The sequence below is a fragment of the Mesorhizobium argentiipisi (SeqCode) genome, from assembly GCF_037179585.1.
Classification (GTDB): Bacteria; Pseudomonadota; Alphaproteobacteria; order Rhizobiales; family Rhizobiaceae; genus Mesorhizobium; species Mesorhizobium argentiipisi.
The window spans coordinates 110,352-167,328 of sequence record NZ_JAPYKO010000015.1; the positions used below are offsets into that span (position 1 = coordinate 110,352).

At 64.7% G+C, this 56,977-nt stretch carries 48 protein-coding genes; 18 read left to right on the forward strand and 30 right to left on the reverse strand.

The window, feature by feature from the left end; translation table 11 throughout:
* Positions 1–5: 5 nt before the first annotated feature.
* The 4 genes from O7A05_RS20895 to exbB form a co-directional block, all read right to left on the reverse strand.
* Positions 6–1,400, reverse strand: coding sequence for a multicopper oxidase family protein (locus O7A05_RS20895; RefSeq protein ID WP_337094850.1), 1,395 nt, complete (start codon positions 1,398–1,400; stop codon positions 6–8).
* An 81-nt stretch (positions 1,401–1,481) separates the two neighbouring features.
* Positions 1,482–2,501 (reverse strand): energy transducer TonB family protein, encoded by a 1,020-nt coding sequence (locus tag O7A05_RS20900; protein ID WP_337094851.1) that lies wholly within the window; start codon positions 2,499–2,501, stop codon positions 1,482–1,484.
* Entirely contained in the window at positions 2,498–3,004 is a 507-nt protein-coding gene (exbD, locus tag O7A05_RS20905; RefSeq protein ID WP_337094852.1) for a TonB system transport protein ExbD, read from the reverse strand. The genes O7A05_RS20900 and exbD overlap by 4 nt, the downstream gene beginning before the upstream one ends.
* Positions 3,005–3,009: 5 nt before the next feature.
* The gene (gene exbB, locus O7A05_RS20910; RefSeq protein ID WP_337094853.1) at positions 3,010–3,942 is read right to left on the reverse strand and encodes a tonB-system energizer ExbB; all 933 of its coding nucleotides are present in this window, start codon (positions 3,940–3,942) and stop codon (positions 3,010–3,012) included.
* 280 nt (positions 3,943–4,222) lie between these two features.
* Here exbB and O7A05_RS20915 point away from each other — a divergent pair, with 280 nt between their 5' ends.
* Positions 4,223–4,897, forward strand: coding sequence for a cysteine hydrolase family protein (locus O7A05_RS20915; protein ID WP_337094854.1), 675 nt, complete (start codon positions 4,223–4,225; stop codon positions 4,895–4,897).
* Here the strand turns inward: O7A05_RS20915 and O7A05_RS34470 are convergent.
* On the reverse strand, positions 4,857–5,180 hold the full coding sequence (locus tag O7A05_RS34470; RefSeq protein WP_415927034.1) for a hypothetical protein: 324 nt from the start codon (positions 5,178–5,180) through the stop codon (positions 4,857–4,859). The two genes, O7A05_RS20915 and O7A05_RS34470, sit on opposite strands and share 41 nt — an antisense overlap.
* Before the next feature lie 146 nt (positions 5,181–5,326).
* On the opposite strand from O7A05_RS34470, the gene O7A05_RS20925 reads away from it, so the two are divergent.
* Positions 5,327–5,641: an antibiotic biosynthesis monooxygenase family protein gene (locus O7A05_RS20925; RefSeq protein WP_337094855.1), complete on the forward strand. Its 315-nt coding sequence runs from the start codon at positions 5,327–5,329 to the stop codon at positions 5,639–5,641.
* A gap of 8 nt (positions 5,642–5,649) precedes the next feature.
* A complete protein-coding gene (locus O7A05_RS20930) occupies positions 5,650–6,570 on the forward strand; it encodes a sigma-70 family RNA polymerase sigma factor (RefSeq protein ID WP_337094856.1) in 921 nt (306 codons plus the stop codon).
* Between the two features lies 1 nt (position 6,571).
* Here O7A05_RS20930 and O7A05_RS20935 read toward each other — a convergent pair whose 3' ends face one another.
* From O7A05_RS20935 to O7A05_RS20945, 3 genes are all read right to left on the reverse strand, one after another.
* Positions 6,572–7,510, reverse strand: coding sequence for an LLM class flavin-dependent oxidoreductase (locus tag O7A05_RS20935; protein WP_337094857.1), 939 nt, complete (start codon positions 7,508–7,510; stop codon positions 6,572–6,574).
* A gap of 193 nt (positions 7,511–7,703) precedes the next feature.
* Complete coding sequence (locus O7A05_RS20940; RefSeq protein ID WP_140544253.1) at positions 7,704–7,853, reverse strand: hypothetical protein; 150 nt, start codon at positions 7,851–7,853, stop codon at positions 7,704–7,706.
* 55 nt (positions 7,854–7,908) lie between these two features.
* A complete protein-coding gene (locus O7A05_RS20945) occupies positions 7,909–8,100 on the reverse strand; it encodes a hypothetical protein (RefSeq protein WP_337094858.1) in 192 nt (63 codons plus the stop codon).
* Between the two features lie 51 nt (positions 8,101–8,151).
* On the opposite strand from O7A05_RS20945, the gene O7A05_RS20950 reads away from it, so the two are divergent.
* Positions 8,152–8,919 (forward strand): SDR family NAD(P)-dependent oxidoreductase, encoded by a 768-nt coding sequence (locus tag O7A05_RS20950; RefSeq protein ID WP_337094859.1) that lies wholly within the window; start codon positions 8,152–8,154, stop codon positions 8,917–8,919.
* Positions 8,920–9,119: 200 nt separating this feature from the next.
* On the opposite strand, the gene O7A05_RS20955 is transcribed toward O7A05_RS20950, so the two are convergent.
* From O7A05_RS20955 to O7A05_RS20985, 7 genes are all read right to left on the reverse strand, one after another.
* Positions 9,120–10,064 (reverse strand): ABC transporter permease, encoded by a 945-nt coding sequence (locus tag O7A05_RS20955; protein ID WP_337094860.1) that lies wholly within the window; start codon positions 10,062–10,064, stop codon positions 9,120–9,122.
* Complete coding sequence (locus O7A05_RS20960) at positions 10,061–11,116, reverse strand: ABC transporter permease (protein WP_337094861.1); 1,056 nt, start codon at positions 11,114–11,116, stop codon at positions 10,061–10,063. The genes O7A05_RS20955 and O7A05_RS20960 overlap by 4 nt, the downstream gene beginning before the upstream one ends.
* Entirely contained in the window at positions 11,116–12,627 is a 1,512-nt protein-coding gene (locus O7A05_RS20965; protein WP_337094862.1) for an ABC transporter ATP-binding protein, read from the reverse strand. Before O7A05_RS20965 ends, O7A05_RS20960 begins: the two co-directional genes overlap by 1 nt.
* Before the next feature lie 173 nt (positions 12,628–12,800).
* The gene (locus tag O7A05_RS20970) at positions 12,801–13,826 is read right to left on the reverse strand and encodes a BMP family protein (RefSeq protein WP_337094863.1); all 1,026 of its coding nucleotides are present in this window, start codon (positions 13,824–13,826) and stop codon (positions 12,801–12,803) included.
* Positions 13,827–14,145: 319 nt separating this feature from the next.
* Positions 14,146–16,221 (reverse strand): 3-hydroxyacyl-CoA dehydrogenase NAD-binding domain-containing protein, encoded by a 2,076-nt coding sequence (locus tag O7A05_RS20975; RefSeq protein WP_337094864.1) that lies wholly within the window; start codon positions 16,219–16,221, stop codon positions 14,146–14,148.
* A 103-nt stretch (positions 16,222–16,324) separates the two neighbouring features.
* Positions 16,325–16,915, reverse strand: a complete 591-nt coding sequence (locus tag O7A05_RS20980) for a hypothetical protein (protein WP_337094865.1) — start codon at positions 16,913–16,915, stop codon at positions 16,325–16,327.
* A gap of 44 nt (positions 16,916–16,959) precedes the next feature.
* Complete coding sequence (locus O7A05_RS20985; RefSeq protein WP_337094866.1) at positions 16,960–17,568, reverse strand: TetR/AcrR family transcriptional regulator; 609 nt, start codon at positions 17,566–17,568, stop codon at positions 16,960–16,962.
* 78 nt (positions 17,569–17,646) lie between these two features.
* Here O7A05_RS20985 and O7A05_RS20990 point away from each other — a divergent pair, with 78 nt between their 5' ends.
* Positions 17,647–18,930, forward strand: coding sequence for an MFS transporter (locus O7A05_RS20990; protein ID WP_337094867.1), 1,284 nt, complete (start codon positions 17,647–17,649; stop codon positions 18,928–18,930).
* Between the two features lie 280 nt (positions 18,931–19,210).
* Positions 19,211–20,785, forward strand: a complete 1,575-nt coding sequence (locus O7A05_RS20995) for an alkaline phosphatase D family protein (RefSeq protein WP_337094868.1) — start codon at positions 19,211–19,213, stop codon at positions 20,783–20,785.
* Between the two features lie 227 nt (positions 20,786–21,012).
* Here O7A05_RS20995 and O7A05_RS21000 read toward each other — a convergent pair whose 3' ends face one another.
* Positions 21,013–21,300: a hypothetical protein gene (locus O7A05_RS21000; RefSeq protein WP_337094869.1), complete on the reverse strand. Its 288-nt coding sequence runs from the start codon at positions 21,298–21,300 to the stop codon at positions 21,013–21,015.
* 195 nt (positions 21,301–21,495) lie between these two features.
* On the opposite strand from O7A05_RS21000, the gene typA reads away from it, so the two are divergent.
* The gene (gene typA, locus O7A05_RS21005) at positions 21,496–23,325 is read left to right on the forward strand and encodes a translational GTPase TypA (RefSeq protein WP_337094870.1); all 1,830 of its coding nucleotides are present in this window, start codon (positions 21,496–21,498) and stop codon (positions 23,323–23,325) included.
* A 51-nt stretch (positions 23,326–23,376) separates the two neighbouring features.
* Here typA and O7A05_RS21010 read toward each other — a convergent pair whose 3' ends face one another.
* Positions 23,377–24,003 (reverse strand): DUF1062 domain-containing protein, encoded by a 627-nt coding sequence (locus O7A05_RS21010; protein WP_337094899.1) that lies wholly within the window; start codon positions 24,001–24,003, stop codon positions 23,377–23,379.
* Positions 24,004–24,664: 661 nt separating this feature from the next.
* Here O7A05_RS21010 and O7A05_RS21015 point away from each other — a divergent pair.
* Positions 24,665–25,276 (forward strand): LysE family translocator, encoded by a 612-nt coding sequence (locus O7A05_RS21015; protein WP_337094871.1) that lies wholly within the window; start codon positions 24,665–24,667, stop codon positions 25,274–25,276.
* A 10-nt stretch (positions 25,277–25,286) separates the two neighbouring features.
* Here O7A05_RS21015 and O7A05_RS21020 read toward each other — a convergent pair whose 3' ends face one another.
* Both O7A05_RS21020 and O7A05_RS21025 read right to left on the reverse strand, forming a co-directional pair.
* On the reverse strand, positions 25,287–25,610 hold the full coding sequence (locus O7A05_RS21020) for a YciI family protein (RefSeq protein WP_337094872.1): 324 nt from the start codon (positions 25,608–25,610) through the stop codon (positions 25,287–25,289).
* Between the two features lie 287 nt (positions 25,611–25,897).
* Positions 25,898–26,461 (reverse strand): peroxidase-related enzyme, encoded by a 564-nt coding sequence (locus O7A05_RS21025; RefSeq protein ID WP_337094873.1) that lies wholly within the window; start codon positions 26,459–26,461, stop codon positions 25,898–25,900.
* Between the two features lie 128 nt (positions 26,462–26,589).
* Between O7A05_RS21025 and O7A05_RS21030 the strand changes: the two genes are divergently transcribed.
* Both O7A05_RS21030 and O7A05_RS21035 read left to right on the forward strand, forming a co-directional pair.
* Positions 26,590–31,356: an NAD-glutamate dehydrogenase gene (locus O7A05_RS21030; protein WP_337094874.1), complete on the forward strand. Its 4,767-nt coding sequence runs from the start codon at positions 26,590–26,592 to the stop codon at positions 31,354–31,356.
* 414 nt (positions 31,357–31,770) lie between these two features.
* The gene (locus O7A05_RS21035; RefSeq protein WP_337094875.1) at positions 31,771–33,150 is read left to right on the forward strand and encodes an MFS transporter; all 1,380 of its coding nucleotides are present in this window, start codon (positions 31,771–31,773) and stop codon (positions 33,148–33,150) included.
* Between the two features lie 165 nt (positions 33,151–33,315).
* On the opposite strand, the gene purH is transcribed toward O7A05_RS21035, so the two are convergent.
* The 4 genes from purH to htpX form a co-directional block, all read right to left on the reverse strand.
* Positions 33,316–34,932 (reverse strand): bifunctional phosphoribosylaminoimidazolecarboxamide formyltransferase/IMP cyclohydrolase, encoded by a 1,617-nt coding sequence (gene purH / locus O7A05_RS21040; RefSeq protein ID WP_337094876.1) that lies wholly within the window; start codon positions 34,930–34,932, stop codon positions 33,316–33,318.
* 113 nt (positions 34,933–35,045) lie between these two features.
* Positions 35,046–36,791 (reverse strand): heparinase II/III family protein, encoded by a 1,746-nt coding sequence (locus O7A05_RS21045; protein WP_415927035.1) that lies wholly within the window; start codon positions 36,789–36,791, stop codon positions 35,046–35,048.
* Positions 36,792–36,917: 126 nt separating this feature from the next.
* On the reverse strand, positions 36,918–38,294 hold the full coding sequence (locus tag O7A05_RS21050) for an RsmB/NOP family class I SAM-dependent RNA methyltransferase (RefSeq protein ID WP_415927036.1): 1,377 nt from the start codon (positions 38,292–38,294) through the stop codon (positions 36,918–36,920).
* Positions 38,291–39,325, reverse strand: a complete 1,035-nt coding sequence (gene htpX / locus O7A05_RS21055; RefSeq protein WP_337094878.1) for a zinc metalloprotease HtpX — start codon at positions 39,323–39,325, stop codon at positions 38,291–38,293. Before htpX ends, O7A05_RS21050 begins: the two co-directional genes overlap by 4 nt.
* A 116-nt stretch (positions 39,326–39,441) precedes the next feature.
* Between htpX and O7A05_RS21060 the strand changes: the two genes are divergently transcribed.
* Positions 39,442–39,663, forward strand: coding sequence for a DUF1674 domain-containing protein (locus tag O7A05_RS21060; RefSeq protein ID WP_337094879.1), 222 nt, complete (start codon positions 39,442–39,444; stop codon positions 39,661–39,663).
* Here the strand turns inward: O7A05_RS21060 and O7A05_RS21065 are convergent.
* Complete coding sequence (locus tag O7A05_RS21065) at positions 39,660–40,325, reverse strand: HAD-IA family hydrolase (protein ID WP_337094880.1); 666 nt, start codon at positions 40,323–40,325, stop codon at positions 39,660–39,662. The genes O7A05_RS21060 and O7A05_RS21065 overlap by 4 nt on opposite strands.
* Before the next feature lie 170 nt (positions 40,326–40,495).
* On the opposite strand from O7A05_RS21065, the gene O7A05_RS21070 reads away from it, so the two are divergent.
* The 3 genes from O7A05_RS21070 (at position 40,496) to O7A05_RS21080 (ending at position 44,753) form a co-directional block, all read left to right on the forward strand.
* A complete protein-coding gene (locus tag O7A05_RS21070) occupies positions 40,496–41,365 on the forward strand; it encodes a transglutaminase-like domain-containing protein (RefSeq protein WP_337094881.1) in 870 nt (289 codons plus the stop codon).
* A gap of 370 nt (positions 41,366–41,735) precedes the next feature.
* The gene (locus O7A05_RS21075; protein ID WP_337094882.1) at positions 41,736–43,085 is read left to right on the forward strand and encodes a pilus assembly protein; all 1,350 of its coding nucleotides are present in this window, start codon (positions 41,736–41,738) and stop codon (positions 43,083–43,085) included.
* 399 nt (positions 43,086–43,484) lie between these two features.
* A complete protein-coding gene (locus O7A05_RS21080) occupies positions 43,485–44,753 on the forward strand; it encodes a cyclopropane-fatty-acyl-phospholipid synthase family protein (RefSeq protein ID WP_337094883.1) in 1,269 nt (422 codons plus the stop codon).
* A gap of 12 nt (positions 44,754–44,765) precedes the next feature.
* Here the strand turns inward: O7A05_RS21080 and O7A05_RS21085 are convergent, their stop codons facing one another.
* Entirely contained in the window at positions 44,766–45,533 is a 768-nt protein-coding gene (locus tag O7A05_RS21085) for an MOSC domain-containing protein (protein WP_337094884.1), read from the reverse strand.
* Complete coding sequence (gene acs, locus O7A05_RS21090; protein WP_337094885.1) at positions 45,533–47,488, reverse strand: acetate--CoA ligase; 1,956 nt, start codon at positions 47,486–47,488, stop codon at positions 45,533–45,535. Before acs ends, O7A05_RS21085 begins: the two co-directional genes overlap by 1 nt.
* Positions 47,489–47,791: 303 nt before the next feature.
* Between acs and O7A05_RS21095 the strand changes: the two genes are divergently transcribed.
* Positions 47,792–48,064, forward strand: coding sequence for an usg protein (locus O7A05_RS21095; RefSeq protein ID WP_095769745.1), 273 nt, complete (start codon positions 47,792–47,794; stop codon positions 48,062–48,064).
* A 58-nt stretch (positions 48,065–48,122) separates the two neighbouring features.
* Here O7A05_RS21095 and O7A05_RS21100 read toward each other — a convergent pair whose 3' ends face one another.
* Positions 48,123–49,157 carry an aldo/keto reductase gene (locus O7A05_RS21100; RefSeq protein WP_337094886.1) on the reverse strand — a complete coding sequence of 345 codons (1,035 nt, stop codon included), beginning with the start codon at positions 49,155–49,157 and terminating at the stop codon, positions 48,123–48,125.
* 37 nt (positions 49,158–49,194) lie between these two features.
* A complete protein-coding gene (locus O7A05_RS21105) occupies positions 49,195–50,382 on the reverse strand; it encodes an MFS transporter (RefSeq protein WP_337094887.1) in 1,188 nt (395 codons plus the stop codon).
* Positions 50,383–50,505: 123 nt separating this feature from the next.
* Here O7A05_RS21105 and O7A05_RS21110 point away from each other — a divergent pair, with 123 nt between their 5' ends.
* Positions 50,506–51,411 carry a LysR family transcriptional regulator gene (locus O7A05_RS21110; RefSeq protein WP_337094888.1) on the forward strand — a complete coding sequence of 302 codons (906 nt, stop codon included), beginning with the start codon at positions 50,506–50,508 and terminating at the stop codon, positions 51,409–51,411.
* 58 nt (positions 51,412–51,469) lie between these two features.
* Here O7A05_RS21110 and O7A05_RS21115 read toward each other — a convergent pair whose 3' ends face one another.
* Complete coding sequence (locus O7A05_RS21115) at positions 51,470–52,519, reverse strand: aldo/keto reductase (protein ID WP_337094889.1); 1,050 nt, start codon at positions 52,517–52,519, stop codon at positions 51,470–51,472.
* A 136-nt stretch (positions 52,520–52,655) separates the two neighbouring features.
* On the reverse strand, positions 52,656–53,318 hold the full coding sequence (locus O7A05_RS21120) for a YggS family pyridoxal phosphate-dependent enzyme (protein WP_337094890.1): 663 nt from the start codon (positions 53,316–53,318) through the stop codon (positions 52,656–52,658).
* Positions 53,319–53,607: 289 nt separating this feature from the next.
* On the opposite strand from O7A05_RS21120, the gene leuS reads away from it, so the two are divergent.
* The gene (gene leuS, locus O7A05_RS21125) at positions 53,608–56,235 is read left to right on the forward strand and encodes a leucine--tRNA ligase (protein ID WP_337094891.1); all 2,628 of its coding nucleotides are present in this window, start codon (positions 53,608–53,610) and stop codon (positions 56,233–56,235) included.
* Positions 56,222–56,803, forward strand: coding sequence for an LPS assembly lipoprotein LptE (gene lptE, locus O7A05_RS21130; RefSeq protein WP_224717217.1), 582 nt, complete (start codon positions 56,222–56,224; stop codon positions 56,801–56,803). The genes leuS and lptE overlap by 14 nt, the downstream gene beginning before the upstream one ends.
* The last annotated feature ends 174 nt before the right edge of the window (positions 56,804–56,977 follow it).

Here is a 56,977-nt window from a genome sequence, read left to right on the forward strand (position 1 = left end):
TGCGCTCATACCACCCGGAAGTAGCTCGTCATGCCGGTCTTCTGGTGCTCGATGATGTGGCAATGCAGCAGCCAGTCGCCGGGATTGTCGGCGACGAAGCCCAACTGCACCTTCTCGTCGGGCTGGATGAGATAAGTGTCGGAGATAAGGGGCTGGACTGCCCTGGTCGAAGACCACAGCACCTTGAAGCTCATGCCGTGCAAATGGATCGGGTGCGCGTGCGGAGTCAGGTTCGCCATGTCAATGATGTAGCTCCGGCCGAGCTTCAGTTCGGCGAGCGGCGCCGTCGGGTCCGGTGTGTCGCCCGGCCACGGCACCTTGTTGATCGCCCAGAAACTGTAGCCGAGCGAGCCGCAAATGCCGTCGGCCGCGACGTTTTCCGCCGTAGCGCTCAGCGCCAGCGGAATACGCTTGGCGCTGGTCAGGTCCACCTCCGGCACCGGATTGGCTTCAAGCGGGCCGAGATCGCGCAGATCGTGCTTCAGCGATCTGCCGGCCGAACGCAGCGTCGCCAGGATTTTCGGCTTGGTGCCTCTGACGTCGCGAAGGCTAACGATCGCGCCCTCCTCGTCGGGCATGCGGATGGCAAGCTCCAGCCGCTGGCCAGGCCCCAGCTGCAAGGCATCCGGCGCAAACCGCTGCGGCACCGGATTGCCGTCGAGCGCGATGACCGTCGCCTCGGCGCCATCGACGCGAAAGGCATAGATGCGGGTGACGTCGGTGATGGCCGCCCGCAGCCGCACCAATCCGCCGGCCGGTGCATCGAATTGTGGCTGGTCGAGCCAATTGGCGGTGCGCACCGTGCCGAAAGTACCGGTCCTGGCCGCGTCGCGCGGCCGGAACGGCTCGATGAACTGGCCGTCGTCGCCGAGCCGCCAGTCGCGCAGGTTGACGACCATCTCGAGGTCGAAGACCGGATCGTTCGGGTTCTCGACCACGATCACGCCGGTCAGGCCGTGGCCCATCTGGATCAGCGTGTTGCAATGCGGGTGGTACCAGAAGGTGCCGGCGTCGGGCGGCGTGAAGGCATAGTCGAAATTGTCGCCCTGATAGACATAGGGCTGCACCAGGAACGGCACGCCGTCCATCTTGTTGGGAACGCGGATACCATGCCAGTGGATGGTCGTCGGATCGTCGATGCCGTTGATCAAGTGTGCGGCAAACGGCTCGCCCTTCCTCATCCTGACGACCGGCGGCGGACCTGCTTCACCATAGGTCAGCACATTCTTCGTCGGCGCACCCTCCATCAGCCGCGCCTCGATGCTCGCGGTCTTCAGGATCAGCGGGGCCGGCGTGGCGGCTGCAAAGCCGGCCAATCTGCCGAGAGTCGCAGCGCCGATGCCGGCTAGGCCTGCGGCAGCTGTGGTTTTGAGAAGGGCGCGGCGCGTGAACGTCGTCATATGGTTTTCGTCGGCAGGATGCCTCGGCCGTTGGAATTGAGCTGAACCAGTGAGCCGCCTACCACCATCCGGCGCGCTGGCCTAGTCGCGCAAGCTGAAGACGAAGGGCGCGGTGCGGGTGACGCGGGCGCCGAGCTCCGCCGGCGGCGCCGGTACCGAGGCGCCCTGCAGCGCGCCGAGCGCCGCTCGGTCGAGGTCGCCGTCACCCGAGGATCGCGCCAGCCGGGCCGAGACCACCCTGCCGGAGGTGTCGACAGTGAAGGTGACGCTCGGCGTCCCCTCGGCCCGCCTGGAGCGCGCCGCGCTCGGATAGCGGGTGTGCCGCCTGATCCACGCCGCCAGGCTGGAATTCCAGCGCGACGGGCCGACGCTCGAGCGCGGCGCCGCATCCGAGGACCGGGGTGCTGCCGCCTTCGCCGCCGCCTTGGCGTCGATGCTGCCGCCTTCGCCGCCGCCTTGGCGTCGATGCTGGCGGTGATCGTCACCTTTGGCGGTGGCGCCTTTTCCTTTTTTCACCCGTTCTTTCGGCTTTTCGACCGGTTTCTTCTCGGCCTTCTTCTTGGGCTCGACCGGCTTTTGCGACCTCACCTCCGCTTCCACGGGTTTCGGTTGCGGCAGCGGAATGACGACGTCCGGCGCGATCGCCTCGACGGGGTCGGGCACGACGTCGTCCAGCGGCGGCTGCTCGCTCAGGGCAGCAATTGCTGTCGGAGGGGCCTGCTTAGACTCTTGCATGTCATCGGTATCGGGTGGCTGTTCAGTGACGGGCTCGGTCTGCTCGGCCGCCGACGCCGGATAGGTCACCGGTTTCGCGTCGATGGGCTTTTCCGTCTCCTCCGCCGCATCGGGCGGCTCCGGTGTCACCATGTCCAGCATCGCCGTCTGGTCCGGCACGGCGGGCGCGACGAGCAGCGGCGCCATCTCGACAGCCAGCGCCGGCGGCGGGCCGCCGTCCGGCAGGTCGGCGAAACTCAAATTCTGCACCGCATAGGTGACCGCCACATGCGCAGCCAGAATGATCGCGGCCGCGCTCGTCCACAGACTGGCTTCGCGCACACTGAAGCGCGGCCGGGAAATGCGGGAAAGGGCGGCGACCGTCATGGCGCCGAACCGCCATCCGGGGCTGGCGCCGAATTTGCACCAGTTGCCGGAGTTCCAGACTCGACCGGTCCGCCAGCACTGCCCGACATAGTTTCGAGCCCCACCAGCGCGACTTTGAGATAGCCGGCGGCGCGCAAAAGGTTCATGACTTCCATCAGGTCGCCGTAGCCGACCGTCTTGTCGGCGCGCAGGAAGATGCGCGTCTGCTTGTCGCCCTTGGTGCGGCTGTCGAGCGCCCCGGCAAAGGCAGGACGCGGCACGCTGTCATTGCCGATCGCCAGCGTGAGGTCGCTTTTCAACGTCAGGAACAGCGGTGTCTCGGGCCGCGGCGCGGGCGTCGCCGTCGATCCGGGCAGGTCGACATTGACCTCGACGGTCGCCAGAGGTGCTGCGACCATGAAGATGATCAGCAGCACCAGGATGACGTCGATGAACGGCGTGACATTGATGTCGTGGCTTTCCGCGAGATCGTCGCCGGAGGTCTCGCGAATCCGCGCCGCCATCGCCGCTACTCCGCCGCGATCGCCGTTGCCGGCGGCACCATGCGGAAATCGAGGTCGCGGCTGACCAGCCGCTCGACACCAGCGGAAGCGTCGGCGAGGATCTGCCTGTAGCCGGCTATCGAGCGTGCGAAGACGTTGTAGATGACGACCGCTGGAATGGCCGCGACAAGGCCCATCGCAGTCGCGAGCAGCGCCTCGGCGATGCCGGGCGCCACCACGGCCAGGTTGGTGGTCTGCGCCTGCGAGATGCCGATGAAGGCGTTCATGATGCCCCATACGGTGCCGAACAGGCCGACGAAGGGCGCCGTCGAGCCGATGGTGGCGAGCAGGCCGGTGCCGCGCGACATGCGCCGGGACGCCGCCGCCTCGATGCGCGCAAGCCTGGAGGCGACGCGCTCCTTCAGGCCGTTGCCGGAAGCATGGTCGAGCGCGCCGGCCGAAAGCGCCCGTTCTTCTTCGGCCGCACGCACCAGAAGCGCGCCCGGACCGCCGCTGTGGCCAAGTTCCCGGCCGGCCTGCATCAGCGTCGCGGCATTGCTGATCGCATCGGCGGCGCGGCGGGCCCGCAGCTTGCCGCCGAAGATCTCCAGCGACTTGGCGAGCCAGATCGTCCAGGTGACGAGTGAAGCAAAAGCCAGCCCGACCATGACCGCCTTCACGACGATGTCGGCATTCATGAACATGCCCCAGGGCGACTGGTCATGCGGCAGCGTCAGCGAGATGGACGGTTCTTCGCCGGCTACGCCGTTCGCAGCTGGCTGGAGGCCCGGTTCCACCGACGTGGGAGCGGGCGCCTGCGCCGTAGGCGTCTGCAGGGTTGGAGGGGCCGGCGCCTGCTTGACTGGCGCAGGCGTCGCCGATCGTTCCTGCGCCGCGGCGACACCAGCCGAAAGAAGGAGCGACGCGGCCAGGGCCGCCAAAAGACTGTTTCGGGACAAGGCTCGTCCTCGCTTCATCATTGCATTGCGGCGGCCGCCATACAGACAGGTGTAGGGCGAGCCATGCCGGTTGACTATGAAACATGAGTTTACGAGTCAACTATAAAGATGACTATGCTGCTTAACAGTCTCCGATCTGCCGATGCCACTTGCGCGGGCCTGGACCGCGGGGCGGTTGCCGGGCACGATGCGCATGGAGAAACAAGTCTTTATTTTTGCGCAATTCCGGACGGAAAACCGCTACGCACTTTTCGTGGAATTGCTCCAAGGCAGGCGACCGATGATCACGGCGATACCCTTCGACTTTCCCTATGACGGCAGGCTGGAGCCGCAGCATACGGCGCTGCTGGTGATCGACTTGCAGGAGGATTTCCTGTCGCCGACTGGCTACTTCGCCAGGAAGGGCTATGATCCATCGCCGCTGAGAGCCATCCTGCCGGCGGTCACCCGGCTGATTGCCGCGGCCCGCGCCGCCGGCCTCACCATCATCCATACCAGGCAAGGCTACCGCGCCGACATGGCCGACATGACGCCTTACGAAAAATGGCGCCGCAAGCGGGCCGGCCTCGACGGCACCGATGTCCTGCTGCGCTCCGGCCCGGGCTTCCAGATCGTTTCCGACATCGAGGTGGCACCTGGAGACGTCATTATCAACAAGACCTGCAACAGCGCCTTCACCTATACGGATCTGGAGCTCGTTTTGCGGGCGCGCGGCATCACGCATCTGATGTTCACTGGCTGCACGACGGATGTCTGCGTGCACACCACATTGCGCGAGGCCTGCGACCGCAACTTCCAGTGCCTGACGATTTCGGACGCCTGCGCCAGCGGCGACCGGTATGCGCATGAAGCCGCGCTGCATATGGTGACGGTCGAGGACGGCGTCTTCGGCGCGCTGGCGGACTCGGAGGCCGTCATCGCCGTGTTGCGGCAGCTCGCGGGTCCGGCGTGCTGAAGGTTTCGGGATCGCGGGGATCGCCGGGTTCCGGCCAGCCGATATCCTTGCGGATGTCGAGCGGCAGCAGATAAAGCGTCCGCGCTGCCCGATAGCGGGCACGGGTCGCAGTGTATTCGGCCGCGATGCGAGCGATGGATGACAGGATCGACATTTGCTTCTCCCTTGGTTGATGCCGGGGTCGCAGCCCGGCACTCACCAGGACGAAACGGGGATGGCTGTTGGAACGGCGAGGACAAATTTTTCTGAACTCACGGGCGCGGCGGCCGCTCGATAGGTCCATGGCAGCGTCCGGATCGTGAACTTGATTGATTGCCGAAAAAACTTTTGCATGTACCGTTCCGTTTTCGGTTCGGGCTTCGTCTTGAGAGTCGTAACGGGCGGGAGAGCCAAGACGGTCTCCGCCATCAGGACAAACGGAGCTGAGCCATGTCGACCACAGTGACCTTGATCAACGTCTTTACCGCCAAGCCGGGCAAGCAGCAGGAACTCGCCAAGACGCTTGCCGAGGGCACGAGAAACTTCTTCAGCAAGCAGCCCGGCTCGCTGTCTTCGTCCGTGGTCGTCGGCGGCGACGGCAGCAAGGTTGCCAACATCTCACAATGGCGTTCGGCGGAAGACATCGCTGCCTTCCGCAGCGATCCGCGCTTCGGCGAGTACATGAAGAGCATCGTTGAGTTGGCCGCCGGCGAGAGCATGATGGGTCACACGACCTATTCCCATACGGGCGGCGTGGAAAACTAGGAGGCTGCTTGACCGGTTCGCAGGATCAGTTAGTCGCGGCGACCGAAACCAGGCTTCGCGCCTTCGAGCGCGAGGCCGCTTCGCTGAGAGCCAAACTGCACCGCTACGCTTCGCGGATGGTCGGATCGGTCATCGACGGCGAAGACATCGTCCAGGAAGCCTTGGCCAAAGGCTTCGTGGCGATCAGGAATGGCGACATGCCCGACAAGACCGAACCCTGGCTGTTTCGCATCGCGCACAACGCGGCCCTTGATTCCCTGCGCAAGCGGGCCCGCTTGCGGGGACGCGAAAGCGAGGTCAATCTCGACACGATCGCCGACGAGAATTCGGCGTTGGATGCGCGCATTGCCGCTGAGGCGAGCCTTGCGGAGCTGATGCAACTGCCGCCGGCGCAACGATGCACGGTCGTGCTGAAGGATGTGCTCGGCCATAGCCTGGAAGAGATCGGCGAAATCCTCGAAACCTCCGAGACCGCGATCAAGGGTGCGCTGCAGCGGGGTCGCGAGAGCCTGCGCAAGCTGGCAGCCGCGCCGCGTATCGCGCCCGCCCGCCCGGCGCTCGACCAACAGGACATGCGGCGCCTTGGCGACTATGTGGTCGCCTTCAACGCCAGGGACTTCGATGCCTTGCGCGGCCTGCTGGCCGAGGACGTCAAGCTGGAGCTGGTCAACCGCCTGCGCGCCGACGGCAAGGAATATGTCGGCAACTATTTCGGCCGCTATGCCGACGAGATGCATTGGCATTTCACGACCGGGCTTGTCGAAGGCCGGCCAGCTATCCTGGTCACCAGTCCCGAACGTCCGGACGGACCGCCGCGCTACTTCATCCTCATCGATTGGGAGAACGGCCGGATTGCCGGCATCCGCGACTTCCTGTTCGCGGATTATGTGATGGACGGCCTGGACTATTCCGACGCGGAGCGACCTTAGTCTAGGACGCGCAGCGTTGCGCAAAAGGGTGCGAGGCAAACGCGCCCGGCTGCGGGACCTCCGTCTCGCGTCGCGCCAGCGAATTCGCGATCAACGCGATCGTCTCGCGCCCGATGCGGGCGATCTCGCCTAGGCGGTCGATGCCGCCGATCATGAACTCCTCGACGCCCAGCGCCGCATAGGGCAACAGCGCCAAGGCGAGCCGCGCCGGCGGCCCGACAATCTCGACCGCCTTGTGATCCGAGGCGCCCGTCCATCCGTCCGGATGGATGCGCACCGGCAGCGCGAAGCGCAGCCTTCCGCCGCGGCCGTGCTCGGCGGCGGCGCTGCGCGCGCGCTCCATCAATTGCCTCACCTCGTCGGGCGAACCGGCGGCCAGCTCGAAGACATCGGCATGCTTGCCGGCGACCTTCAGCGAGGTGCCCGACTGGCCGCCGAGCCGGATGACGAGATCGGCGCCATGCGGACCTTTGCGCGGCACGAAGCCGCTCCGGACGCTGTAGAAGGCGCCTTCGTGGTCGAACGGCCTGTCGTTCGACCACAAGCGCTTCAGCAGCACCAGATATTCGTCGATGCGCTGCCACACGACGCCGTGGCCGCCCGGCCGCGCCTCGGCATCGCTGTCTTCCAGCGGCTCGCTCAACATGCGAAGCGACAGGCGGCCGCCGCCTCGACGGTCGAGCGACGCGAGCTGCCTTGCCGCCACTGTCGGTTCGATCACGCCGGCCCAGTGCGTCAGCACCACCTCCAGCGAGCCGGTGCGGTCGAGCGTCTGCGCGGCGATGTCCATATTGGCGAGCAGGCCGGCCGGATCGTCCACCACCAGCTTGCGAAAACCGGCGTCCTCGATCAGCGACAATTTGGTCGCGGTCTCGGCGAAATCATAAAAAAAGCTGCCATTGGCAGGCTTGCCTGGAACATGCGTGAACTCGATCGGCATTGCCATCTCCTCCATCACGTTGGGCCGCCCGCTCCGAACCCGAGTAAATCCATCTCGTCGGCGCGCGTCAGCGCGCCAGCCTTTTCAGCTCCGATTACTCAACTCAGAATTTTGGACGGCGGGGCCTGTGTTTTTACGCAATTCCGGACGGAAAACGCTCACACTTTCCTGAATTGCCCTGACCCCGGCTCAGTCAGGGGATGATCCCGAAAACGACGGCGCCAGTGAACACGAAGGCAAGCGCAAAGACGAGGTAGGCGAACGTGCCGCCATAAGCTGGCCTCCAGCTCTGGTCGGCGGCAAGCCTCTGGCCTTTGCGTTGGGCATTCTGAATGTAGGACATGGTCGATCCTCCGTCGCGACCATTAATCTATAAAGTTAGTAGACTTTGTCGATTGCTATTTTCGCGCAATTTCTGGAACAGCATTTTTGAAAACTGGCAATTTGTGGTTTTTCGTACTCGCCGCATCTCCGGTGTAGCCGATTTCGGAAACTAGGCGATCCGGCCAAACGGCTTGAAAATCGAGCGCTTCCGGGCGCTCGTACGCACAATGTCCAATCGCGCGAACGGCCTTGGCCACCTCACGCATGGCGGATAGCATCGCTTGAGCCGATATCGGCGGCACTGAGGAGAGAAAAGAATGGGTGGAAGGCTGGCGGGCAAGGTCGCGATCGTTTCGGGCGGCGCGACAGGCATGGGCGGGGCGGCTTCGGAGCTGTTTGCCGCAGAAGGCGCAAAGGTGGCGATCATCGACCTCAATGGCGAGGCGGCCGGAAAGACCGCCGCGGCGATCCGGGCGCGAGGCCACGTCGCCGAGCATTTCGTGGCCGACGTTTCGGACGAGCCGCAGGTCGAGGCGGCCGTGAAGGCGGCGACGGTGAAGCTCGGTCCGGTCACGGTGCTGTTCAACCATGCCGGCACGATCGTCATCAAACCGTTCCTGGAGACGACGCTGCAGGAGTGGGACTGGCTGCATGCCGTCAATGTCCGCTCGATGTTCCTGATGACCCGCGCGGTGCTGCCGGGCATGATCGCCGCCGGCGGCGGCTCGATCGTCTGCACCTCATCGATCTCGGCGGTCGCGGCAACTCCGAACGAAGTGCTCTACGACACCACTAAGGGCGCCTGCCACATGTTCGCGCGGGCGATCGCGGTGGAGTTCCGCGACCGCAACATCCGCTGCAACGCCGTCTGCCCGGGCTTCATCCGCACGCCGCACGGCCTGCGTGAAGTGGCCGATCTCGGCAAGCTCGGCGTCGACGTCTCGGACGCGGCCATGGCCGCGCAGCAAGGCCGCATCGGCGAACCGGAAGAGGTGGCGAAGGCGGCGCTGTTCCTGGCCAGCGACGAATCGAGCTTCGTCAACGGCGCGCATCTGTTCGTCGACAATGGATTTACGGCGATTTGAGGCCAGCTTGGCGCCTTTCCTCGCCCTCCGGAGGGGGGAGAGGTGGCGCTGCGAAGCAGCGACGGAGTGGGGAAACCACCTGGCAATCGTCGCCAACGAAGAATCTTCCTCCACCGCGCCAAGGGTCGACCCCCACTCCGTCGAGCTGCGCTCGACACCTCTCCCCCGATCGACGGGGGAGAGGAAGGAGCGTTCCTCGTCTACCGCTCCTCCCGTCGGAACGGCTTCAGCAGCGCCGAAGGCGCGACCGCGTTGCGGGACATGAAAGCCATGGCGACGATGGTGAAAATGAAGGGCAGCATCAGGAAGGCTTCGTAGGGGATGTGGCCGAGGCCGCTGGCCTGCATCCTGAGCTGTAGCGCGTCGACGAAGGCGAAGAGCAACGCCGCGCCCGCCGAGCGCCAGGGATCCCAGCGGCCGAACACGACCAGCGCAATCGCCACCCAACCGCGCCCGGATACGACACCGAAGGTGAAGGCGTTGAACTGCGCCATGGTGAGGAAGGCGCCGGCAACGCCCATCAGAGCGCCGCCGAGGATCACCGCTTGGAAGCGCGTGGCGATGACGCTGACGCCGGCTGAGTCCGCCGCGCGCGGGTTCTCGCCCACCATGCGCACCGACAGCCCCCAGGGCGTGCGGTAGAGCACGAAGGCGGCGAGCGGGATGGCGATGATGGCGAGATAGACGAGCGTGAACTGGTTGAACACCGCCGGGCCGAGGATCGGGATATCCGAAAGCAGCGGGATCGGCACCGTCTTGAAGCCGTCAATGCTCGGCGGCACCGATTGCTGACCGAAGATCAGCCGGTAGAGGAAATAGGCGAGGCCCGAACAGAACAAAGTCACCCCGATGCCGCAGACATGTTGGCTCAGCCCCAGCGCCACGGTGAACAGCGCATGCAGCGCGCCCATCAGCGCCCCGACCAGCACGGCCACCAGCACGCCCAGCCACAGGCTGCCGCTGAGGCTTGCGGCGGTGAAGCCGGCCATCGCCGACAGCAGCATGATGCCTTCGATGCCGAGATTGAGCACGCCTGCCCGCTCGGAGAACATTTCGCCGAGCGTGGCGAAGGCGAGCGGCGTGGCGATGCGGATGATGGCGGCGAGAAAGCCGACCTGGAAGATCTGCTCGAACACCGCGCTCATATTTGCGCTCCCACGCGGCGGATGCGGTAGCCGGTGAAGAGCAGCGCCACCAGCATGGCCAGCAGCGCCGTGCCCTGGATGACATCGCTCAAGAAAGCCGGCACGCCGGTCGCGCGCGACATCGCCTCGGCGCCGGTCATGACCACGGCCAGGAAGATCGCCGCCGGCACCACGCCGAGCGGGTTGAGCCGGGCAAGCATGGCGACGACGATGCCCGAATAACCATAGCCCGGCGAGATGTCACTCATCACCTGGAAGTGGACGCCGCCGACCTCGCCAACGCCGGCAAGCCCGGCCAGCGCGCCGGAGAGCAGAGCGGTGGAGAGCAGCACGCGCTGCACATTGATGCCGCCATAGCGGGCGGCTTCCGGGTTCTCGCCAGTGACGCGGATCCTAAAGCCGAGCGTGGTGCGGGCGATCAGGAACCAGCAAAGGGGTGCTGCGATCAGCGCCACGACGACGCCGAGATGCAGCCTTGTGCCCTCGATCAGCACCGGGAAATTGGCCGAGTCCTCGATCGGCGGGGAGATCGGGTAGCCGGAAAAAGTGTCCTTCCACGGCCCCTCGATCAGCGCCATCAGCGCATAATAGATGACCGAGTTGAGCAGCAGCGAGCTGACCACATCGTCGACCTTGAATTTGACGCGCAATGTCGCCGGCACCAGCGCGACGAGAGCGCCCGCAGCCGCGCCTACAAGCGCCATCAGCAGCATGGCGAGATAGCCCGGCATCGGGATGGCGCCGACGAAGCAGCTTGCCACCGCGCCGGCGAGCAGCTGGCCCTCGGCGCCGATGTTCCAGAATTTGGCGCGGAAGGCGATCGCCACAGCCAGGCCGGTGAAGATCATCGGGGCGGCGCGCACCAGGGTCTCGGTGATGGCGTAGCTGTCGCCAAGCGAAGCCGACAGCATCACGCCATAGGCTTCGACGACGCCGGCGCCGGCTACAGCAATGAGCCCACTGCAGAGCACCAGCGTCGCGGCGATCGCGATGAGCGGGAGGGCCAGGTTGAACCAGGCGGGCGTCGACGTGCGGGCTTCGAGGCGAAACATCAGGCGTGGCCCTCCGCGCCGGTCATCATCAGGCCGAGCCTGGCGACGCTAGCTTCCGCACTGGAAAGCGTGCCCGCGATGCGACCCTCATACATCACCGCGATGCGGTCCGAGAGCATCAGCAATTCCTCGAGGTCCTCGCCGATGACGATGATGCCGCAGCCCTTGGCGCGCATGGCGAGGAATTTTTCATGGATGAAGCGCGCGGCGCCGATGTCGAGGCCGCGCGTCGGCTGCGAGACGATCAGCACCTTGGGGTCGAAAGCGAGCTCGCGCGCAAGAAGCGCCTTCTGCAGATTGCCGCCGGACAGCGCACCGGCGCGCACCATCGGTCCGGGACAGCGTATGTCATAGGCCTTGATCTGCGCCTCTGCGAAGGCACGGATGGCGGCCGGGTTGAGCAGGCCCTTGCGGCTGAAGGCCTCGGTGCCGACGCGCGGCAGCACCATGGAGTCGGCTAAAGGCAAATTGGTGAGCAGGCCGGTCGTCATCCGGTCTTCCGGGATGCGGCCGAGGCCGAGCGCCTGCAATTTGCGCGGCGAAAATTGCGCAACCGCTTTGCCGGCTATCGTCATCACGCCGGCGTTGGGCGGCAGCATGCCGGAAATGACGTCGGCCAGCGCACGCTGGCCGTTGCCGGAAACGCCGGCGACGCCCAGGATCTCGCCCGCGCGGACGAAAAGCGAGACCTCGCGCAGCGGCGTGCCGGCGTGAGCGGAAGTGGATATGCCGTCGAGTGTCAGCACGGAAGCGCCGGGCGTCGAAGACTGTTTGACCGGCGGGACGATTTCATGGCCGCACATCAGCTTCGCCATTTCTGCCGATGTGGTGCTTGCCGGATGGTCGACGCGGCCGGCCACCTTGCCGTGGCGCAGGACGACGCAGCGGTGGGTGAGGGCCCTGACTTCGTTGAGCTTGTGGGAGATGAAGATGATGCCGAGCCCTTGCGCAGCCATCGAGCGCAGGGCGCCGAACAGGCCATCGACTTCGCTCGGCGCCAACACCGCCGTCGGCTCGTCGAGGATCAAAAGCCTGGCGCCGCGAAACAGCGCCTTGATGATCTCCAATCGCTGCTGTTCTCCGACCGACAGCGTTGAGACCGGCAGGTTCGGATCGAGGCTTAGCCCATATTGCCGGCTGATTTCGTCCAGGCGGGCAAGTCCGCGAGCACGGTCGACGCGGCCGGACTTGCCGGGAATGCCGATCAGGAGGTTCTCCAGAACCGTGAGACGCGGCGCGAGGTGAAAATGCTGGTGCACCATGCCGATGCCGGCAGCCAAGGCGTCGGCGGAATTGTGGATGGCAACCGGCCTGCCCTCGACCAGGATCTCGCCGGCGTCCGGCGCATAGGCGCCGAACAGCACGTTCATCAGCGTCGTCTTGCCGGCGCCGTTCTCACCCAAAAGGCCGAGGATCTCGCCGGGCGCGACGCTGAGGTCGACGGCCTCGTTCGCCTTGACGGCGCCGAAGCTCTTGGTGATGCCGCGCATTTCGATGAGTGGGGCGGACAAGGGTGCTCCTGCGCTGGTATCCCTCCCCCCTGAGGTGAGGGTGCCGAGCGAAGCGAGGCGGGAGGGGTCGCCTCAACCGCCTCGACGTTGATGAAAAGGATGGAGCGCGTCGCGGGCGACCCCTCCCGGCCCTGCGGGCCACCCTCCCCTCAAGGGGGAGGGGAACGCCGGCTCTAATCCGAAACCGGCGTGTTCTCGTCGACGTCGACGCGGAAATTGCCTTCGAGGATCTCGGCCTTCTTCTTCTCGACCAGGTCCTTGACGTCGGCGGGCAGCGTCTTGTCGAATTTGTGGTAGGGTGCCAGATACGAGCCGCCCTTGGCCATGCGCGAGAAATCGCCATAGTCCTGCGCGGTGAAGACGCCGGCCTTGACCAGCTTGATCGCCTGCTCGACGGTCGGAAACATGTCCCACACCGGGCCGGTGATGACCGTATCCGGCCCGAGGCTGGACTGATCGGACATGTTGGAGATTGCAAAAATCTTCTTCTCCACGGCCGCCTCGATGACGCCGAAGCGCTCGGCATAGATGACATCGACGCCGGCATCGATCTGCGCCACGGCCGCTTCCTTGGCCTTGGGCGGATCGAAGAAAGAGCCGATGAAGGCGACCTTCTTCTTGACGTTCGGGTTGACCTCCTTGGCGCCGGCGAAGAAAGCATTGACCAGCCGGTTCACTTCCGGAATGCCCATCGCCGCGACGGCGCCGACCGTGCCCGATTTCGACATCTTTCCGGCGATCATGCCGGAGAGATAGGCGGGCTCATGGATCCAGTTGTCGAAGACGCCGAAATTGGGTTCGGCCGGGCCGGCGCCGGAGCCGAACAGCCAGGCCGTCTTCGGGAACTGCTTGGCCGTGCGGCGCGACTCGCGCTCGGCGGCGAAGGCATCGCCCAGCACCAGCTGGTAGCCGCCCTGCGCATATTCGCGCATCACGCGGCTGAAGTCGGCGGTCTGCACCTTTTCCGACCATTTGTATTCGATGCCCAGCTCCTTCTCGGCCTTCTGCAGGGCAACATGGATCTGATTGTCCCACGGCTCCTCGATCGGGGTGGCGAAGATCGCCGCCACCTTCAGCTTCTTGTCCTTGGCGAAGGCCGCGCCGGGCAGCACGGTGGCCGCGAGGCCGAGCGCGCCGAGTTCCAGCACGTTGCGCCGCGATAGGCCGGCGCGTTGCGTTTTGCTACGTTCGTTTTCCATTGAAGTGCCCCTCTGTTCGACAGCCGTGTCGAGCCGGCCGTTCCAAATGTCAGACACCCGGGACTATGGAACGGCGCCTGAGATTTGTCCACATGGTCAAATTTGGTGGGGACGCCTGTGCGTTCGTCATCCACGGGCGGAGCAAGGAGCGTAGCGACGTAGCGCAGACCCGAGGATCCATGGTGTGACCTCGACGCTGCTCAACTGCGCAGAACCAGCGACGGCTGCGCCAATGCCTGTTCCGGACCGTGGCATTCTTCGTCTGATGGAACGGCATGGATTCCAGGGTCTACGCTTCGCTTCGCCCTGGAATGACGAATTACCGGGCGTCGCTCACTTCTTCCCAAGCCCCGGTCTCGGCAAACCGCCTCAACGCCGGCGCCGGCTCGAAGATCGCCCGGCCGGTCTGCCAGTGCCAGAACTCCAGCCGCTCGACGATCTTCGCAGCGCCTGCAAGGGCGGCCCAGAACATCGGTCCGCCCTTGCCGATCGGGAACCCGTAGCCATTGACCCAGACGACATCGATATCGGACGCGCGCGCGGCGATGCCTTCCTCGAGGATCTTGGCGCCCTCGTTGACCAGCGGATAGAGCGTGCGCTCGATGATCTCGTCGGCGCCGATCTCGCGCCGCGCAATTCCAAGCTCCGCCGCCTTCGCCCGGATCAGCGCCTCGACTTCCGGATCGGCAATCGGCTCACGCGAGCCGGTCTCGTAACCGTACCAGCCGCGCCCGGTCTTCTGGCCGAAATGGCCCTGCTCGCACAGCGTATCGGCAATCACCGCCGTCTGGCCTCGCGCCTTGCGGTTGCGCCAGCCAATGTCGAGGCCGGCGAGGTCGCCCATCTGGAACGGCCCCATCGGCCAGCCGAAATCGGTGAACGCCTTGTCGACCTGGCTCGGCGTCGCGCCTTCCAGCAACAGCGCCTCGTTCTCGGCGCCTCGCGCCGAAAGCATCCGGTTGCCGACGAAACCGTGGCAGACGCCGACGACGACCGCCACCTTGCCGATGCGCCGCGCGAGATCGGTCACCGTCGCCAGCACCTCGGGTGCCGTCCTCTCGGCGCGCACGATCTCCAGGAGCTTCATGACATTTGCCGGCGAAAAGAAATGCATGCCGAGCACATCTTGTGGCCGCGAGGTCGAGGCGGCGATTTCGTTCACATCGAGATAGGAGGTGTTGGTGGCGAGGATGGCGCCGGGCTTGGCGATGGCGTCGACTTTGCCGAACACCTCCTTTTTGACCGCCATGTCCTCGAACACGGCCTCAATGACCAAATCGCAATCGGCGAGATCGGCGTAATCGGTGCTGCCCTTGAACAGGCCGAGCCGCTGCTGCTTCGCCTCTTCGCTCAACGAGCCGCGGCTGACGGAGACGGCATAGTTCTTCTCGATCGTCGCCAGGCCGCGCCGCAGCGCCTCCCCGCCGGTCTCGAGCAAAGTCACCGGGAGACCGCCATTGGCAAAGGCCATGGCGATGCCGCCGCCCATCGTGCCGGCGCCGATGATGCCGACGCGTTCGATCCGGCGCTTCTGCAGATCCTTGCCGGGCAGCTTCGCCGCCTCGCGCTCGGCAAAGAACAAATGCCGCTGCGCGCGCGACTGATCGCCGGAAACGAGTTTCAGGAAAAGTTGCCGCTCGGCCGCCAGGGCCGCGTCGAACGGCAAGGTGATCGCGTTGCGCACGGCTTCGGCACAGGCCAGCGGCGCTTCCAGTCCGCGGGCTTTTCTGGCCAGATCGGCGGCTAGGCTGTCGAAGGCTGCAAGATCGGTCCCGGCAAGGCGGTCATTGCGGTCACGCACCGGCACGAAAGGTCCGCCTCGATCAGCCATTTCGTGGGCGATACGAACCGCCTCTCTCAACAGATCTCCATCGACAACCGCATCGGCAAGACCGGCGGCCTTCGCCTCGCCGGCCGAGATCGGCGTGCCCGAGACGATCATGCCGAGCGCTTTCGCGGCACCGACCAAGCGTGGCAAACGGACGGTCCCGCCGCCGCCCGGCAAAAGGCCGAGCTTTACCTCCGGCAGGCCGAGCTTGGCTCCGGCGTCCGCGACGCGAAAATGGCAGCCGAGCGCCAGCTCCAGACCGCCGCCCAGCGCCGTGCCGTGAATGGCGGCGACCGTCGGCTTGGCGATGGTTTCCAGCAGGGCGATGATGGCGCGCAATTCCGGTTGCTGGACCGGCTTGCCGAATTCGGTGATGTCAGCGCCGGCGACAAAGGTGCGCCCGGCGCAGGCAATGACGATCGCGCTCGCGGCGGGATCATCGCGCAGCGCGGCGAGCGCCTCGTAAAGCGGCTTGCGGACATGAAAACTCAGCGCATTGACCGGCGGGTTGTCGATGGTAACCACCGCCACGCCGTTCTCGTTCGCAAGGCTGACAGAACTGGGCAAGCGGAACCTCCCAAGACCGGCTGCAATCGGAACACGGGTTTACTAGGCAAGTCCGCCGATGGAAACCTGATCCGGCGCTGGCCCAATGTTTGGCTAGGCTCCGCTAGTTATCCACTCTCCCGAAGGGCGGCACGTCGCCGATCACTTCGCGCTTGTCCTTGCCGCAGGTGAAGGTTTTCGCCTTATCGTCGGCGAGCTTGCGCGCCTGGTCGTTGGCCTGCGCATTGCCGGTGGCTAAGACCAGGCCGATCGTGCAGCCTTGGTGTTCTTCCGGCTGCGCCACCTTGGCGACGACGAGCACCTCGATCGACTTGTTCTCGTCCTCGGGATTGCTGACCGAGCGGCGGTGGATGGCGGCGAAGGGGATGGCGACCTCGCCATTGGTCTCGATGCGCCATTCCACCTTCGGGCCGGAGCCGTTGAAGGCGGTGAAGCTCTCCCAGACCGCGGTCATGTCGTCGGACGGAAAGCCGTAATAGATGGATTCGCGCGCGTCCTCGCAGCCGATCAGCACCGGGTAGCCGCGATAGCCCGAGCAGGCAAGGCTCGCCCAGTCGCCGTCGCCTTCCGCGGCCTGCGCATAGGTCACGCAGTCCTTCTTCCAGTCGAGATCGGTATAGGCGCTGGAGATGTCGCCGGCCTGGGCCGTCTGGCAGAAACCGGCGAGGGCAAGCGGGATCAGAAGAGCGCGCATTACGGACAACTCCGTTCGAGTTGTCGAAAGCGTAGCTTCAATTGCTATTTCTTCAAGCTGGCTTCGATCAAGAGATCGGCGTTGCGGGCAACTGCCGCCGCCGGTCCGCCCAGGCCGAAGAGCTGGCCGCTGATATAGGCGCCCTCAATGAGCAGCAGCAGGCCGTCGCCCAGCGTGTCGGAATCGGCGGCGCCCATCGCGGCGGCCATGGCGCGCAGGCGGCGGCGCAATTCGACCTTATTGTTCTCGCTCACCACCCGCGCGGGATGGCCGCGCTCGGGATATTCCACCGCAGCGTTGGTCATGCCGCAGCCGCGATAGTCAGGCTTTTGCGTGCGTTTGCCGACGCGGGTGAGGAAAGCGATGATTTGCGCGCGCGGATCGCCCGGATGCGCGTCGACCGCTTCGTCGAAGCGCTCCCAGAATTCGAGGTCGTATTTGCGCAGATAAGAGGCGGCGAGCTCGTCCTTGGACGGGAAGCTGCGATAGAGGCTCGGCTTGGTGACGCCGGCGCGCTTGACGATCTCGTCGACGCCGATCGCCCTGATGCCTTCGCGATAAAAAAGGTCGCGCGCCACGTCCAGGATCTTGTCCGCCGCCCTTGGGGCCGGGGCCTCGCTCAACAACGCTTCAATTTTATTGTCCGATGGCATGCAAACAACTCGCTTGACAATGTTACTGACCGGTACGTATGTATGGCCTCGTCCCATTGCAACGTACCGGTCAGTAACATGATAATCCAGTCCCGTCCGTTTGGCCAGCGCTACGCTTTCGTCGTCGTTGGCGTCATTTTCCTGTGCCTGCTGATAGCGGCCGGGCTTCGCTCGGCACCCTCGGTGATGATGGTTCCGCTGGAGGAAAGCTTCGGTTGGCATCGCGACGTGACGTCCTGGGCCGCCAGCGTCGGCATCCTGCTTTACGGCTTGACCGGACCGTTCGCCGCCGCGCTGATGGAACGCATCGGGCTCCGCCGCACGCTGCTTGGCGCGCTGCTGGTGATGTCGGGATCGACGGCGCTCAGCCTGTTGATGACCGAGCCCTGGCATCTTTTCCTCACCTGGGGCGTGTTTTCCGGCATCGGTTCGGGCGCGGTGGCGAGCGTGCTGGGCGCCACCATTGTCAATCGCTGGTTCAAGACCAATCGCGGCCTGATGATGGGCCTGATGTCGGCCTCCAGCGCCACGGGCATGCTGGTGTTCCTGCCGCTGATCGCCTCGCTGGCACAAAGCGGCGGCTGGAAGCCGGTGGCGATTGCCGTAGCGCTGGCCACCGCCGCGCTGATCCCGCTCGTTCTGCTGCTCGTGCCGGAACGCCCCGCTTCGATCGGCCAGGTTCGCTTCGGCGCCGATGCGAATGACGTGCCACCGGTGTCGCCGGCCTCGCAAGGCAATTTCCTGGCGCATACGCTGAACACGCTGCGCCGCGCGGCCGGTACCCGGGTGTTCTGGTACCTGTTCGCCACCTTCTTCGTCTGCGGCTTCACCACCAATGGTCTCGTCGGCACGCATCTCATCGCCTTCTGCGGCGATATGGGCATTGGCGAGGTGCAGGCGGCCGGGCTCTTGTCGATGATGGGCATTTTCGACCTGATCGGCACGACGCTGTCCGGCTGGCTCACCGACCGTTTCGATCCGCGCAAGCTGCTCGGCGTCTATTACGCCGTGCGTGGGCTGTCGCTGATCTACCTGCCCTATTCCGGCTTCTCGGCGACCAGCCTGATCATTTTCGCCGTGCTCTACGGGCTCGACTGGATCGCCACCGTGCCGCCGACGTTGCGGCTCGCCAACGAGGCTTTCGGCGATCGCAGCGGGCCGATCGTGTTCGGCTGGATCGTCGCCGGACACCAGATCGGCGCCGCAGCCGCCGCCGCCTTCGGCGGCACGATGCGCGAGCTGCAGGGCAATTACGAGCTGGCCTTCCTGATCGCCGGCATGACGGGCATCGCGGCGGCGTGTATCTCGCTCTTGATCAACACCGACAGGCCGGCCTTCGGGCCGGAGCCGCAGGCGGCTTGAGGCATGTCGATATTCGGGTGAGGCCGGCCTGCAAACAGCAGTCTCCTGCGCTTCCGGTGCTCACGTACTTTAAGTACGCTCCGCTCCGGTTCTCGGAGACCGCCGTTTTCGGCTCGTCCTGACCCGAATCTCGGCACGCCTCCCGGCGCGGGTTTCACGTTTCCCCTTTGGGAGAAGGAAAGCCTGTTCATTGTTATCAAAACTTCATGGTTCCGATATGCGCCTGAAACATTCAGGCGAGAGCTTGGCGGTCCCGTTCAAAGCCCATCCGGAGACAGCCATGAACAAGATCTCATTGACCCGCCGCGCTTTCGTCACCTCGGCCAGCGCCTTTGGCCTTGTCGGCGCCTCCGGACTTGCGCTGCCCTATTATTCCCGCGCCAACCAGCGCCCGGCGTTCACGCATGGCGTCCAGTCCGGCGATGTCGACGCCACGTCGGGCATGGTCTGGACCCGCACCGATCGGCCGGCGCGCGTGATGTATGAAGTGTCGACCACCGAAAGCTTCGCCAATGCCACAAGGCTGGCTGCGCTCGATACCTCGCCGGCCAGCGACTACACGGTGAAGCGGCTGCTCACCGACCTCGCCTCGGAGCAGGACATCTTCTACCGCATGGTCGCCGCCGACCTCTCCGACATCAATGCCGTGTCCGAGCCGATCGTCGGCCGCTTCCGCACGGCGCCGTCCTCGAAGCGCGATGTGCGCTTCGCCTGGTCGGGCGACACCGCCGGCCAGGGGTGGGGCATCGACGAGACCGGCATGAAGACCTATTCGACCATCGCCAAGCACACGCCGGATTTCTTCCTGCATTCCGGCGACACGATCTATGCCGACGGCGCCTTGAAGGACGAGGTCGACCTGCCCGGCGGCGGCAAGTGGAAGAACGTCGTCATGATCGACGGCAAACGCAAGGTCGCCGAGACGCTGGACGAGTACCGCGATCAGTGGAAATACAACATGATGGACAAGCATGTGCTTGCCCTCTCCGCCATCTGCCCGACCTTCTACCAGTGGGACGACCATGAGGTGCTCAACAACTGGTCGGACTCGAAGGACCTGACCGCCGACGACCGCTACAAGGAAAAATCGATCCATGTGCTGGCGGCCAGGGCCGCGCGCGCCTTTCATGAGATGACGACCATCCGCTACGAGCCGTCGGAGCCGGGCCGCGTCTACCGCAAGGTCTCCCATGGGCCGCTGCTCGACGTGTTCTTCCTCGACATGCGCTCCTATCGCGGCCCGAACGGTCCCAATCTGCAGGAAACGCTGACGCCGAAGTCGCGCATGATCGGCGAAGAGCAGTCCAAGTGGCTGAAGCGCGAGGTGGCGAATTCCAAGGCGACGTGGAAGGTCATCGCCGCCGACATGCCGCTTAGCCTCGTCGTCTGGAACGACGCGGCGAAGAAGGTCGGCTTCGAGGCTGTCAGCAACAACGACAATGGCGCGCCGAAGGGCCGCGAACTCGAATTCGCCGACGTGCTGCGCTTCATCAAGAATGCCGGCATCACCAACACCGTGTGGCTCACCGCCGACGTCCACTACACCGCGGCGCACTACTACAACCCCGACAAGGCGCAGTTCCAGGATTTCAATCCGTTCTGGGAATTCGTCTCCGGCCCGATCCATGCCGGCACCTTCGGCCCCAACGACCTCGACATGACCTTCGGGCCGGAGCTGAAGTTCATCAAGGCGCCGACCGCCGAGCAGGGCCAGAACCTGCCGCCGTCGGCCGGCCTGCAGTTCTTCGGGCTGGTCGATATTTCAGGCGCGACGGAGCAGCTCACGGTGCGGCTGATGGATCGCGACGACAACGAGCTTTACAAGGTGACGCTCGATCCGGTGCGGTCGGCTTAGGCTGCGTTGAGATTCAGGTGATGCCGGCCTGCGAACAATGGTTTCCTGCGCTTCCGGTGCTCACGTACTTTAAGTACGCTCCGCTCCGGTTCTCGGAAACCACCGTTCTCGACTCGGCCTAACCTGAATCTCAACACACCCTAGGCCCAGCAGCCGCTCGATCTATTGCCGCGACGTTAAAGCGCCGTGGCAGTCCAGAACTGAACTCTGAAATGCCGTGAAGAGCGTCAATCCGGATAGCAAGCCGCGGGAATGTTCGGCCAGACTGCGGTGTCGCAGTTGGCATCCTTCTGGCGTTGCTTGAAGGCGGCGCTGACCGGGCCGGTGACGATCGGGTCGACGCCGTCAGGGGCGTCGGCGAACATCTGCTGCGCGGTCCTGGCGTCGGGCGGCGTGATCGGATCGACTTCCCTGAGGGCTGCCGCCGATTGCGCTGCGCCCGCCGCGACAAGCACGCCAAGCGCTGCCCACGCGAAAACCGGACGCAATCTGGACATCTGATCGGTCATGAACATGGAACTGTCCGGCCCCTCAAAGGTTCCGCCTTGGTTAACGGAATCATTTCACCCCAAGACGTTTAAGAATCAGTGACCATGTATTTGGGGTCCGGCCTCCCCTTTCGCAATTGCGAAAAACCTTGTATGAGCCGCGCAACCGAAAAAGGCGGCGCTTTTGGGCCTGCTGCCTGCAACATTCCCGAGACCAGACACATGAACCTCCGCAATATCGCGATCATCGCGCACGTCGACCATGGCAAAACCACGCTTGTCGACCAGCTCCTGAAACAGTCCGGCGCCTTCCGCGACAACCAGCGCGTCGCCGAGCGCGCAATGGATTCCAACGACCTCGAAAAAGAGCGCGGCATCACCATCCTGGCCAAGGCGACCTCGGTCGACTGGCACGGCACCCGCATCAACATCGTCGACACGCCCGGACACGCCGATTTCGGCGGCGAGGTCGAGCGCATTCTGTCGATGGTGGATTCGGCGATCGTGCTCGTCGACGCCGCCGAAGGCCCGATGCCGCAGACCAAATTCGTCGTCGGCAAGGCCCTCAAGGTCGGCCTGCGCCCCATCGTCGTCATCAACAAGATCGACCGTCCGGACGCCCGCCATATCGAAGTGGTCAACGAGGTGTTCGACCTCTTCGCCGCGCTCGACGCCACCGACGAGCAGCTCGATTTCCCGATCCTCTACGGTTCGGGCCGCGACGGCTGGGTCTCGGAAAATCCGGAAGGTCCGAAAGACCAGGGTCTCGCCCCGCTATTCGATCTTGTCGTCAAGCATGTGCCGGCGCCGACGGTGCATCCCGGCCCGTTCCGCATGATCGGCACCATCCTCGAGGCTAATCCGTTCCTCGGCCGCATCATCACAGGCCGCATCGAGTCCGGCACGCTGAAGGCCAACCAGGCTGTCAAGGTGCTGCACCATGATGGCACGCAGATCGAGACCGGCCGCATCTCGAAGATCCTCGCCTTCCGCGGCCTCGAGCGCCAGCCGATCGACGAAGCCCAGGCGGGCGACATCGTGGCCATCGCCGGCCTGTCCAAGGGTACGGTCGCCGATACGTTCTGCGATCCGGCGGTGAGCGAGCCGCTGCATGCGCAGCCAATCGACCCGCCTACCGTGACCATGTCCTTCCTGGTCAATGACAGCCCGCTTGCGGGTACCGAGGGCGACAAGGTGACCAGCCGCGTCATCCGCGACCGCCTGCTGCGCGAGGCCGAGGGCAATGTCGCGTTGAAGATCGAGGAATCGGCCGAAAAGGACTCCTTCTTCGTCTCCGGCCGCGGCGAATTGCAGCTCGCGGTGCTGATCGAGACGATGCGCCGCGAAGGTTTCGAGCTCGCCGTGTCGCGTCCGCGCGTCGTCATGCAGAAGGGCGATGACGGCCAGCTGCTCGAGCCGGTCGAGGAAGTCGTCATCGACGTCGACGAGGAGCATGCCGGCGTCGTCGTGCAGAAGATGTCGGAGCGCAAGGCCGAGATGGTCGAGCTGCGCCCGTCCGGCGGCAACCGCCAGCGCCTGGTCTTCCACGCGCCGACGCGGGGCCTGATCGGCTATCAGTCGGAACTGTTGACCGACACGCGCGGCACCGCCGTGATGAACCGCCTGTTCTTCGCCTATGAGCCCTATAAGGGCGAGCTGCCCGGCCGCACCAATGGCGTGCTGATCTCCAACGAGCAGGGCGAGTCGGTCGCTTACGCCATGTGGAACCTGGAAGACCGCGGCCCGATGATCATCGATCCGGGCGTCAAGGTCTATCAGGGCATGATCATCGGCATCCACAGCCGTGACAACGACCTCGAAGTGAACGTGCTCAAGGGCAAGAAGCTCACCAACATCCGCGCCGCCGGCAAGGACGAAGCGGTGAAGCTGACCCCGCCGATCCGCATGACGCTGGAGCGGGCGCTTGCCTGGATTCAGGACGACGAGCTGGTCGAGGTGACGCCGAAGACCATCCGTCTGCGCAAGCTCTATCTCGACCCGAACGAGCGCAAGCGCTTCGAGAAGGCGTCCAAGGTGATGGGCGCGGCGTAAGGTTTTCAGCCAAGGGCTCAAAAGAGGGAGCGGTCGCTCTCTCTTTTCGCTTCAGCGGCAGGCAGCCGAGACGATCGCCGTGCAATCGGACTCCTCGGCCAGATCGATGCGCACGGCCAGGCCGTTGCGAAGCGGTTTCCGCAATGCCTTAGCGCCGTCCGGTTCGAAAGTCAGCCGCCTTCGGTTATCCAGAGCCTGAAGTCTTGACCGCGAGAGGCCGAGCTCGCCGGCAAGCAGGCGGTCCAGCCGCAAAGGCGTCGTGCCCTCGAGCCGAAGCTCGAGCTCGAGCGCGGTCGCGCGTCCCGGCTCGCCGTCCAGAAGCTCCTTTCGGGCCGTGACGCCGGGAGATTCCTCGATCCGGCCAGCCCGGCCGCGCAGCATCGCGCCATCGAAGGCGTGGCGGCGGACAAGGTCCGGATCGTTGCTTTCAAACGCGGCGAGCAGCGCCGGCTCGATGTCGCGGCGGTTTCGCCGTTCCAGGATGGCGAAATTCCAGGAATTGTCGCAGTCGACGCAGCGATAGATCAGCCAGACGTCAATGCGCTTGCCATTGGCATTGACGCGGAATTTCCCGCCGCATCGATAAGGCTTGAGGCCGCCGCAGCGATTGCAATTGATGAGAGGTCGAGGCGCGATTGCGGGCGCAATCGTCCAGCGGACACACAAAGTTCGAGAGATGCCGGTTGGCCCTTCCCGTCGGGAAGTCCGTCAGGCCGGCGATGTCCGAGCTGCCCCTCATGGGCCACGGCGTGGCGAAGACTGTATGTTTGAAAGTCAGGCGTCGGCGCGGATTGCATGCGACGGCGGCTCAGCAATGCCAAACCGGTCTCGAACCGCCGCCTGAAGAACACGTGAAATAGAGCAGGCGCGCCAATGACTGGGCCTGCGGTGCATTCAGAAGAGTTGGCGAGACCGGCGGTTACTGAGGCAAAGCGATGCTCGAAAATGGGTAAAGGGACGGGTCTTCTAGCGGCAGGGTGACGAAGGGGCAAGTGCCCTCGGCCGGACTCGGCTCAACGCCAGTTCTCGGGCGCTGGCGCTGCCCCCTCTCCGTCCGCTACGCGGACACCTCTCCCCCATTTCATGGGGGCGAGGAAACGCCAACCGCCAATGTCGCGACCTGGGAAAGCTTGGGTTCCTCGCCCCCACAAAGTGGGGGAGAGGTGGCTCGGCCTAGCCGAGACGGAGAGGGGGAGCACCGTGTGCGATTGCCCTGCCCTTTCCACGAAAGCCTGCGGCGGCCTGATGCGGGCGGCGCCGGCATCAGCGATTGACCATCTTTGCCAATGCTGCTTCCGCTGGTTAGTATGGCAGCCAATCCCAGTCCAAGAGGTTCGCCATGCATCTCGCCTCGCTGCTGATCTTCGCCGCCGCGCTGTTCGTTGCCGCCGGCTCGCCTGGCCCGTCGATCGCAGCACTTGTGGCGCGGGTGATCTCGAAGGGGTTCCGCGACGTCTTCCCCTTCCTGCTGGCGATGTGGATCGGCGAGGCCATCTGGCTGTCGCTGGCGGTGTTCGGGCTCGCCGTCGTGGCGCAGACCTTCCATTACGCCTTCGTCGTCGTGAAATGGGTGGGTGTCGCCTACCTTGCTTATCTCGCTTTCAAGATGTGGACGGCGCCGGTCGAGGCCAAGGAGGGCGAGATGCCGCGCGAGGACTCGCCCGTGAAACTGTTCATTGCCGGCATGGCGGTGACGCTCGGCAACCCCAAGATCATGATGTTCTATCTGGCGCTGCTGCCGACCATCATCGATCTTGCCTCGGTCAGCGTTATCGGCTGGGTCGAGCTGACGCTGACCATGGCTATCGTGCTGGTGGTCATCGACTTTTCCTGGGTACTGGCCGCTTCGCAGGCGCGCCGGCTCTTGAAGAGCAAGCACGCCATGAAGATCGCCAACCGCGTCAGCGCCACGACAATGGCAGGCGCGGCCGCGGCGATCGCCGCGCGATAGAGCGCCGGCCTCACATCATTTCAATGATCGGCGCGACCTCGACGCTGAAGCCAGGATCCATCAGGATCGGGCAGTCCTTGGCTTTGGCGACGGCATCGTCGATGTTCTTGGCTTCAACGATTGTGTAGCCGGCAGTCGGATTGCTGCCGCCATTGTTCTCGATCTTGCCGCTCGGCAGCACCGTCTTCGACATGCCGACCGGATTGCCGCCGTCGACCACGGCCGAGCCGAGCCTGTCGTACCAGCCGGTCCAGGCATCCATAGCCGCTTTCCGTTCGGCGTCGTCGGTCGGCATCTTGCCGGAGCCGTGATAGACATAGAGAAATTTCGCCATGTTCTCCTCCCTTGTCGGCGGCGTCGAACCGGCATGCGGCCACGCCGCTTGCGATATGCAGCGATGCTGCAATCCGATATGCAGCTACGCTGCAATCGTTGATATGCGGCTTGTGCCGCAGTCCGATATGCAGCGATGCTGCGATCCGATATGCAGCGATGCTGCAATCCTGATATGCGGCTACGCCGCAATCGTGATATGCGGCTTTGCCGCAATCCTGATCATCGGACCAAACAGCGCCGCGGGCAACGAAAAATTCGAGGTTGCTAATGTAAAGTCCGCCGCCTTTACCTTGCCATGGCGTGGTATTCGGGGTTGGGCCGCATGTCGACCGCGGCGGCCACCCGGTTCGACATGTTGAAGAAGGCGGCGGTCGAGGCGATGTCCCAGATGTCGCGGTCGGAGAAGCCGGCCTGGCGCAAGGCGGTGCGGTCGGCTTCGACGATCCTGGCCGGCTCTTCGGTCAGCTTCACGGCGAATTCGAGCACGGCGCGCTGGCGGTCCGACAGATCGGCGGCGCGGAAATTCATCACCATCATCTCGCCAAGCGCCGGCTCACCCGACAGCTGACGCACCGCCGCGCCATGAGCGGTCAAGCAGTAGAAGCAGTGATTCAGCGAGGAGACGGCCACGGCGATCATCTCGCGCTCCAGCTTCGACAAGCCGGACTCGCCCAGCATCAGGTCGTTGTACATGTCGGTGAAGGCACGCAGCTTCTTCTCGTCGAAGGCGTAGGCGAGAAGCACGTTGGGCACGAGGCCGAGCTTCTCCCGACATTTGTCGAAATAGGCTTTCGTCGCCTCGCCGAGTTCCGCCTGGACAAGGTCAAGCGCGGTTATTTTGCCGGTCATCTGGTTTCTCCTCGCGAGCCGATGGCGTCGGTTCGAATTTTTTAAAGCGTCGTCAAACCTTTGTCGCCAAACAGCGCTCATCTGGCTACCATAGTCGCAAAAGCATATAACGGGAGGGACTAAGCGTCATGGCCAGCGTGAAATCCAAGCCGAGGAAGAAAGCCGCCGCGAAAGCGGAGGAGAAACCTGCAAGGCTTGCCGACTATCTGCTGGCGCGGGCGCCTGCCGAGGACATCGCGGCCTATGACGTGGCCGACCTCGAGCGCGCCGGCGAGCTCGCCGCCCAAGCGGTCGCCAGCCACAGGAAAGGCGAAAGCGTCGTCTCCGTCGAAGCCGATTCAGGCGTTGCGTGCGACGGCCGGCCGGTCACGGTCATCACCGTCGTCAACGACAATATGCCGTTCCTGTTCGATTCCATTCTCGGCGAAATCACCGAGACAAGCGGCGAGCCGACCCTGGTCACCCATCCGATCGTCACTGTCCGCCACGGCAAGACCGGTGTGGTCGAGGTGCTTAGCGACGGCGGCAAGGAGGATGATGACCGGCTGAGCGTCGTCCATGTGCATATCCCGCGGCTGACAGCCGAGCAGGCGAAAAACCTTACCGAGCGGCTGCGCAAGGTGCTTTCCCAGGTCCGCGCCGCCGTCGTCGACTGGAAGCGAATGCTCGCCCGCCTCGACCAGGCGATTTCCGAATTCCGCTATTCGGCCGTGCCGCTCGACAAGAAGAGCGTTGCCGAGGCGATCGCCTTTCTCGAATGGCTGCGCGACGACAATTTCACCTTCCTCGGCATGCGTGAGTTCAAATATGTCGGCGGCGAGGAGAGCGGCAATCTTGAGCGCGCCGAGAAGCCCGGCCTCGGCATCCTGTCCGATCCCGACGTGCTGGTGCTGAGGCGCGGCACCGAGGCGGTGACGACGACGCCCGAAATCCGCGCCTTCCTGCACGGGCCGGAGCCGCTGATCGTCACCAAGGCCAACGCCAAATCGTCGGTGCATAGGCGCATCTATCTCGATTACATCGGCATCAAGACCTACACCTCGAAAGGCGCTCTGGCGGGCGAATTGCGCATCGTCGGCCTGTTCACCTCGACCGCCTACACGCGCTCGGTGATGAAGATCCCCTATCTGCGCTCGAAGGCCGAGGCCGTCATCTCGAAATCCGGCTTCGATCCGCACGATCATTCCGGCAAGGCGCTGATCAACATCCTGGAAAGCTATCCGCGCGACGAGCTGTTCCAGGTTCCCATTCCCGTCCTGCGCAAGCATGCCAGCGCAATCCTCGGGCTGATCGAGCGCCCGCGGGTGCGGGCGCTGGTGCGGGCCGACCAGTTCGACCGCTTCGTGTCGGTCATCGTCTTCGTGCCGCGCGACCGCTATGACAGCGTCGTGCGCGAGAAGGTCGGCACCTATCTGAAAACCGTGTTCGAGGGCCGGCTGTCGGCCTATTACCCGGCCTTTCCGGAAGGCGGATTGGCGCGGGTGCATTTCATCATCGGCCGTTCCGGCGGCAAGACGCCAAAGGTCGAGCAGTCGACGATCGAGGCGGCGATCCGCGACATCGTGCGCACCTGGGAGGACGCGCTGTCCGAAGCCGCGGAGGCGGCCGACAGCGATCCGGGCTTGAAGGCGATCGCGGCGCGTTTCCCCGAGAGTTATCGCGATAGCTTCTCGGCCGCCGTGGCGCTGGTCGATGCCGGACGCATCGCGAAGATCGGCGCCGACAATCCGATCGCCATCGATTATTACCGCCATGCCGGCCAGAAGCCGCACCAGGCGGCTTTGAAGATCCACCATTTCGGCAGCCCGGTGGCGCTGTCGCGGCGCGTGCCGGTGCTGGAAAATATCGGTTTCCGCGTCATCAGCGAACGCACCTTCGAGGTCGCCGACACCGGCTCCGGCAAGGTCTTCATCCACGACATGGAGCTGGAGAACCGCTACGGCAAGCCGATCGATCTTACGGATGGCGGCGCTATGTTCGAGGACGCCTTCCTGTCGGTCTGGCGCGGCGATGTCGACAATGACGGCTATAACGGCCTGGCGCAGACGGCCGGCCTATGGTCCGGCGAGATCACCATCCTGCGCGCCTATGGCCGCTATCTGCAGCAGGCCGGCATTCCGCAGAGCCAGGACTTCATCGCCGCCGCGCTCAACCGCTACCCGGAGATCGCGCGGGGCCTGCACGCGCTGTTCGTCGCCCGGCTCGGGCCGACGGCGGAGGGCGACGGCGTGGTCGCGGCCAAGCACCTCAGAGCCAAGATCAAGGATGCGCTGGAGGAGGTGCCCAATATCGATGACGACACCATCATTCGCCGCTATCTCAACCTCATCGAAGCCTCGCTGCGCACCAATCATTTCGTAGCCGATACGAAATCGAAAGGGCAGTCGCTGGCGATCAAGCTCGACTCGCAGGCGATCGAAGGACTGCCGGCGCCGCGGCCATGGCGCGAGATCTTCGTCTACGGCTCCGAGGTCGAAGGCGTGCATCTGCGCTTCGGCCCGGTGGCGCGCGGCGGCCTGCGCTGGTCGGACCGCGCCCAGGACTACCGCACCGAGGTGCTTGGGTTGGTCAAGGCGCAGCAGGTCAAGAATGCAGTCATCGTGCCGGTCGGCGCCAAGGGCGGCTTCTATCCGAAGAAACTGCCGATGAGCGCCGGGCGGGACGCCATCTTCGAAGCCGGCACATCGGCCTATAAGAACTTCGTCTCCAGCCTGCTTTCGATCACCGACAATATCGGCGTCGACGGCGTCATTCCGCCGGCGGGCGTGGTGCGGCGCGACAAGGACGATCCCTATTTCGTCGTCGCCGCCGACAAGGGTACGGCGACCTTTTCCGACATCGCCAACGCGATTTCCGAGCAGCACCACTTCTGGCTGGACGACGCCTTCGCCAGCGGCGGCTCGGCCGGCTACGACCACAAGAAGATGGGCATCACCGCCAAGGGCGCCTGGGAAGCGGTGAAGCGGCATTTCCGCGAGATGAACCGCGACATCCAGACCTCGCCCTTCACCGTTGTCGGCGTCGGCGACATGTCGGGCGACGTGTTCGGCAACGGCATGCTGTTGTCGCCGGCCACCAGGCTGATCGCCGCCTTCGACCATCGCGACATCTTCATCGATCCCGATCCGGATATGGCGGCCTCGATGGCAGAGCGCCAGCGCATGTTCGCCCTGCCGCGCTCGTCTTGGCAGGACTATGACAAGTCGAAGCTGTCGGAAGGCGGCGTCATCGTCTCGCGCAACCAGAAATCGATCACGCTGCCGCCGGCGGCGGCCGCCGCGATCGGCCTCACCAAGACCACGGCGACGCCGGTCGAGATCATGAACGCCATCCTCAAGGCGCCTGTCGACCTTCTGTGGTTCGGCGGCATCGGCACCTATGTGCGGGCTTCCGGCGAAAGCAATCAGGATGTCGGCGACCGCGCCAACGACGCCATCCGCGTCACCGCGCTCGATGTCCGGGCGAAAGTCATCGGCGAGGGCGCCAACCTCGGCGTCACACAGCGGGCGCGCATCGAGTTCGGCATGAATGGCGGCCGCTGCAACTCCGACGCCATCGACAATTCGGGCGGCGTCAACTGTTCCGACGTCGAGGTCAACATCAAGATCGCGCTAGCGTCGGCCATGCGCAAAGGCTCGCTGGCGCGGCCGGCGCGCAACAAGCTGCTCGCCGAAATGACCGACGAGGTGAGTGCGCTGGTGCTCGCCAACAACTACCAACAGACGCTGGCACTGTCGCTCGCGCGCAAGCGCGGGCTCGCCGACATAGCGCACCAGGCGCGCTTCATGACGGCGCTGGAAGCGCGCGGCCTGCTCGACCGCGCGGTCGAGACGCTGCCTTCGCCGGCGGCGCTCGCTGAACGCGAGGCGCGCGGCGAGCCGCTGACCAGGGCCGAGCTCGGCGTGCTGCTGGCCTATGCCAAGATCGTGCTGTTTTCCGACATCGTCGCCAGCGACGTGCCGGACGATCAGCATTTCGACCGTGACCTGATGGGCTATTTTCCGGAGCGCATGACCAAGAAATTCGCCGGCGAGATCCGCGACCACAGGCTGCGGCGCGAGATCATCGCGCGGGTCGTCGCCAACGACCTGGTCAATCGCGGCGGCCCGTCCTTCGTCAACCGGCTGCAGGAATCGACCGGCCGCACGGCGGCCGATGTCGTGCGCACCTTCGCCGTGGTCCGCGACGGCTTCGCGCTGCCCGCGCTATATAAGGAGATCGACGCGCTCGACAACCAGATCGACGGCCAGATCCAGCTCGATCTCTATCAGGCGGTTAGCCGGCTAATCTTCATGACCAGCGGCTGGTATCTGAAGACCGAAGCGAGCTCCGCGCCGCTCGGGCAGCGCATCGCCGAATTGCAGGAAGCCCGCAAGGCGCTTGAACCGAAGCTTCTCTCGCTGCTGCCCGCATTCTCGCGCGAGCGCATCGAGGATCGGCGGCACGGCCTGTTCAAGGGCGGCGCACCGGAAAAGCTCGCCGGGCAGCTCGCTCTGACCGAGGTGGCCGAACTGATCCCGGATGTCGCGCTCACCGCACGCACCGCCAATGCCGACATCGTCAGCGCGGCCAAGGCGTTCTTCGCCGTCAGCGATGCCTTCCGCATCCCGCGCGTCGAGGAAGCCGCGCGTTCGATCATGCCGGCGGATTATTATGACCAGCTGGCGCTGTCGCGCGCGACCGACACGATCGGCGTGGCGCGTCGCGGCATCACGGTGGCGGCGCTCACCGGTTACGGTACGGCGGCGGATCCGGTCGCGGCCTGGCTGGAGGCCGGCGGCGAGCGCGTCGCGCGCATCCGCGAACGGCTGCAGGCGTTGACCGAAGGCGGCGACATCACCGTGTCGCGGCTGTCGGTGGCGTCCGGCCTGATGAGCGACCTGACGGGGATGTGAAGTTCCTCGCCGCTGCCAAAGCGGCTGGTCTTTGGCGATAGCGTGCATGGCAGCTTGGCGCGTGCATTGTCTTATGTAGCGCTGGTCGACCCCCACTCCGTCTCGGCTTCGCCCAGCCACCTCTCCCCCGATCGACGGGGTAGAGGAAAGGCGCCAAGCTTTTCGCCGTCAACGCCCGTCCAGCAACGCTCCCTTCCTTTCCCTCCGGAGGAAAGGTGGCGCTGCGAAGCAGCGACGGATTGGGGGAACCACGTGGCAATCAAGCCTCAGGTCGATCAGTCGCGCCAGTCACAGAAGATGTATGCATAGCGTAGCCCACTGCGTGGGGCGAGGAACCGGCGCTTGTTCATTTGCATCGCTGCTTGAAAACATGCAGACATGGCGCCCGGCGCGGGCGATGCCAGGGGAATCAGCATGGCGGCAGTAGAGACAGTGCAGCGGGCATCGGGGCGCGGCATCTGGGGCTGGATGTTCTTCGACTGGGCGGCGCAGCCTTTCTTCACCGTCGTCACCACCTTCATCTTCGGGCCCTATTTCGTCTCGCGCATGGCGAGCGACCCGACCGCCGGGCAGGCCGCCTGGGGCTACGGCATTGCCGCCGCCGGCCTGATCATCGCGGTGCTATCGCCAGTGCTCGGCTCGATCGCCGACCAGACCGGGCCGCGCAAGCCCTGGATCGCCTTTTTCGCGGCGATCAAGATCGTCAGCCTTACGTTGCTGTGGTTCGCTGCACCGGGCTCGAACCTGTTCCTGGTCGTGCTGTTGTTCTCGCTGGCCTCGGTGGCAGCCGAATTCTCGACCGTGTTCAACGATTCCATGATGCCGCGGCTGGTGCCGAAGGAAGAGATCGGCCGGATTTCCAACGTCGCCTGGGGGCTCGGCTATCTCGGCGGCATGGTGGCGCTGATCTTCGTGGTGCTGTTTCTGGCCGGCAATCTCGAAACGGGAAAGACGATCATCGGCCTCGACCCGCTGTTCGGGCTCGATCCGAAGCTCGGCGAAGACGCGCGCTTCACCGGGCCGATGTCGGCCGGCTGGTATTTCCTGTTCATCCTGCCGATGTTCTTCTTCACGCCCGACGCAATCAAAGGAATCCCGATCGGGCCGGCGGTGCGCGAGGGCCTGTCTGAATTGAAGTCGACGCTTGCCGAAGTGCGCCAGCGCAGCGGCATCCTGCGCTTCCTCCTGGCCCGCATGGTCTATCAGGACGGCGTCAATGCGCTGCTCGCGCTCGGCGGCACGTTCGCGGCCGGCATGTTCCACTGGTCGATCACCGAGATCGGCATGTTCGGCATCATCCTCAACATCGTCGCCATCTTCGGCTGCTGGATCGCGGCGCGGCTCGATACCGCGCTCGGCTCCAAGGCCGTGGTGATGATCGCGCTGGTGATGCTGTCGGTCGCTACGATCGGCGTCGTCTCGACCGGGCCTGGCTTCACGCTGCTCGGCCTGATCCCGCTGTCGACCGCCGATTCCGGCGGCCTGTTCGGCACTGCGGCCGAGAAAGCCTATATCCTCTACGGCCTGCTGATCGGGCTTGCCTTCGGTCCCGTGCAGGCTTCGTCGCGATCCTACATGGCGCGCAGCGTGACCGCCGCCGAGTCCGGCCGCTATTTCGGCATCTATGCGCTGGCCGGCCGGGCTACCAGCTTCCTGGCGCCCTTCATGGTGGCGACCATCACCACCATGAGCGATTCACCACGGCTCGGCATGGCCGTTATCATCCTGTTCCTGGGCATCGGCATGGCGATACTGGCGGGGACGCCCTATCCGGCGGATAAGCCGAAGGGGTAGCTTCTTTCCCTTCTCCCCTTCTTGTGGGAGAAGGTGTCGCCGAAGGCGACGGATGAGGGGTGCTCCAGACGACACCAGCCTCTCACTCCGCTGGAACATCCCTCATCCGTCTCGGCGCTACGCGCCGATCCACCTTCTCCCGCAGGGGGAGAAGGAAGAAGCGCATCAATGCCGGAAGTGCCTTACCCCGGTGAACACCATGGCGATGCCGTGCTCGTCGGCGGCGGCGATCACGTCCTCGTCGCGCATCGAGCCGCCGGGCTGGATCACCGCAGTGGCGCCGGCCTCGATTGCCGACAATAGTCCGTCGGCGAAGGGGAAGAAGGCGTCCGAGGCGACGACCGAACCTTTGGTCAGCGGCTCGGCGAGGCCCGCAGCCTCCGCTGCGTCCAGCGCCTTGCGGGCGGCGATGCGCGAGGAATCGACGCGGCTCATCTGGCCGGCGCCGATGCCGACCGTCGCCCCGTCCTTCGCATAGACGATGGCGTTGGACTTGACGTGCTTGGCGACACGGAAGGCGAATTTGAGGTCGGCCAGTTCAGCCGGTGTCGGCGCGCGCTTCGTCACCACTCTCAGCTCGAGGTCGTCGACAACGGCATTGTCGCGGCCTTGCACCAGCAGCCCGCCGGCGACGGATTTCACCGTCGTGCCGGCGGCGCGCGGGTCTGGCAGGCCGCCGGTGACCAGCAGGCGCAAATTCTTCTTCGCAGCGACAATGGCGGCGGCCTCGTCAGTGGCGTCGGGCGCGATGATGACCTCGGTGAAGGTCTTGACGATCTCTTCCGCCGCTTCGGCGTCGAGGATGCGGTTCATGGCGACGATGCCGCCGAAGGCCGAGACCGGGTCGCAGGCAAGCGCCTTGGCGTAGGCCGCTTTCAGCGTTTCACCCTCCGCCACGCCGCAGGGGTTGGCGTGCTTGATGATGGCGATCACCGCCGAGCGGGCGGGATCGAACTCGCCCACCAGCTCGAAGGCGGCGTCGGTGTCGTTGATGTTGTTGTAGGACAGCTGCTTGCCCTGCAGCTGTCTGGCGGTCGCGACCCCCGGCCGCTTGTCGCCCGAGAGATAGAAGCCTGCGTCCTGGTGCGGGTTCTCGCCATAGCGCATCACTTGGTCGAGCCGGCCGCCGAAAGCGCGCCATGTCGGGTGCTCGATCTCCAGCGCCTCGGCAAACCAGCCGGAGATCGCCGCATCATAGGTGGCGGTGCGGGCGAAGGCCTTGGCCGCCAGCATCTTGCGGAAATCGAGCGAGAGCGAGCCGAGATTCATCTCCAGCGCGTTGACGACGGAGGCATAGTCGACCGGGTCGGTGACGATGGCGACATAGGCGTGGTTCTTGGCCGAGGCGCGGATCATCGCCGGGCCGCCGATATCGATGTTCTCGACGATCGAGGCGTAGCCTGCGCCGGAGCGGCGGACCTCCTCGAACGGATAGAGATTAGAGACGACGAGGTCGATCGGCTCGATGTTGTGGTCGTGCATGGCCTTGGCATGCTCGGCGTCGTCGCGGATGCCGAGCAGCGCGCCATGCACCGACGGATGCAAGGTCTTCACCCGCCCGTCCATGATCTCGGGAAAGCCGGTGAGATCGGAGACGTCGCGGACCGCCATGCCCGCCGCGGCGAGGGCCGTTGCCGTGCCGCCGGTCGAAACCAGCTCGACGCCGGCGGCGGCGAGCGCCTTGGCGAAATCGACCAAGCCGGTCTTGTCGAAGACGGAAAGCAGCGCGCGGCGCACCGGAACGAGGTCGGGTGCCGGAATGTTTTTTGTGGGCACGGCCATGGCGGGCGGCCTTTCAGAGCTGTTGGAAGGGGACGTTGGCCGGCCCTAGCATATGAGTCCCGGAAATCAAGTGAGTCTCGGAAATCGAGCACGCAGCCGGATTTGTCCGGAATTCAGTTGTTCTCGGGATAGCCGGCGATATCGGTACGGGTCAGCTGCCAATGAACCTCGGCAATTTCCGAGGCCTTGAAGGCGAGCACGATCTGCCGGCTGCGGCGAGGGCCGCCCAATCCGGCGAAGTAGATAGATTCCTCGACCTCCGGCGCCACTTCGGTGCAAGTGAAAACCCAGCTGTCGCCCTGGGTGGCAGCCAGGGTCAGGCGGTCGTGGCCGTCCTGCAGCAGGCTGATATCGGGGTGGACGTGAAAGCGCACCGTGACGAAGTCGCGGCCATTGTTGCGGATCGCCGCATTGCCCGGGCGCAGGAAACGGTCGCGGCCGGTAAGCACGTTGCCGTTGCTGGTCAGCTTCAGCTCGCGCTCATGCAGGAAGCCGAATTGCTGGACATAGCCGTCATGGCGGGCGACGAAGCCGTGCATGCCCTTCTGGTCGAGGCGTTTGCAGGGCACATGCTGCGGGCCGCCGATCAGCGGCGAACCCAAAAGGTCGCTGACGCGCAGCGAGTGGCTGACGCGCGCCGACGAGGTGTCGTTGATAGTGGCAGTCGAATGCGCGGCGGTGGCGCGGGCCAGCGGCCGGAATTCCGGGGCGCCGTAGGTGTCGATGCCGGCATTGACGATGAAGTGGTGGCGCCCGGAGGAGAGCTCGAAGGCGAGACAGCCGGCATGTGCTGCGTTGGAGACGTCGACCGGCGGCGGCAGGCCGGTGTCGGCGATCACCGTCACACCGCCCATCGAAAGGCGCTCGTAGCCGGAATGCGGCGCATGCAGCAGCGGTGCGCCCGCCGTGTCGTCATGGCGCATGATGGTGGCGATGCGGTCGTGGATGGTAGCGCCCATGCCGTTGAAGCGGGCGAGGCTGCCGTTCTGGTGACGGAAGAAACGCAGCGCCGGCAGCATGCGGTCGATGGCGCCGATCAGCGCCGATGGCGGCGCCTCGGCCTGGTTGGCATAGGTCTGGCGCAGCGGCAGGAGATCGGCCAGCAGCTCCAGCACCGCCATCGGGTTGCGCGAGATGTGGCCGCCGTCCGGCAGGATCTGGCGGTCGAGTTCCTCGGCCAGATTGCGCGTCGCTGCGCGCAGCGCCGAGGCCGGCGCCGGCAGCGACAACGCCGCGAAGGCGAGCGCTATGCGGGCGCGCAGCCTGCCTTCGCCATCCGGCATTTCGCGCGCCATCGAACGCAGGTAACGGATCTGCACGGCGAGCGATTTGAGGAAGGCGCGATAGAAGGGAAATTCGGCGCCTTGCAGCACCACCGTGGAATGCTGCAGCCAGGCGATGACGCGCTTGGCCGTCGTTCCCGGCTCCCAGGCGATGCCCGAAATCTGGTTGCCGTGCATGGCGATCCAGTCGGTCACGAGCGCTCTGGCATTGGCCGCGGCAAGCTCGGTGCCGGTGGCGCGCATGTGGCGCAGCCAGCGAAAGCCGTGCAGCGATTTCTGCCAGCCGCGATTGGGCACGTCGACCTGGAAGGGCGACCTGCCGCCGGTCTCGACCAGATGGCCGGACAGCGGGTAGCGGCCGTAATAGATCTCCAGGGCGATCTGCGGATCGGCAAGCCGCAGGTCAGGCGGGGCGATCAGGACGCGTTCGGGCGTGCGGCCGGAATAGCGCCAACGATAGATCGGCCCGGCGCGGAGGCGCTGGCGCGTTTTGCGCCAGAACTCCCTCGCGACAAGCGTCCAAAGACGCGTCGTGCTGCCGGCAACAAGTGCCAATAGCCCTCCTGATGTCCCCATAACCCAAGCACAAGCTTATGCGATTCAAGAACTTATGCGAAGGCGGATTTCGCCGAAGTGAACCACTTCACGCCGCCTTGCCCGGGCCGTTCCTAAAAAAGTCAGCAAATTTTATGAGATAACGTTTCAATCGGTCCGTCTCATCCGCGCGGCAAAGAAGCCGTCCAAGCCTGAAATCCCGGGCGTTTCCAGCGCGAGGTCGGCCGGCGTGGTGCGCAGCATACCCTCCGGGGTCAGGAACGGATCGACGCCGGCAAATTCGCCGGGCCGGATCGGATCGGCGGCGACGCCAGACTCGCCGGCAAGGAAGCCGCCATAAAGCTCCTCCCCCTCGATGGGGTCCAGCGAGCAGTTGGAGAACACGATCCGTCCTCCGGGTCTGACCAGGCCAACGGCATGCGCAAGCAGCCGGCGCTGGAGATCGGCGAGCTTTTCGACATCCGCCATGGTCTTGGTCCACGGCACGTCGGGGTGGCGGCGCACCGTGCCGGTCGAGGAGCAGGGCGCATCGAGCAGCACGGCGTCGAACAAGTGCCCCGGCCGGTAATCCAGGAGGTCGGTCTGGACGAGATCGGCCGTCAGACCGAGACGGTCGAGATTCTGCTTGAGCCGCGCCAGCCGGTTCTTCGAGGCGTCGACAGCGGTGACCTGCGCGCCGGCCAGGATAAGCTGCGCCGTCTTTCCGCCGGGCGCGGCGCACAGATCGGCAACGCGCTGGCCCCTGATGTCGCCGAACAGGCGAGCCGGCAGGCTTGCGGCGGCATCCTGCACCCACCAGGCGCCGTCGGCGAAACCGGGGAGATCGGCGACATTGGCGGCGAGTTTTTCGACACGCACCGTGCCGGTCGGCAGCACAATACCGCCCAGCCGCTCGGCCCAGAGCGCCGGATCGGCCTTGACTGTGAAATCGACCGGCGCCTCGTGGCGATGCGCGGCAAGGATGGCGCGCGCCTTGTCGGTTCCGTAAGCGGCAGTCAGCCGCTTCGAAAACCATTGCGGCGCCTCGCTGGTGGCGGCAAGCGCCGGGGCAAGCTCGGTCCCCTTGGCGCGGGCCAGCGAGCGCAGCACACCGTTGACGAGGCCTGAGAAGCGCAGCGTTCGCGGATCGGACTTGGCGTGAGTGACGGCAAGGTCGACGGCGGCGCTGTCCGGAACATCGAGGAACAGGATCTGCGCGGCGGCGACATGGAGGATATGCGAGAGCGCCGTGGCATTGGGCGGCAGCGGCTTTTCCAGGCGCTTGGACAAAAGCCCGGCAATGGTCATGCGGTGACGCAGCGCGGTCACCAGGATGGCTCGCACCAGCGCGCGGTCGCGGCTGTCCAGCGCCTTGTACTGCGGGTGGCCGTGCTCGTTGTCGGTCAACCCGTCCAACGGCGTGCGGGCGTCGATGACGGCGGCCAGCAGCCGCGCCGCCGCTTTGCGCGCTGCAAGGCCGGCGACGCTCTCGTCACCGGCATTGCGTTGCGGATTGCCTGGCTTTCCGCGCCTTGGCGGCGTCACGACCAGGGACCCTTCGACCGGACATTGCGCGGTCCGGTCGGGTTGCGGCCCCAGTGATTGGGCTTTGGTGGCGGCGGTTCGGCCTCCCGGACCGGGTCTGCCGGCTTCCCCCATGGCCCCGCTGATGGCTCCTCGGGCTGGATGGGTGGCGGAGAAGCCTCACGCCGACCGGCCGGCGCTGCGCCGCCCATCGCGCGCGCCATCTCCTGCAGCGCGGCGATGCGGTTCTCGGTGCTCGGATGGGTCGAGAACAGATTGTCCATGCGCTCGCCATGCAAGGGGTTGATGATAAAAAGATGCGCCATCGCCGGATTGCGCTCGGCATCCTCATTGGGGATCCGTTCGGCGCCGCGCGCGATCTTGTTGAGCGCCGAGGCCAGCCATAGCGGGTGGCCGCAGATCTCGGCGCCGCGCCGGTCGGCCTCGTATTCGCGGGTGCGGCTCACCGCCATCTGCACGATCATTGCGGCAAGGGGTGCGACCAGCATAGCCACCAGCACGCCGACAAAGCCGAACGGATTGTTGTTCTCCCGGCTGCCGCCGAAGAAGAAGGCGAAATTGCCGAGCATCGAGATGGCGCCGGCAAGCGTCGCCACGATCGTCATGGTCAGCGTGTCGCGATGCTGCACATGGGCAAGCTCATGCGCCATCACCGCCGCGACTTCTTCATGGGAGAGCCGCTCGAGCAGGCCCGTGGACGCGGCCACGGCGGCATTTTCCGGATTGCGGCCGGTGGCGAAGGCGTTGGGCTGCGGGTTGTCGATCAGATAGGTCTTCGGCATCGGCAGGCCGGCCTGCTTGGCCAGCGACTGGACGATCGCGTAATATTCGGGCGCATTCTTCTCGTCGACCTCGACGGCATGGTTCATAGACAGCACCATCTTGTCGGCGTTCCAATAGCTGAACAGATTGGTGCCGGCGGCGATCAGAAGCGCGATGACCATGCCGCCCGAGCCGCCGATCAGATAGCCGACGCCCATGAACAGCGCCGTCATCGCGGCAAGAAGCATGGCGGTACGAAGTGTGTTCATCGTTTCATCCGTCTGACGTTGTGGCGGAGGAGGGGGCGAATAGGGGTCGATCCTTCTGGCGTCATGGCTATATGATGGGAGGCGCCGGTCTTCGTTTCAATCGGCGGGAGTATCGCATGACCGAAGAACCCAGCAAAACCGAAGCAGTTGCAACGACCAAAGAGCCGCAAGAAACGCTGACCCCAGCGGCGCAGCGCGCATTGGCCGAAGCCGAAGCGCGTCGACGGAACTACCGAGCGGCGGAAGCGCAATTGCCGAAGGAAATCGGCGGCCGCGGCGGCAAGGAGCCCGGCCGCTACGGTGACTGGGAGGTGAAGGGGCTTGCCACCGACTTCTAAGCGACCGCACGCTCGGGCGCGAGCGCGATCCAGCCACTGACGTCCGTCGCAATGCCGATTTCGTCATAGGAACGGATTGCCGGATGCGGCGTGACCAGCGGGTGGACATGCGTGGCGCTGATCACCATCACCGACGCGCCGGAAGCCTCGCCCGCCGCGATGCCCGCCGGTGCATCCTCGAAGACCAAGCAGTCGCGCGCCTCGACGCCGAGACGGCTTGCTGCCAAAAGGAAGCAGTCCGGCGCCGGCTTGCCGTGGGTGACATCTTCGGCCGTGACCATCATGGCTGGAACCGGAATGCCGGCCGCCTTGATGCGCAGCAGCGCCAGTTCGCGCGGCGCCGAAGTGACGATCGCCCAGCGCTCCGGTGGCAGCGATTCCAGAAATGCGACGGCGCCGGGGATAGGGACAATGCCTTCGAGATCGTCGGCTTCGGCCTTGAGCAGCAAATCCGCCTCGACCATCGGATCGACGCCCGGAAGCTTCAACGCGGCGATCGTCTCTCGCGCGCGCCTGCCATGGATCGTCGGCAGGAAGGCCGTGACATCGAGCCCGTGACGCTCCGCCCATTTCGTCCACACCCGTTCCGCCGCGGCGATCGAGTTGAGCACCGTGCCGTCCATGTCGAACAGGAAGGCGGCGAATTTTCTGCCTGCAAACATTGGATGTCCTGGAGAATCGTTTTCGGGAGGGGCGAACGCAAACCCAGTTTAGACCGGCCAGCACGAGCTGAGAAGGCGAGACGCCACCAATTCGACCCGACCCTGGAACAAGCTCCGGCTCGCAGCGTTGAACGGGCAGTCTTTCCAAAATCACCAAGGGGCGAAATGCGATGCTGATCCGGCTCGGCTACGAAATCGCCATCGAATGCGCGGCGGTGACGCCGATCATCTCGCTTCTCGACATCCATCCCGACCGTCATGCCGATATCAAGCGGCAGACGCGGGTTCTGACCTCGCCCTCGGTGCCGACCCGGACCTATCGTGACCGCCACGGCAATATCTGCCGTCGTTTCACGGCGCCGGCAGGCAACTTCCGCATCCTCTACGACGCGGCGGTCGAGGACAGCGGCGAGACCGACGAGGTGAACACGCTGGCGCACGAAACGCCGGTCGCGGAACTGCCGGACGATGTGCTGGTCTATCTGCTCGGCAGCCGCTATTGCGAGACCGACCACCTCAGCGACACCGCCTGGCAGCTTTTCGGCCAGCTGCCGCCAGGCTGGGCACGCGTCCAGGCGATCGTCGATTATGTCAACAGCCGGCTTTCCTTCGGCTACGGCTATGCGCGCGCCACCCGCACGGCGGCCCAGGCGCATGAAGAGCGTGTCGGGGTGTGCCGCGATTTCGCGCATCTGGCGATCGCGCTTTGCCGCTGCATGAACATTCCGGCACGCTATGTGAACGGCTATCTCGGCGATATCGGCGTGCCAGCCGACCCGGCGCCAATGGATTTCTCGGCCTGGATGGAAGTCTTCCTCGACGGCAAATGGTACACGTTCGATCCGCGCCACAACCGGCCCCGCATCGGCCGCGTCGTCATCGCCCGCGGCCGCGACGCCACCGACGTGCCGCTGCTGCACAGTTTCGGCCCGCACCGGCTCACCCTGTTCAAGGTCTGGACCTATGAGCAGGAGGGCCATATCTTCAACCCGCCGCATCACGGCGTCGATCGGACGGTCAGCGCGCAGATGCTGGCATAGACGTTGGTTGATGTTCAGGTGATGCCGGCCCGAGAATGGCTGCTGCGCTTTCCTCGCCCCAAGACTCTCCGCCGCGCCCTGTTCCATCACGGCTCATGGCAGCCGCTAGCCCGCTTCGGCACAGTTCGATTGTGCCGAAGAGAGAACGACCGCGACTGCCCTCGAGATCATGGTAAGCGCTTCATGAAGGTCGCCTCGCCAAGGCATTTTCGTTTACTTCGCGTTCACCTTCAAATTTACCGACAGCCAACAAAAACAATTGCTTAACTGCCTGTTAAGCGTCTTTCGGCGGCTGCCGGCCGGGTCCGGCCGAATTCCTGCAAAACCTTTGCCGAGCGGCACGAAGCCGCAGACGATGGGGGCGGAAGGGATGCGGCAGTTCGGAGCTGCCGCATCTGTCCTGGCGCTGGGGGTGGGATTCACGGTCAATGTCTCGCAACTCTACAATGCGAGGTCGAGCTTGCAGGGCGTCGTCGACGCCGCTGTGACCTCGACGGCCCGCGATCTCACCCTCGGCGTCATTACCGAAACCGATGCCAACCAAACGGTACAGGCGTTTCTCGACGCCAACAGCACGGCCGGCATACTGCAGGCCAACCAGATCGTGCTCGACAAGCTTACGGTCAACAGGACGGCCAACACCGTACAGGCGGATGCGCATGTCGATGTTGGCCTCTTTTTCCCGCTGTTCAGCACCAGCAACATGCGACGCGTGACCGCCTCGACTATGGCGCTTTATTCAGACAAGACCGTCGAGGTGGCGATGATGCTCGACGTCACCGGCTCGATGGCTCCCGACAGGCGGGCCAAGACAAACAAGATCGGCGACTTGAAGGCCGCCGCATCACCGACGGTCAAGGATCTCCTGGACCAGAATCGGGACCCCAACGATCCCCGGATTCGGGTGTCGATCATCCCTTACGCCGAAGCCGTCAACACCGGCGGCCTGGCCGACACCGTCTTCGTCGAGGCCGAGACGGGGCCGAAAGTGCCGCCGCCGATCGATGCTGCGGTGTCGGTTTCCGCTACGGTATCCGACAATTGCGCAACCGAGCGCAAGGACAAGGATGGCTACGCCGATTATTCGTCGGACGGACCCTACACGCAGCGCCGGGATAACCGGGGCAAGATTTATCTCGCCAAAGTCAACCGCGACTACCGCATGAAGATATGCCCTACGGCTGCGCTGGTTCCGCTGACTGCCGATGAGGACAAGCTGCTGACGGCAATCGATGATTTCCAGGCCGGGGGCGTCACCGCAGGCGGCATTGCCGCGCAATGGGGCTACTACATGCTCTCGCCATCCTGGCGCACCGCAATCTCAAGCGCCCGCCTGGGTGCCGGCCCCGCCAACTTCGATCGGAACAGGGTGGCCAAGATCGCCATCCTGATGACGGATGGCCAGTTCAACACCGCCTTTGCCGGCGGACGCGGCGCGTCGCGGTCGCAGGATCAAGGTCAGAAGTCGCGCGCCAATGCCGAAAACATCTGCGATAACATGCAACGCGACGGCATCGAGATATTCACCATCGGCTTCGATCTCAACGACCCGGCGATGTCCGCGAACGAACGCGATCAGGCCAAGTCCCTTTTGAAGGACTGCGCGACTGACGATACCTCGTCGCTCAAGCATTACTACGAGGCCGCCAACGGCGCCGAATTGTCATCTGCCTTCGGCGAAATCAGCCGCAATATCGAGAAGCTCACAATCAGCCGCTGACCTGCAGCGCCGACCCTAAACGGAAAAGGCCGCCGCTTCTTGACGAAGCCGGCGGCCTTCCGTGTTTCCGTCCATGACGCGGCTCCTGGCGGCAGCCCCTCCGGGCTACCTGCCGCGCGTCTCGCGCCTTAACGGGAAGACTGCTTCCCGGAAGTGCAATCCGCAGAGCTCACGTTATGGAAAACGAAATCACTCGACATCGGATCACCTCCTTTCAGTTCGTTGAACACGCTGAGATGATGGGGTGCGCCGCGGCAAAAGACAAGATGACGCAACGGAATGGTGGTGCCACGAGCCGGTAAACCTGCTCTTGCGATGCTTTTGCGCAACAGATCGGGATTGCGGTCCGCAGGCCGGTGGACGACAGTGCGGCTGGGGGCGACATATCGGGAGGTGGGAATGGACGCCGCCGACAGAGCCGCGCGGATCGTACGCAAGGTCGTCGAAACGCTGAAACCGGGTTTTGCGGTCCGGCTGTGGACCGGCGAGCGGATCGGACCCGCCGGCGGTCCGGTGCTTGCCATCAACGATCAGGATATCGTCTGGCAACTGGTTCGCCGGCCGACCTTCTCGACGCTGGTGGAGATGTGGATCTCCAAGACGGTCGATATCGAAGAAGGCACGCTGTTCGATTTCTATGCCCTGCCTTCGCAAGGCAAGCTCAAGACGAAGCTCAAATCCCTGCCCAAGCTGGCGATCCTGCGCGACCTGCCAATGGTGTTGTTTTCGCGCAAGCAGATGACGGCGCGCAGCGACCTTTCCGGCCGCAAGCCTTTCGTCAGCGGATCGAACAAGGAGGCGATCCAGCACCATTACGACATTTCGAATGATTTCTACCGGCTCTTCCTCGACGAGCGCATGGTCTACAGTTGCGGCTATTTCCACGATTTCGCCAATGGCATCGACCAGGCGCAAGTCGACAAGCTCGACCACATCTGCCGCAAGCTCAGGCTCAAGCCCGGCGAAAGGCTGCTCGACATCGGTTGCGGCTGGGGTGCGATGCTTATCCATGCGGCGAAGAATTACGGCGTCTTCGGCCATGGCGTCTCGCTGTCGCAAGCCCAGACCGACCTTGCCCGCGAGCGCATTCGCGCCGCGGGGCTGGAGGATCGCATCACCATCGAGATAAAATCCTATGCCGAACTTTCAGGCACGTTCGACAAGATCTCGTCGATCGGCATGTTCGAGCATCTGGGGCTCGCCAATCACGACGCCTACTTCTCCGCCGTCCATCGCCTGCTCAAGCCCGGCGGGATCTATCTGCATCACGCCATCACCAGGCGCAGCAAGGGCGACATACGCAAGACGTTGCGCAAGGGGCCGGAATACAAGGCCCTGATCAAATACATCTTTCCCGGCGGCGAGCTCGACACGATCGGCATGACGCTCGGCAATCTCGAGGCGCACGGCTTCCTCGTCTATGACGTGGAGAACCTGCGCGAGCATTATGCGCAAACTTGCCGCCTGTGGGCGGAGCGTCTGCATGCGCGCTTCGACGAGGCGGTCGCCGAGGTCGGCGAGCCCAAGGCGCGGCTGTGGCTGCTCTATCTGACGGGTTGCTCGATCACCTTCGAGCGCGCCTCGGCGCAGATTTTCCAGACTGTCGCCACCAGGCGCGCCCGCGGCCCGAGCGGCCTGCCGCCGACACGGGCGGATTTGTACCGGTAGACCCGACCCGCTTCAGTCCATCAAGCGCATCGGCGCGCCGATCTCGATCCGCGCGGGCCGGTCGACCGTGCAGTAGACACCGAGATTGTGAGCATTATGGCGTACCAAATTGCGCAGGATGCCGGGGTCGGTGTCGAAGCCGTCCTGGGCGATAATGGTGAAGCCGCAGCGGCGGCAGGGTTCGGAGACGGTGAGCAGCAGATCGCCGACCGCGAGCTTCCTGCCGATCCATTGCGTCTCCGGGAAGGCGCCTTCGACCGGGTCCATCTCGACGACGATGTTGGGCCGGAAGCGGCGCGGATCGGGCGTGCCTTCGGGATGCAGCGCCTTCAGCCTGGCCAGCGAGGCGGTGGTGAGCAGATGGATCGGTGCCTTGGCATAGCGGCCCTCGGTCAGCGGGCCGGCGTAGCCGGACGTCGCGTTCTGCGCGCCGAACGGCCGGATCGAGGCCTCGAAGCCGAGAAAGGCTGATACCGAGCGGTCGCTTTCAGAATCCGGAGCCGGCAGCCATTCGCCGCCGGGCACCGCCACTTCGAGCCGCCATTCCTTGTTCACCGGGGCCTCGCTCAACCTGGTGCGGATCAGCGGCACCTTGTGCCATTTGGCTTCGCGGTCGGGCCTGGCGATCTCGCCGTCGGAAGCATCGACCAGTCCGAACAGCCGGTCGCCATCGACGGTCTTCAGCCCGACGACGATGGCATCAAGCTGCTCGCCGGCGAGCGAGCTCGCCGGATAGCGCCAGAGCTGGCTGACGGTGCCGAGGATTGCCTCGCCGGCCATCAGCCCTTCTTGTTCTGCCGGTTGGCGACGAGATCGTCGACCACGGCCGGATCGGCCAGCGTCGAGGTGTCGCCGAGCGCGCCGAAATCGTCCTCGGCAATCTTGCGCAGGATGCGGCGCATGATCTTGCCCGAACGGGTTTTCGGCAGGCCGGGCGCGAACTGGATCTTGTCGGGCGTGGCGATGGCGCCGATCTCCTTGCGGACATGCGCGATCAGATCCTTGCGCAATTCCTCGCTCGATTGGGTGCCGGCCATCAGCGTGACATAGCAGTAGATGCCCTGGCCCTTGATGTCATGCGGGTAGCCGACGACGGCAGCCTCGGATACCTTGTCATGGCTGACCAGTGCCGATTCCACCTCGGCCGTCCCCATGCGGTGGCCCGAAACGTTGATGACGTCATCGACGCGGCCGGTGATCCAGTAATAGCCGTCGGCGTCGCGGCGGCAGCCGTCGCCGGTGAAGTATTTGCCTTTGTAGGTCGAGAAATAGGTCTGCACGAAGCGGTCGTGGTCGCCATAGACGGTGCGCATCTGGCCGGGCCAAGAATCGGTGATGCAGAGATTGCCGTCGGTGGCGCCTTCCAGCACTTTGCCGTCGCCGTCGACCAACTGCGGCTGGACGCCGAAGAAGGGCCGCGTGGCGGAGCCCGCCTTGAGGTCGGTGGCGCCGGGCAGCGGCGTGATCATGATGCCGCCGGTCTCGGTCTGCCACCAGGTGTCGACGATCGGCACCTTGGCGTTGCCGACGACGTTGTAATACCACTCCCAGGCTTCCGGATTGATCGGCTCGCCGACGGTACCAAGCACGCGCAGCGACTTGCGCGAGGTCTTCTTCACATGGCTGTCGCCAGCGCCCATCAGCGCGCGCAGCGCCGTCGGCGCGGTATAAAAGATGTTGACCTGGTGCTTGTCGATCACTTCCCAGAAGCGCGACTGCGAGGGATAGTTCGGCACGCCTTCGAACATCAGCGTCGTGGCGCCGTTGGCCAAAGGCCCGTAGACGATGTAGCTGTGGCCGGTAACCCAGCCGACATCTGCCGTGCACCAGTAGATGTCGCCGTCGTGATAGTCGAAGACATATTGGTGCGTCATCGAGACATAGACGAGATAGCCGGCGGTGGTGTGCAGGACGCCCTTCGGCTTGCCGGTCGAGCCGGAGGTGTAGAGGATGAACAGCGGGTCTTCGGCTTTCATCTTCTCCGGCTTGCAGTCGGCCTTAACGGTCTGCGCCTCCTCGTGGTACCAGACGTCGCGTCCCGGCACCCAGCCGGTCTTGCCGCCGGTGCGGCGCACCACCACGACCTTCTCGACTTTGGTGCCGGCCCTGGCGGCGATCTCGATCGCCTTGTCGGTGTTGTCCTTGAGTGGGATCGGCTTGCCCCCGCGCAGGCCCTCGTCGGCAGTGACCACGATGGTCGATTTGCAGTCATCGATGCGGCCGGCGAGCGCATCGGGCGAGAAGCCGCCGAACACGACCGAGTGGATGGCGCCGATACGCGTGCAGGCAAGCATCGCATAGGCGGCTTCCGGGATCATCGGCATATAGAGAGTGACGCGGTCGCCCTTCTTGACGCCATGCTTCTTCAAGACATTGGCGAAGCGGCAGACATGGGCATAGAGCTCATTATAGGTGACCTTGCGATCGTCGTAAGGATTGTCGCCCTCCCAGATGATGGCGGTCTGGTCGCCGCGCTTCTTCAAATGCCGGTCGATGCAATTGTAGGAGACGTTGGTCTGGCCGTCCTCGAACCACTTGATCGAGACCTTGCCGTCGAAGGAGGTGTTCTTGACCTTGGTGAAGGACTTGAACCAGTCGATCCGCTTGCCGTGCTTGCCCCAGAACTTGTCCGGGTTCTTCACGCTGTCGGCGTACCATTTGAGATAGGTGTCGTTGTCGATCAGCGCGTTCTTCTTCCACGCGGGCTGGACGCGGTGGACATGGACATCGGACATTTTTCAGCTTTCCTCCGGGACCGTTCCGCCGGCTTGAAATGCCGACGGCATCGCGGCGAAGCGGCCGCGAATTCGCGGGCATTATTAACAGTTCCGCCGTGACGGCAATATTAGACGTTGGATTCGCGTGGCGGGATGACGCACGGGCAATTGGACCAGCTATTAGCACTCTCGCTTCGCGGCTGCTAACCGCCTGTTTTAACGACAAAAATTTTGAAGAGCCTCGAAGAAATCCATAGACAGTTAAGCAACCGTGCGCACAATTCAGCGTTGGGAGGAAGGAGAATCAACCAAGGAAACGCAATGCGCGACAATTCCGAAATGGACCTGATGCTCAGGGGATACGGGCTGACTACGGCTAAGATCCTTTATCACTACCCGGATCACCCGCACCTGCTGCAAAGCTATGTCTGGCAGGACTATGACCTAGCTCCGGAATTCCCGGTGCTGATCCGCTTCATCGAGTTCTGGAAGACCAAGCTCGACGGCCCGCTGCATTCGGTGACCTACACGCACCAGAAGCTGATCGCGCCGAACGAGTGGCGGAAGGTGGATGGGGAGTTTCGGGTGCATTGAGCGGCGGCAGAGCTGATCTCCCCCGCAAGGGGGAGATTGGCAGTTTCAGCGCGGGCGCTTACACCGCCGGCGGGTTCAGCCGGGCGAAACCTTCCTGGCGGCGATAGGGGAAGTACGGATAAGGCGCCGTCACCGCGCTGGCTTCATCGAGCGCCCTGATCTGCTCCGGCGTCAGCGCCCAGCCGGCGGCGCCGAGATTCTGGCGGAGCTGCTCCTCGTTGCGCGCGCCGATGATCACCGACGCCACGGTCGGCCGCTGCAGGAGCCAGTTTATGGCGATTTGCGGCACGGTCTTGCCGGTCTCGGCGGCGACCGCCTCCAGCGCGTCGACCACCTTGAAGAGATGCTCGTTCTCGACCGGCGGGCCGAAATCGGCGGTGCCGTGCAGCCGGCTCTTTTCGGGCAAGGGCTGGCCGCGGCGGATCTTGCCGGTGAGCCGGCCCCAGCCGAGCGGGCTCCACACCAGCGCGCCGACGCCCTGGTCGAGGCCGAGCGGCATCAGCTCCCATTCATAGTCGCGCCCGACCAGCGAATAATAGACCTGATGCGCGACATAGCGCGCGTAGCCGTGCTTTTCCGCCAGGCCGAGCGATTTCATCACCTGCCAGCCGGAGAAATTGGAGACGCCGACATAGCGCAGCTTGCCGAAGCGCACGAGATCGTCCAGCGTCGACAGGACCTCCTCGACCGGCGTCGAAGCGTCGAAGGCGTGGAGCTGCAGCAAGTCGATATAATCGGTGCCGAGGCGCTTCAGCGCCGCGTCGACGGAGCGGATCAGGCGCGAGCGCGACGAGCCCCAGTCGGCCGGGCCGTCGCCCATCGGTAGGGACGTCTTGGTCGAGATCAGCACCGCGTCGCGGCGACCCTTAATGGCCTTGCCCAGCACCTCCTCCGAAGCGCCATTCGAATAGACATCGGCGGTGTCGAAGAGATTGACGCCCGCCTCCAAGCAGATGTCGACCAGGCGGCGCGCTTCCTTCGCGTCACTGTTGCCCCAATGGCCGAACAGCGGGCCGGAGCCTCCAAAAGTCCCGGCGCCGAAGGAAAGGGCGGGCACTTTCAGGCCGGAGGCGCCGAGAGGTCGATAGTCCATCTTTTTTCTCCTGATTGGATGTCGAAGGGATCAGCGCTCAGCACTGCGCGGTGACCGGGTTGCCGATCGCCCGGCCGCGTTCGAGGCGCAGCGCCATGAGCACGACACCGAGCGCGGCGAGCGGCACCAGGCCGGCAACCAGAGGGACGGCGCCGAGGCCGGGGCCATGGTCGATGACGAAGCCGCCGAGCCAGGCGCCGATGGCGTTGCCGAGATTGAAGGCGGCGATGTTGAAGGAGGAGGCCAGGCCCTGGCCGGCGCCCTCGGCCTTCTCCAGGACCCACATCTGCAGCGGGGCGACGGTGGCAAAGGCGGCGGCACCCAGCAAGCCGACGGCGATGATCGCGGTGATCGGCTGATGGATCGCCGCGGTCATGACGAACAGCACCGCCGACAGCGCGACCAGCGTGCCGACGACCGTCGGCACCAGATGGCGGTCGGCAAGGCGCCCGCCAAGCAAATTACCCGCCACCAGGCCGCCGCCGAAGACCAGAAGGATCGGCGACACGGCTCCCTCGGAAAAGCCGGTGACGCGGGTGAGGATGGGCGCCAGATAGGTGAAGGCGGCAAAGACACCGACCCAGCTGAGCACCGTGGTCAATAGGCCGAGCAGCACCGGCCGGCGGCCGAGCACGGCGAGCGTGCCTTCGGGGCTTTCCTCCTCGTCCGTGGCGGCGGGCTGGTCGCGCGGCACCAGCAGCGCAATCACGGCAAAGGCGATGACGCCGACCAGCGTGACGGCCAGGAAGCTCGAACGCCAGCCATAGGCCTGGCCGAGCCAGGTGCCGAAGGGCACGCCGAGGATGTTGGCGACGGTGAGACCGGTGAACATCAGCGCGATGGCCGAGGCCTTCCGGTTGGGCGCGACAAGGCCGGTCGCGACAACGGAGCCGACACCGAAGAAGGAGGCATGGGCGAAGGCGGTGAGCACACGCGCCGCCATCAGCGTCCAGTAGTCGGGCGCCAGCGCACAGGCGAGGTTGCCGACGGTGAAGACTACCATGAGGGCAAGCAGCAGGGTCTTGCGCGGCAGGCGTCCGGTCAAGGCGCCGAGCAGCGGCGCGCCGACGACGACGCCCAGCGCATAGCCGGAGATGAGCAGGCCCGCGGCCGAGATCGAGACGCCGAGATCGGCGCTGACATCGAGCAGCAGGCCCATGATGACGAATTCGGTGACGCCGATGCCGAAGGCGCCGGCGGTGAGGGCATAAAGAGCAAGGGGCATGGCTGCGGTCCGGTTGATCAGGAAAGGGACGCTCAGTCCCGCGCCCCAACACGCAAGATCGTGATCCGCCAAGCTGTGAACCAGCCTTGCGGCCGGCATATTTTCTGTGAAATAGATTCATGAATGGCCAGACCCGACATCAACCGCTCCGGCGAGATCGAAGTATTCGTTCGCGTGGTCGAGGCGGGCAGCTTCTCCGCCGCGGCGCGGGCGTTGCGCATGACACCGTCGGCGGTGAGCAAGCTGATCGCGCGGCTGGAGGCGCGGCTTGGCGCGCGCCTCATCAGCCGTTCGACGCGCAAGCTGCAGTTGACGCCGGAAGGGGCTGCCTTCCATGACAGCGGCCTGCGCATCCTCGCCGATCTCGATGCCGCCGAACGGGAAGCCGCGGCGGGCGCGGCGCCGCGCGGCAGGCTGAAGGTCAATTCCTATGTGCCGTTCGGCCAGCACCGCTTGATGGAATTGCTGCCGCGTTTCCTGGAGCGCTATCCCGAGATTTTCGTCGAAGCCGTGCTGACCGACAGTGTCATCGACCTTCTGGAGGAGCGCGCCGATGTCGCCATCCGCGCCGGGCCGCTGCGCGAGTCACGCCTGGTTGCGCGCAAGCTCGGCCAGAGCCGGATGGTCCTGGTCGCGTCGCCTGAGTATCTTGCAGCGCGCGGCACGCCACGCGCTTTGTCCGACCTTGCCCGGCACAACATGCTGGCCTTCGGCTTCGCCAGGCATATCGAGGGCTGGCCCTTTGTCGATGCGACAGGCAAATCGATCATCATGCCGATTGTCGGAAACATGTCGCTGACCGACGGCGAAGCGATGCGGCGAACGACGCTGGCAGGAGCCGGCATAGCGCGGCTGGCGCGCTGGCATGTCGAGCCCGACATTGCCGCCGGGCTGCTCGTGCCGTTGCTGGAAGAGTTCAATCCCGGCGACGAGGAGCCGACGCATGCCGTCTATGTCGGTCATGGCAAGCATCTGCCTTCCCGGGTGCGCGCCTTCCTCGACTTTCTCGCGGAGACCGTTCGTCTCTGAATGAAGAAAGAGCCGCGCGCCAATGGCACGCGGCTCTGACCTGTCTGCTCGAACGGAATTACGCCTTCGGCACGAACGGCGCGGGGCGCCGGCCGGCGCCTTGCCGCTCCAGCATCCAGCCGGGATACTCGGCAGGCAGCGCGCTCACCTCGTCGAGCCTGGCGAGGTCGTCGGCGTCGAGCTTCAAGCCGGTCGCGGCGAGGTTCTGCTCGAGCTGGTCCATGCGACTGGCGCCGATGAGGACGCTCATGACAAAAGGTTTTGCCAGCACATAACCCAACGCCACCGTGGCGACGCTGACATCGTGCTTGCTGGCGACCTCGCGCATGGCGGCAACCGCCGCCCAGGCGCGGTCCTCATTGACCGGCGGGAAATTGAAGGAGGCGCGGCGGCCCTCGCCATTGCCGGGCGCGCCGGGGCCGTATTTGCCGGAAAGCAGGCCGCCGGCCATCGGCGACCAGACCATCAGGCCAAGCTTTTCCTCGTTGATCAGCGGCACGATCTCGCGCTCGAGATCGCGGCCGGCGATCGAGTAGTAGGATTGGATGGTCTCGAAGCGGGCAAAGCCCTTGCGCTCCGCGATGCCCAGCGCCTTGGCGATGCGCCAGGCCTGCCAGTTGGAGACGCCGACATAGCGCACCTTGCCGCTGGCGACGAGATCGTCGAGCGCGCGTAGCGTCTCGTCGATAGGCGTCACCGTGTCGGTGCCATGCAGTTGGTAGAGGTCGATATGATCGAGCTGCAGTCGCTTAAGGCTGCCGTCGACCGAATCCATGATGTGACCGCGCGAGGAGCCGCGCTCGTTCGGCCCGTTGCCCATGGCGCCATGCACCTTGGTGGCGATGATAACATCCGAACGTTTCACGCCGAGATCCTTGAGCGACTGTCCCAGCAGCTGCTCGGACTGGCCGAAGGAATAGACGTCCGCCGTATCGAAGAAATTGACGCCGGCGGCAATCGAGCGGGCGACGATCTCGTTGACGCCCTTCTGGTCGAGGCTGGCGATCAGGCCCCATTGGGCATTCTCGCCGGCGGCGCCGAAGGTCATCGTGCCGAGACAGAGTTCGGAAACGAACAGGCCGGTGTTGCCGAGTTGATTATAACGCATGGTGAGATTCCCCGAGAAAGGAGTGAATGTGCACCGGGTAAATAAGAACGGCCCGTTTCGTTTCAAGCGCCCGTGCCAGCGTTATCGTCCGATTGGCTGGCCGGTAACGAGATCGTTACGAGCGTGATCCGGGCGCTCAGCGACTTCCGAAGATCGCCGAGCCCACCCGGACACTGGTCGCGCCGAAGGCAATTGCGATTTCGTAGTCGCCGGACATGCCCATCGAAAGTTTCGCGACGCCCGCCTCGCGGGCGAGCTTGTCCAGAAGCGCGAAATTCGGGCCGGGGTTCTCATCGGCCGGCGGGATGCACATCAGGCCTTCGATGGCGAGACCATGCACGTCGCGACAGCGTTTGACGAAGGCGACCGCCTCACGCGGCTCGATGCCGGCCTTTTGCGGCTCGGAGCCGGTGTTGACCTGGACATAGAGTTTCGGCGCCCGGCCCTGCCGGGCCATTTCTTTTGAAAGCTCGGCGGCGATCTTCTCGCGGTCGACGGTCTCGATGACATCGAAAAGCGCGACGGCTTCCTTGGCCTTGTTGGACTGCAGCGGTCCAATCAGATGCAGCTCGACATCGGCGAACGCCGCTTTCAGCGCCGGCCATTTGCCTTGCGCTTCCTGCACGCGGTTCTCGCCGAAGACGCGCTGGCCCGCCTCGATGACGGGGCGTATGTCCTCGGCCGCGAAGGTCTTCGACACCGCCACAAGCGTGACGGCGCCGGGCTCGCGCCTTGCCTCGCGTTCGGCGCTTGCGATCCTCGCCTTGACCGCGTGAAGCTGCTCTACGGCGTTCGTCATGCCACTATCCTGCCTATAGTTTTCATGGCCGGCCGGCTCGCCGCAGTTGACGGGTCCGGCAATCCATGGTGAACACCGCGACGACATTGTCTCGGCTGCCGGCCTAGGCGTGTCGATATTCAGGTGATGCCGGCCTGCAAATGCCGGTTTCCTGCGCTTCCGGTGCTCACGTACTTTAAGTACGCTCCGCTCCGGTTCTCGGAACCCGCCATTTTCGGCTCGGCCTGACCTGAATATCAACACGCCTTAATCCAGCACCGCGCACCTGCTTTTAAGTGAAAAACATCCGATGGCAACCGAACGTTACAATCCGCGCACCTCAGAGCCCAAATGGCAGAAGGCCTGGGCCGAAAAGAAGCTGTTCGAGGCTAGGAACGACGATCCGAAGCCGAAATATTACGTGCTCGAGATGTTCCCCTATCCGTCGGGCAAGATCCATATCGGCCACACCCGCAACTACACGATGGGCGACGTGGTGGCGCGCTACAAGCGCGCCAAGGGCTTCAACGTGCTGCATCCGATGGGCTGGGACGCGTTTGGCATGCCGGCCGAAAACGCCGCCATGCAAAACAAGGTCCATCCCAAGGACTGGACCTACGAAAACATCGCGGTCATGCGCGAGCAGCTCAAGATGATGGGCCTGTCGCTCGACTGGGCGCGCGAGTTCGCGACCTGCGATGTCGACTATTACCACCGCCAGCAGATGCTGTTCCTCGACTTCGTCGAGAAGGGGCTGGTGACGCGCAAATCCTCCAAGGTCAACTGGGACCCGGAGGACATGACGGTGCTCGCCAACGAGCAGGTCATCGACGGCCGTGGCTGGCGCTCGGGCGCGCTGGTCGAGCAGCGCGAGCTGACACAGTGGTTCTTCAAGATCACCGACTTCGCGCAGGACCTGCTGGACTCGCTCAACGGACTCGAAGAGTGGCCGGAAAAGGTCAAGCTGATGCAACACAACTGGATCGGCCGGTCGGAAGGGCTGCTGATCCGCTGGCCGCTGGAAAAGCCGGTCGGCGATGCGCATGAGCTGGAAGTCTATACGACAAGGCCCGATACCATCTTCGGCGCCTCCTTCATGGCGGTCGCCGCCGACCATCCGCTGGCGAGAAAGGCGGCCGAGACCAATGTCGAGCTGACGAAGTTCATCGACGAAGTCCGTCACATGGGCACGTCGGTGGCGGCGCTCGAGACGGCCGAGAAGAAGGGTTTCGACACCGGCATCCGCGTCGTCCATCCGTTCGACGAGAATTGGACGCTGCCGGTCTATGTCGCCAATTTCGTGCTGATGGAATACGGCACCGGCGCCATTTTCGGCTGCCCGTCGGGCGACCAGCGCGACCTCGACTTCGCCAACAAATACGGCCTGCCGGTGATCCCGGTGGTGATGCCGGAAGGCGAAAATCAGGGGAGCTTCCAGATCATCGAGGAGGCCTATGACGGCGACGGCGTGATGATCAATTCGCGCTTCCTCGACGGCATGAAGCCCGAGAGGGCGTTCGATGAAGTGGCAAAGCTCCTGGAGCAGAAAAGCATCGGCGGCCGGCCGATGGCGGAGCGCAAGGTGAATTTCCGCCTGCGCGACTGGGGCATTTCGCGCCAGCGCTACTGGGGCTGCCCGATCCCGATGATCCATTGCGAGGCCTGCGGCGTCGTGCCGGTGCCGAAGGCCGACCTGCCGGTGAAGCTGCCCGACGACATCGAGTTCGACCGCCCGGGAAACCCGCTCGATCGTCATCCGACCTGGCGCCATGTAAAATGCCCGCAATGCGGCCGCGATGCGCGGCGCGAGACCGACACGATGGACACTTTTGTCGATTCGTCCTGGTATTTCGCGCGCTTTACCGCGCCATGGGCGAACGAGCCGACCGAGCCGAAGGCGGCCGACGAATGGCTGGCGGTCGACCAGTATATCGGCGGCATCGAGCACGCGATCCTGCACCTGCTCTATTCGCGCTTCTTCACCCGCGCCATGCGCGAGACCGGTCACCTCAATCTGGCCGAGCCGTTCAAGGGGCTGTTCACGCAAGGCATGGTGGTGCACGAGACCTACCGCGCCGGCGGCCCGTCCAACAACGGACGCTGGTTGTCGCCGAGCGAGGTCAGGATCGAGGACGTGGGCGGCAAGCGCCGTGCCGTCGAGATCGCCACCGGCGAGGAGGCGACGATCGGCGCGCTGGAGAAGATGTCGAAGTCGAAGAAGAACACGGTGAGCCCGGAAGAGATCACCGACGGCTACGGCGCCGACACGGCGCGCTGGTGCATGCTGTCAGATTCGCCGCCCGAGGGCGACGTCGAATGGACCGACGATGGCGCCGCCGGTGCGCATCGCTTCATTCAGCGCATCTGGCGGCTGGTGTCGATCGCGGCCGAGACGCTGGGCGGCATCAAGCCGCAAGCGGCGAAGGACGGCGAAGCGGGCGCTGTTTCCAAGGCTGCGCACAAGATCCTGAAGGCGATCGGCGAAGACATTGAACGGCTCGGCTTCAACCGCGCCATTGCTCGCATCTACGAACTGGCCAATGCCTTGGCCACGCCGCTCAATGACGTCGCCGAGGGCAAGGCCGATGCGGAGCTAAAGGGCGCCTGCCGTGAGGCGGTGGAAATCCTGGTGCATGTGATCGCGCCGATGATGCCGCATCTGGCGGAAGAGTGCTGGCAGGCGCTGGGCGGCACCGTGACGGTCGCCGAGCGGCCGTGGCCGGTCTACGATCCGGCACTGGTCGTCGACAACGAGATCGTGCTGCCGGTGCAGGTCAACGGCAAGAAGCGCGGGGATTTGACAATTGCGCGCGACGCGGATCAAGGTGCCGTCGAAAAAGCGGTGCTGGCTCTCGACTTCGTGCAAAAAGCACTGGAAGGTAAGGCTCCGCGCAAGGTGATCATCGTCCCGCAGAGGATCGTCAATGTCGTTGCCTGATCCGGTGAAGTCACAACCGGTCCGCCTGCGCGGCCGCCTGGCGGTCTGCGGCATGGCCGCCGCGCTTGCGCTGGTTTCGGCCTGCACCGTGCGGCCGCTCTATTCCAGCCAGCCGCTGTCGCCTGGATCGCAGCTCAGCGCATCCGCCGAGCTTGCCTCCATCTCGATCAAGCCGGTCAACACGCGTTACGCGCAGCAGGTGCGCAACAATCTGATCTTCGCTTTCGGGCAGGGCTCGGGCGAGCCAGCCTCGCCGGCTTACACGCTCGATCTCGGCGTCACCGAGCTCGTCGAATCGGCAGCCATCGTGCAGGTGCAGACCCAGGAAGACGAGCCGACGGCGGGCACGGTCACGCTGACCGCCAACTACGTGCTCAGGGATACCGCGACCAACACGGTGATTGCCGTCGGCAAACGCTCGATCCCCTCGTCCTTCGACCGGCCGCGCCAGGAGTTCGCGGCCTACCGGGCGCAGATCGACGCCGAGAACCGCGCTGCGCGCGAGTTGGCCGACCTGCTGCGGCTTTCCATCGCCCAGGATTTGGCCAGGCACGGCAAAAAGGCCTAGTTCATCGCCGGAGATTGGCTGAAGCCTTCCGAACTTCGTCATCCTAGGGTGGAGCAGCCGCGAAGCGACGCGGCGCAGACCATAGAATCCTGTGTGTTGGTTCTGGTGTATGGTTGAAGTGGGAAGGAGACCGAGTGGATCCTGGTCGTCCTTTCGGACAGGCCGTGGCATGGC

What these genes read in the sequence shown, in the direction of transcription:
- O7A05_RS20935 (WP_337094857.1), bottom strand. Translation starts at nt 7,510, where the DNA reads ATGCCGATCGAGTTCACGCATGTTCCAGGCAAGCCTGCCAATGGCAGC.
- O7A05_RS21080 (WP_337094883.1), top strand. Translation starts at nt 43,485, where the DNA reads ATGGACGCCGCCGACAGAGCCGCGCGGATCGTACGCAAGGTCGTCGAA.
- O7A05_RS21120 (WP_337094890.1), bottom strand. Translation starts at nt 53,318, where the DNA reads ATGACGAACGCCGTAGAGCAGCTTCACGCGGTCAAGGCGAGGATCGCA.
- O7A05_RS21115 (WP_337094889.1), bottom strand. Translation starts at nt 52,519, where the DNA reads ATGCGTTATAATCAACTCGGCAACACCGGCCTGTTCGTTTCCGAACTC.
- O7A05_RS21075 (WP_337094882.1), top strand. Translation starts at nt 41,736, where the DNA reads ATGCGGCAGTTCGGAGCTGCCGCATCTGTCCTGGCGCTGGGGGTGGGA.
- O7A05_RS21030 (WP_337094874.1), top strand. Translation starts at nt 26,590, where the DNA reads ATGGCCAGCGTGAAATCCAAGCCGAGGAAGAAAGCCGCCGCGAAAGCG.
- O7A05_RS20990 (WP_337094867.1), top strand. Translation starts at nt 17,647, where the DNA reads ATGATAATCCAGTCCCGTCCGTTTGGCCAGCGCTACGCTTTCGTCGTC.
- htpX (WP_337094878.1), bottom strand. Translation starts at nt 39,325, where the DNA reads ATGAACACACTTCGTACCGCCATGCTTCTTGCCGCGATGACGGCGCTG.
- O7A05_RS20955 (WP_337094860.1), bottom strand. Translation starts at nt 10,064, where the DNA reads ATGAGCGCGGTGTTCGAGCAGATCTTCCAGGTCGGCTTTCTCGCCGCC.
- O7A05_RS21000 (WP_337094869.1), bottom strand. Translation starts at nt 21,300, where the DNA reads ATGTTCATGACCGATCAGATGTCCAGATTGCGTCCGGTTTTCGCGTGG.
- O7A05_RS20940 (WP_140544253.1), bottom strand. Translation starts at nt 7,853, where the DNA reads ATGTCCTACATTCAGAATGCCCAACGCAAAGGCCAGAGGCTTGCCGCC.
- O7A05_RS20985 (WP_337094866.1), bottom strand. Translation starts at nt 17,568, where the DNA reads ATGCCATCGGACAATAAAATTGAAGCGTTGTTGAGCGAGGCCCCGGCC.
- purH (WP_337094876.1), bottom strand. Translation starts at nt 34,932, where the DNA reads ATGGCCGTGCCCACAAAAAACATTCCGGCACCCGACCTCGTTCCGGTG.
- O7A05_RS21070 (WP_337094881.1), top strand. Translation starts at nt 40,496, where the DNA reads ATGCTGATCCGGCTCGGCTACGAAATCGCCATCGAATGCGCGGCGGTG.
- O7A05_RS21035 (WP_337094875.1), top strand. Translation starts at nt 31,771, where the DNA reads ATGGCGGCAGTAGAGACAGTGCAGCGGGCATCGGGGCGCGGCATCTGG.
- O7A05_RS20915 (WP_337094854.1), top strand. Translation starts at nt 4,223, where the DNA reads ATGATCACGGCGATACCCTTCGACTTTCCCTATGACGGCAGGCTGGAG.
- O7A05_RS21085 (WP_337094884.1), bottom strand. Translation starts at nt 45,533, where the DNA reads ATGGCCGGCGAGGCAATCCTCGGCACCGTCAGCCAGCTCTGGCGCTAT.
- O7A05_RS20980 (WP_337094865.1), bottom strand. Translation starts at nt 16,915, where the DNA reads ATGCGCGCTCTTCTGATCCCGCTTGCCCTCGCCGGTTTCTGCCAGACG.
- O7A05_RS21025 (WP_337094873.1), bottom strand. Translation starts at nt 26,461, where the DNA reads ATGACCGGCAAAATAACCGCGCTTGACCTTGTCCAGGCGGAACTCGGC.
- exbD (WP_337094852.1), bottom strand. Translation starts at nt 3,004, where the DNA reads ATGGCGGCGCGGATTCGCGAGACCTCCGGCGACGATCTCGCGGAAAGC.
- lptE (WP_224717217.1), top strand. Translation starts at nt 56,222, where the DNA reads ATGTCGTTGCCTGATCCGGTGAAGTCACAACCGGTCCGCCTGCGCGGC.
- O7A05_RS21105 (WP_337094887.1), bottom strand. Translation starts at nt 50,382, where the DNA reads ATGCCCCTTGCTCTTTATGCCCTCACCGCCGGCGCCTTCGGCATCGGC.
- acs (WP_337094885.1), bottom strand. Translation starts at nt 47,488, where the DNA reads ATGTCCGATGTCCATGTCCACCGCGTCCAGCCCGCGTGGAAGAAGAAC.
- O7A05_RS21100 (WP_337094886.1), bottom strand. Translation starts at nt 49,157, where the DNA reads ATGGACTATCGACCTCTCGGCGCCTCCGGCCTGAAAGTGCCCGCCCTT.
- typA (WP_337094870.1), top strand. Translation starts at nt 21,496, where the DNA reads ATGAACCTCCGCAATATCGCGATCATCGCGCACGTCGACCATGGCAAA.
- O7A05_RS20950 (WP_337094859.1), top strand. Translation starts at nt 8,152, where the DNA reads ATGGGTGGAAGGCTGGCGGGCAAGGTCGCGATCGTTTCGGGCGGCGCG.
- O7A05_RS20970 (WP_337094863.1), bottom strand. Translation starts at nt 13,826, where the DNA reads ATGGAAAACGAACGTAGCAAAACGCAACGCGCCGGCCTATCGCGGCGC.
- O7A05_RS20900 (WP_337094851.1), bottom strand. Translation starts at nt 2,501, where the DNA reads ATGACGGTCGCCGCCCTTTCCCGCATTTCCCGGCCGCGCTTCAGTGTG.
- O7A05_RS21015 (WP_337094871.1), top strand. Translation starts at nt 24,665, where the DNA reads ATGCATCTCGCCTCGCTGCTGATCTTCGCCGCCGCGCTGTTCGTTGCC.
- O7A05_RS21110 (WP_337094888.1), top strand. Translation starts at nt 50,506, where the DNA reads ATGGCCAGACCCGACATCAACCGCTCCGGCGAGATCGAAGTATTCGTT.
- O7A05_RS20995 (WP_337094868.1), top strand. Translation starts at nt 19,211, where the DNA reads ATGAACAAGATCTCATTGACCCGCCGCGCTTTCGTCACCTCGGCCAGC.
- leuS (WP_337094891.1), top strand. Translation starts at nt 53,608, where the DNA reads ATGGCAACCGAACGTTACAATCCGCGCACCTCAGAGCCCAAATGGCAG.
- O7A05_RS20895 (WP_337094850.1), bottom strand. Translation starts at nt 1,400, where the DNA reads ATGACGACGTTCACGCGCCGCGCCCTTCTCAAAACCACAGCTGCCGCA.
- O7A05_RS21060 (WP_337094879.1), top strand. Translation starts at nt 39,442, where the DNA reads ATGACCGAAGAACCCAGCAAAACCGAAGCAGTTGCAACGACCAAAGAG.
- O7A05_RS21020 (WP_337094872.1), bottom strand. Translation starts at nt 25,610, where the DNA reads ATGGCGAAATTTCTCTATGTCTATCACGGCTCCGGCAAGATGCCGACC.
- O7A05_RS20945 (WP_337094858.1), bottom strand. Translation starts at nt 8,100, where the DNA reads ATGCGTGAGGTGGCCAAGGCCGTTCGCGCGATTGGACATTGTGCGTAC.
- O7A05_RS21045 (WP_415927035.1), bottom strand. Translation starts at nt 36,791, where the DNA reads ATGGGGACATCAGGAGGGCTATTGGCACTTGTTGCCGGCAGCACGACG.
- O7A05_RS20925 (WP_337094855.1), top strand. Translation starts at nt 5,327, where the DNA reads ATGTCGACCACAGTGACCTTGATCAACGTCTTTACCGCCAAGCCGGGC.
- O7A05_RS21095 (WP_095769745.1), top strand. Translation starts at nt 47,792, where the DNA reads ATGCGCGACAATTCCGAAATGGACCTGATGCTCAGGGGATACGGGCTG.
- O7A05_RS20960 (WP_337094861.1), bottom strand. Translation starts at nt 11,116, where the DNA reads ATGTTTCGCCTCGAAGCCCGCACGTCGACGCCCGCCTGGTTCAACCTG.
- O7A05_RS21065 (WP_337094880.1), bottom strand. Translation starts at nt 40,325, where the DNA reads ATGTTTGCAGGCAGAAAATTCGCCGCCTTCCTGTTCGACATGGACGGC.
- O7A05_RS34470 (WP_415927034.1), bottom strand. Translation starts at nt 5,180, where the DNA reads ATGGACCTATCGAGCGGCCGCCGCGCCCGTGAGTTCAGAAAAATTTGT.